The organism is Bradyrhizobium sp. Tv2a-2, from assembly GCF_000472425.1.
Taxonomy (GTDB): Bacteria; Pseudomonadota; Alphaproteobacteria; order Rhizobiales; family Xanthobacteraceae; genus Bradyrhizobium.
Genome location: NZ_AXAI01000036.1, coordinates 1 through 46,375 on the forward strand (window position 1 = coordinate 1; position 46,375 = coordinate 46,375).

At 63.0% G+C, this 46,375-nt stretch carries 41 protein-coding genes and 1 pseudogene; 19 read left to right on the forward strand and 23 right to left on the reverse strand.

Annotated elements, in window-relative coordinates; translation table 11 throughout:
• Positions 1–171, reverse strand: a 171-nt coding sequence (locus A3AI_RS46840; protein WP_036050510.1) for a helix-turn-helix domain-containing protein, incomplete at its 3' end; no start/stop codon positions are given.
• Between the two features lie 81 nt (positions 172–252).
• Between A3AI_RS46840 and A3AI_RS0138185 the strand changes: the two are divergent.
• Both A3AI_RS0138185 and A3AI_RS0138195 read left to right on the forward strand, forming a co-directional pair.
• Positions 253–702 (forward strand): annotated as a pseudogene (locus tag A3AI_RS0138185) (NAD(P)-dependent oxidoreductase); the annotation flags it as partial.
• Positions 703–1,125: 423 nt separating this feature from the next.
• A complete protein-coding gene (locus A3AI_RS0138195; protein ID WP_024520553.1) occupies positions 1,126–1,338 on the forward strand; it encodes a hypothetical protein in 213 nt (70 codons plus the stop codon).
• Between the two features lie 21 nt (positions 1,339–1,359).
• Here A3AI_RS0138195 and A3AI_RS0138200 read toward each other — a convergent pair whose 3' ends face one another.
• Positions 1,360–2,715, reverse strand: coding sequence for a sensor histidine kinase (locus A3AI_RS0138200; RefSeq protein ID WP_024520554.1), 1,356 nt, complete (start codon positions 2,713–2,715; stop codon positions 1,360–1,362).
• Position 2,716: 1 nt separating this feature from the next.
• On the reverse strand, positions 2,717–3,391 hold the full coding sequence (locus A3AI_RS0138205; RefSeq protein ID WP_024520555.1) for a response regulator transcription factor: 675 nt from the start codon (positions 3,389–3,391) through the stop codon (positions 2,717–2,719).
• Positions 3,392–3,792: 401 nt separating this feature from the next.
• Between A3AI_RS0138205 and A3AI_RS0138210 the strand changes: the two genes are divergently transcribed.
• From A3AI_RS0138210 to A3AI_RS0138225, 4 genes are all read left to right on the forward strand, one after another.
• Positions 3,793–5,013, forward strand: coding sequence for an efflux RND transporter periplasmic adaptor subunit (locus A3AI_RS0138210; protein WP_024520556.1), 1,221 nt, complete (start codon positions 3,793–3,795; stop codon positions 5,011–5,013).
• A 36-nt stretch (positions 5,014–5,049) separates the two neighbouring features.
• Entirely contained in the window at positions 5,050–8,205 is a 3,156-nt protein-coding gene (locus A3AI_RS0138215; protein WP_024520557.1) for an efflux RND transporter permease subunit, read from the forward strand.
• A 126-nt stretch (positions 8,206–8,331) separates the two neighbouring features.
• Positions 8,332–9,672, forward strand: a complete 1,341-nt coding sequence (locus tag A3AI_RS0138220; RefSeq protein WP_051382719.1) for a TolC family outer membrane protein — start codon at positions 8,332–8,334, stop codon at positions 9,670–9,672.
• Positions 9,673–9,680: 8 nt separating this feature from the next.
• Complete coding sequence (locus tag A3AI_RS0138225) at positions 9,681–10,436, forward strand: enoyl-CoA hydratase/isomerase family protein (RefSeq protein WP_024520559.1); 756 nt, start codon at positions 9,681–9,683, stop codon at positions 10,434–10,436.
• Positions 10,437–10,559: 123 nt separating this feature from the next.
• On the opposite strand, the gene A3AI_RS0138230 is transcribed toward A3AI_RS0138225, so the two are convergent.
• Positions 10,560–10,925 (reverse strand): hypothetical protein, encoded by a 366-nt coding sequence (locus A3AI_RS0138230; protein ID WP_156928134.1) that lies wholly within the window; start codon positions 10,923–10,925, stop codon positions 10,560–10,562.
• Positions 10,926–11,144: 219 nt separating this feature from the next.
• Here A3AI_RS0138230 and A3AI_RS0138235 point away from each other — a divergent pair, with 219 nt between their 5' ends.
• Positions 11,145–11,453, forward strand: coding sequence for a hypothetical protein (locus A3AI_RS0138235; protein WP_024520561.1), 309 nt, complete (start codon positions 11,145–11,147; stop codon positions 11,451–11,453).
• A gap of 18 nt (positions 11,454–11,471) precedes the next feature.
• Here the strand turns inward: A3AI_RS0138235 and A3AI_RS0138240 are convergent, their stop codons facing one another.
• Together A3AI_RS0138240 and A3AI_RS0138245 are read right to left on the reverse strand one after the other, a co-directional pair.
• The gene (locus A3AI_RS0138240; RefSeq protein WP_024520562.1) at positions 11,472–12,059 is read right to left on the reverse strand and encodes a GNAT family N-acetyltransferase; all 588 of its coding nucleotides are present in this window, start codon (positions 12,057–12,059) and stop codon (positions 11,472–11,474) included.
• Positions 12,056–14,413 (reverse strand): Orn/Lys/Arg family decarboxylase, encoded by a 2,358-nt coding sequence (locus A3AI_RS0138245; RefSeq protein ID WP_024520563.1) that lies wholly within the window; start codon positions 14,411–14,413, stop codon positions 12,056–12,058. Before A3AI_RS0138245 ends, A3AI_RS0138240 begins: the two co-directional genes overlap by 4 nt.
• Positions 14,414–14,749: 336 nt before the next feature.
• On the opposite strand from A3AI_RS0138245, the gene A3AI_RS0138250 reads away from it, so the two are divergent.
• The 4 genes from A3AI_RS0138250 (at position 14,750) to A3AI_RS0138265 (ending at position 19,203) form a co-directional block, all read left to right on the forward strand.
• Positions 14,750–15,775: a histone deacetylase family protein gene (locus A3AI_RS0138250; RefSeq protein ID WP_024520564.1), complete on the forward strand. Its 1,026-nt coding sequence runs from the start codon at positions 14,750–14,752 to the stop codon at positions 15,773–15,775.
• Between the two features lie 98 nt (positions 15,776–15,873).
• Positions 15,874–16,809: a helix-turn-helix domain-containing protein gene (locus A3AI_RS0138255; protein ID WP_024520565.1), complete on the forward strand. Its 936-nt coding sequence runs from the start codon at positions 15,874–15,876 to the stop codon at positions 16,807–16,809.
• Positions 16,810–16,889: 80 nt separating this feature from the next.
• Positions 16,890–18,551, forward strand: coding sequence for a tetratricopeptide repeat-containing glycosyltransferase family protein (locus A3AI_RS0138260; protein WP_024520566.1), 1,662 nt, complete (start codon positions 16,890–16,892; stop codon positions 18,549–18,551).
• Between the two features lie 163 nt (positions 18,552–18,714).
• On the forward strand, positions 18,715–19,203 hold the full coding sequence (locus A3AI_RS0138265) for a YkgB family protein (protein ID WP_024520567.1): 489 nt from the start codon (positions 18,715–18,717) through the stop codon (positions 19,201–19,203).
• 22 nt (positions 19,204–19,225) lie between these two features.
• Here A3AI_RS0138265 and A3AI_RS0138270 read toward each other — a convergent pair whose 3' ends face one another.
• Entirely contained in the window at positions 19,226–20,002 is a 777-nt protein-coding gene (locus A3AI_RS0138270) for an alpha/beta fold hydrolase (protein ID WP_024520568.1), read from the reverse strand.
• A gap of 221 nt (positions 20,003–20,223) precedes the next feature.
• Between A3AI_RS0138270 and A3AI_RS0138275 the strand changes: the two genes are divergently transcribed.
• Entirely contained in the window at positions 20,224–21,471 is a 1,248-nt protein-coding gene (locus A3AI_RS0138275; protein WP_024520569.1) for an acyl-CoA dehydrogenase family protein, read from the forward strand.
• A gap of 4 nt (positions 21,472–21,475) precedes the next feature.
• On the opposite strand, the gene A3AI_RS49655 is transcribed toward A3AI_RS0138275, so the two are convergent.
• Positions 21,476–21,625 (reverse strand): hypothetical protein, encoded by a 150-nt coding sequence (locus A3AI_RS49655; protein ID WP_245287047.1) that lies wholly within the window; start codon positions 21,623–21,625, stop codon positions 21,476–21,478.
• Positions 21,626–21,856: 231 nt separating this feature from the next.
• On the opposite strand from A3AI_RS49655, the gene A3AI_RS0138285 reads away from it, so the two are divergent.
• The 3 genes from A3AI_RS0138285 (at position 21,857) to A3AI_RS0138295 (ending at position 23,966) form a co-directional block, all read left to right on the forward strand.
• The gene (locus tag A3AI_RS0138285) at positions 21,857–22,240 is read left to right on the forward strand and encodes a CidA/LrgA family protein (protein ID WP_024520570.1); all 384 of its coding nucleotides are present in this window, start codon (positions 21,857–21,859) and stop codon (positions 22,238–22,240) included.
• Positions 22,237–22,959: an LrgB family protein gene (locus tag A3AI_RS0138290; RefSeq protein ID WP_024520571.1), complete on the forward strand. Its 723-nt coding sequence runs from the start codon at positions 22,237–22,239 to the stop codon at positions 22,957–22,959. Before A3AI_RS0138285 ends, A3AI_RS0138290 begins: the two co-directional genes overlap by 4 nt.
• A 149-nt stretch (positions 22,960–23,108) precedes the next feature.
• Positions 23,109–23,966, forward strand: a complete 858-nt coding sequence (locus tag A3AI_RS0138295; RefSeq protein WP_024520572.1) for a 3-hydroxybutyryl-CoA dehydrogenase — start codon at positions 23,109–23,111, stop codon at positions 23,964–23,966.
• 124 nt (positions 23,967–24,090) lie between these two features.
• Here A3AI_RS0138295 and A3AI_RS0138300 read toward each other — a convergent pair whose 3' ends face one another.
• Genes A3AI_RS0138300 through A3AI_RS0138335 form a run of 8 tightly spaced genes read right to left on the reverse strand, consistent with a single transcriptional unit; the run spans position 24,091 to position 32,818 of the window.
• Positions 24,091–24,828 carry an HAD-IA family hydrolase gene (locus A3AI_RS0138300; protein ID WP_024520573.1) on the reverse strand — a complete coding sequence of 246 codons (738 nt, stop codon included), beginning with the start codon at positions 24,826–24,828 and terminating at the stop codon, positions 24,091–24,093.
• Positions 24,825–25,778 (reverse strand): CbbX protein, encoded by a 954-nt coding sequence (gene cbbX, locus A3AI_RS0138305; RefSeq protein WP_156928135.1) that lies wholly within the window; start codon positions 25,776–25,778, stop codon positions 24,825–24,827. The genes A3AI_RS0138300 and cbbX overlap by 4 nt, the downstream gene beginning before the upstream one ends.
• 19 nt (positions 25,779–25,797) lie before the next feature.
• A complete protein-coding gene (locus A3AI_RS0138310) occupies positions 25,798–26,223 on the reverse strand; it encodes a ribulose bisphosphate carboxylase small subunit (protein ID WP_024520575.1) in 426 nt (141 codons plus the stop codon).
• 27 nt (positions 26,224–26,250) lie between these two features.
• Positions 26,251–27,711: a form I ribulose bisphosphate carboxylase large subunit gene (locus tag A3AI_RS0138315; protein WP_024520576.1), complete on the reverse strand. Its 1,461-nt coding sequence runs from the start codon at positions 27,709–27,711 to the stop codon at positions 26,251–26,253.
• 29 nt (positions 27,712–27,740) lie between these two features.
• Positions 27,741–28,820 carry a class II fructose-bisphosphate aldolase gene (fba, locus tag A3AI_RS0138320; RefSeq protein ID WP_024520577.1) on the reverse strand — a complete coding sequence of 360 codons (1,080 nt, stop codon included), beginning with the start codon at positions 28,818–28,820 and terminating at the stop codon, positions 27,741–27,743.
• 36 nt (positions 28,821–28,856) lie between these two features.
• Positions 28,857–30,896, reverse strand: coding sequence for a transketolase (gene tkt / locus A3AI_RS0138325; RefSeq protein WP_024520578.1), 2,040 nt, complete (start codon positions 30,894–30,896; stop codon positions 28,857–28,859).
• On the reverse strand, positions 30,893–31,768 hold the full coding sequence (locus A3AI_RS0138330; RefSeq protein ID WP_024520579.1) for a phosphoribulokinase: 876 nt from the start codon (positions 31,766–31,768) through the stop codon (positions 30,893–30,895). The genes tkt and A3AI_RS0138330 overlap by 4 nt, the downstream gene beginning before the upstream one ends.
• 12 nt (positions 31,769–31,780) lie before the next feature.
• Positions 31,781–32,818, reverse strand: coding sequence for a class 1 fructose-bisphosphatase (locus A3AI_RS0138335; RefSeq protein ID WP_245287048.1), 1,038 nt, complete (start codon positions 32,816–32,818; stop codon positions 31,781–31,783).
• Positions 32,819–32,990: 172 nt separating this feature from the next.
• Here A3AI_RS0138335 and A3AI_RS0138340 point away from each other — a divergent pair, with 172 nt between their 5' ends.
• The 3 genes from A3AI_RS0138340 to A3AI_RS0138350 all read left to right on the forward strand — a co-directional run bounded on the left by A3AI_RS0138340 (position 32,991) and on the right by A3AI_RS0138350 (position 36,604).
• On the forward strand, positions 32,991–33,956 hold the full coding sequence (locus A3AI_RS0138340) for a LysR family transcriptional regulator (RefSeq protein ID WP_024520581.1): 966 nt from the start codon (positions 32,991–32,993) through the stop codon (positions 33,954–33,956).
• 243 nt (positions 33,957–34,199) lie between these two features.
• Positions 34,200–34,787, forward strand: coding sequence for a QcrA and Rieske domain-containing protein (locus A3AI_RS44405; protein WP_084801182.1), 588 nt, complete (start codon positions 34,200–34,202; stop codon positions 34,785–34,787).
• An 89-nt stretch (positions 34,788–34,876) separates the two neighbouring features.
• Complete coding sequence (locus tag A3AI_RS0138350) at positions 34,877–36,604, forward strand: methanol/ethanol family PQQ-dependent dehydrogenase (RefSeq protein ID WP_024520582.1); 1,728 nt, start codon at positions 34,877–34,879, stop codon at positions 36,602–36,604.
• Between the two features lie 61 nt (positions 36,605–36,665).
• On the opposite strand, the gene A3AI_RS0138355 is transcribed toward A3AI_RS0138350, so the two are convergent.
• The 7 genes from A3AI_RS0138355 to xoxF5 form a co-directional block, all read right to left on the reverse strand.
• Complete coding sequence (locus A3AI_RS0138355; RefSeq protein WP_024520583.1) at positions 36,666–36,932, reverse strand: hypothetical protein; 267 nt, start codon at positions 36,930–36,932, stop codon at positions 36,666–36,668.
• Between the two features lie 54 nt (positions 36,933–36,986).
• Positions 36,987–39,314 (reverse strand): xanthine dehydrogenase family protein molybdopterin-binding subunit, encoded by a 2,328-nt coding sequence (locus tag A3AI_RS0138360; RefSeq protein ID WP_024520584.1) that lies wholly within the window; start codon positions 39,312–39,314, stop codon positions 36,987–36,989.
• A 2-nt stretch (positions 39,315–39,316) separates the two neighbouring features.
• Positions 39,317–39,769, reverse strand: coding sequence for a (2Fe-2S)-binding protein (locus tag A3AI_RS0138365; RefSeq protein WP_024520585.1), 453 nt, complete (start codon positions 39,767–39,769; stop codon positions 39,317–39,319).
• Between the two features lie 750 nt (positions 39,770–40,519).
• Entirely contained in the window at positions 40,520–41,083 is a 564-nt protein-coding gene (gfa, locus tag A3AI_RS0138370; RefSeq protein ID WP_024520586.1) for an S-(hydroxymethyl)glutathione synthase, read from the reverse strand.
• A gap of 33 nt (positions 41,084–41,116) precedes the next feature.
• Positions 41,117–42,226, reverse strand: a complete 1,110-nt coding sequence (locus A3AI_RS0138375) for an S-(hydroxymethyl)glutathione dehydrogenase/class III alcohol dehydrogenase (RefSeq protein WP_024520587.1) — start codon at positions 42,224–42,226, stop codon at positions 41,117–41,119.
• A gap of 63 nt (positions 42,227–42,289) precedes the next feature.
• Entirely contained in the window at positions 42,290–42,781 is a 492-nt protein-coding gene (locus tag A3AI_RS0138380; RefSeq protein ID WP_024520588.1) for a c-type cytochrome, methanol metabolism-related, read from the reverse strand.
• A gap of 114 nt (positions 42,782–42,895) precedes the next feature.
• Positions 42,896–44,698: a lanthanide-dependent methanol dehydrogenase XoxF5 gene (gene xoxF5 / locus A3AI_RS0138385; protein WP_024520589.1), complete on the reverse strand. Its 1,803-nt coding sequence runs from the start codon at positions 44,696–44,698 to the stop codon at positions 42,896–42,898.
• Between the two features lie 433 nt (positions 44,699–45,131).
• Between xoxF5 and A3AI_RS0138390 the strand changes: the two genes are divergently transcribed.
• Positions 45,132–46,097, forward strand: coding sequence for a helix-turn-helix domain-containing protein (locus A3AI_RS0138390; RefSeq protein ID WP_024520590.1), 966 nt, complete (start codon positions 45,132–45,134; stop codon positions 46,095–46,097).
• Positions 46,098–46,375: the final 278 nt, after the last annotated feature.

Sequence of the window (46,375 nt, forward strand, 5' to 3'; positions counted from 1 at the left end):
CAGCCCATCCACGCCTTCTGCGCGGAACCGCTTGACCCATTTGGCGACAGTCTTTGGCGTAACGTTGAACTGGCACGCGGCGGCTGCCTTGCTCAGCCCGCCTTCAACAACGCATCGCACCATGGCCTCTCGACCTTTGGGCGTCAGTGGCGCATTCTTGTGAGTGTCCATTCGGTCCCCCGCGAATCACTGTGTGTTTGGTGACATCAGCGTTCACGGCACGGGCCGAATGGACAACCTCCTGAAAGTTCACAGGTAGAGCTCGACGATCTCCTGCGTCGGTCGGACTTCGTGTCGATCAACTGCCCGCTCACCAAGGAAAGCCGTGGCATGATCGGCGCGCGCGAGTTCGCGCTGATGCCGAAGCACGCCTTTTTCATCACCACCGCACGCGGTTTCATCCATGACGAGGCGGCGCTGGAAGCGGCGCTGCGAGACAAGCGCATTGCCGGGGCCGGCCTTGACGTCTGGTCCAAGGAACCGCCACCGCCGGAGCATCCCTTGCTGCAGTTCGACAATGTGCTGGCGAGCCCCCATACCGCCGGCGTGACCAGGGAGGCGCGGGAGAACATGGGCCGGATCGCCGCCGAGCAGATGCTCGATACCCTCGACGGCAAGCGGCCGCCGCGCATCATCAATCCCGAGGTCTGGCCGCGCTTCCAGGAGCGGTTCGCCCGCACCTTCGGCATCACCCCGAGATAGCACGCAAGGCGGCGGAGAAGTGCGCCCCAGGGCGACCGGCAGCAACAATTGGACTGCGACAGCAGCCTGCCGCAGCGGTGGCATTGCTATTTCCGCCACGGCCTCGAGAGCAGTTCCGGCGACGCCATTTTTGACGTTGCGCTATGATTTTGCGGGCCTTTTCCGCCTGGCGCGAAAAGGGAACCGCTCCGATGCGATCACTGTCCTCATTGCTGCGTTCGGCGCCGTCGCGCCTCCGCCACCGCCCTGTGCTGATTGCCGAGATCGCCGCGGCGAGCCTTCCGGCTGCCGGCGCCTAAACGGTCCGCGCAAAAGCGACAAAATTCCTTCGCAATTGTGACGCTTGATCGACGTCAAGCGGCCCGCGCCAGATGGGTCTAAAAAGAGCGGGCCGGATATTGCTTGAGGCCCCAGGGAGGGATCATGTCGCGCTATGTCGTCAGCTTCATGAAGGACGTACTGGGCGATAACGGCCGGCAGATTGAGATCTGCCAGAAAACCGTCGAGATCGACGCGCCCAGCGAGGGCGAGGCTACGGAACTCGCCAAACAGAAATTCTGCAAGGCCGAGCGGCTATGCGAGTGGTCGCTGCATGCCGACCGCATCAACATCAAGGCTGCAGACTTTCCGTCCTGATCAATTGGCACACCCGCAGGGCTATTTCAGCGGCGCGAATTTCAGGGAAAAACAGGCGCCATTCGGGCGGCGGTTTTCCACGGTGATGGTTGCCGAATGCAGTTCGGCAATGCGCTGCACGATCGACAGGCCGAGGCCGGTGCTGCCCGCCTTGCGGCGGTCGCGCCGCCAGAAGCGCCGGAAGATCAGCTCGCGCTCGTGCTCGGCAATGCCGGGGCCCTGATCCAGCACGCTGACCTTGCCGCTGTCCTCGACAACAAATTCGACCGTCGAGCCCGGCGCGGTGTGGTTGATGGCGTTTTCCGCCAGGTTGCGGATCGCCCGGCTCAGCATTTCCGCACTGCCTCGGACCCAGACCGGCGCGGTTGCGCCGGAGAGGGCGACGTCCTTGCCTTGCGCCAGCGCCAAAGGGGCGACGAATTCCGCGACTTCGGCGGCGACCGATTGCAGGTCCGCCTTTTCCGTAGGGTCGATGGCGACCGCATCGAGCTCGGCGAAGTCGAGCAACTGGCCAACGATATGGGCCATGCCCTCGACGTTATGGCGAAGCGCCTGGCGGATCTCCGTATCCTCCAGCACATCGATCCGCGTCCGCAAGATGCTCAAGGGCGTGCGTAGCTCATGGGCGGCGTCGGCGGTGAATTCGCGCTGGATCTTGAAGCCTTCTTCCATCCGGTCGAGGCCCAGATTGACTGCCGAGACCAGCGGGCGAACCTCGCGCGGAATTTCCTTGGTCGGCAGCCGCAATCCCGGCCGCGTCGGCCCGATCTCGGCGGCGATCTCGGACGCCTCCCGCAGCGGCCGCAGCGCGCGGCGGAAAATCGCGATATCGGTGATCAGGAGCACCAGGAGGATCGGCAGCGTAATCCAGCCGACGTCCTTGTAGAAATCCGCGACAATGTCGTCGGTGAGCACGTCGCGGTTGGTCAGATCCTCGCCGGCCTGGACCCAGACGGTCTGATTGCCGATCGTCTTGCGGACACTTGCGCCCGACACGGTCGCGCTGTCGCGTCGCTGCTGCAGGAACTCGACCTCGCCCCGGCGCGTGTCGGCTGGAAACAGTGCGGTGTGATCCTTGGCGGAGGAAAACAGCACGGCGCCGTGCGCGTCGATCACCGCAAAGGAGTAGCGGCCATACTCCGGCGAATAGAGTCCGAGCAGGTCGGAGGACAGGTTCAGTTGCAGGCGGCCGTCGGCATCGACGCTCAGCCGCTCGGCCACCGCATTGGCCTGCTCCTGCATCGCCTTGTTGTGAATGTTGTTGGTCGCATAGCTCAGTAGCCAGGACAGGCCGACCGACATCAGGATCGAGGTAATGACGACGGCGACGATGTGAAGGATGACGATGCGCGAGAGAATCGACTGGAATCTCGGCACGCTACTTGTCCTCTGCGATCAGATAGCCGACGCCGCGAATGGTATGGACCTGGACCTTGGCGCCGCGGTCCGACAGCTGCTTGCGCAGGCGGTGGACATAGACCTCGATGGCGTTGGAGCCGACATCGCCGGAATGGCCGTAAATGTGATCCTCCACCTGCTTCTTGGAGACCACGCGCCCCTTGCTGCGCATCAGGAGTTCGAGCACGGCAGTCTCGCGGGCCGACAGCACCTGGGGCTGCTCGTCGATCGAGGCCTGCCGGCTCTGGGTATTGAATTCGAGATTGGCGATGCGGAGCGAGCTGCCGAGCAGCTGGCCGGGCCGGCGCAGCTGCGCTTCGAGTCGCGCGATCAGCTCCTCCAGCGCAAACGGCTTCACCAGATAGTCATCAGCACCGCTGCGCAGGCCATGGACGCGATCGTGCAGGCCGCCGCGGGCGGTGAGCACCAGGACGGGAATCGGATTGTTGCGATGCCTGACTTCGCGCAGCAGCTCCAGCCCATCGCCGTCGGGCAGGCCGAGGTCGAGAATGAGCGCGGCGTAGAAGGTGGTCTCCAGCACGCTGCGCGCCTCTTCGATCGAGGACAATATGTCGGCCTCATAGCCTGCGGTGCGCAGCCCCTTGGCCAGCAGCTCCGCGAGCTCCTCATTGTCCTCGACGATCAACAGACGCATACAAGCTTACCTGCGCATTGGGCGTGGATGCTCATCTTCCCAATCCAGTGCCGGATAGGCGAATGGTCCCTTTCGCCGCTGCTGGTCAAGGAGATTCGCAACCGCTATAGCTGCCTGAAACTGAGCGCCCGCATTCCCACAAGTATTGTAAGGTTGGTGTAAGTTTTCCCGCTTTTCGTATGGTATGTCGCAGCCGCCCTGGTCACAAAAGGCAAGGGCTTTGCGGGCTATCCAGATCACGGGAGGGCGCTCCCCGAATCGGCTAACGTGCCAGTCTTCGCAAGCTATTGCGGCAGTGCCGGATCGGCAATATGACGAGGGCCACCCGACCGGGCGTGGCGGGCTTCCCCTGTTGATGCGACGGGGAGGGGGTGGGGTAGGTCCATGTACAAGTCTGCAACATGAATATTGGCGCCCTCGTGAACAGGCGAACGCTCTCGATCGTGCTGATTCTGGCGGTTGTGGCTGGGGCCGTGGTCTTCGGCGGCAAGAGATTTTTTGCGCCGCATGCTCAGTCCGAGGCCGCGGCCAAGCCGCAGGCGGCGCGTTTCGTGCCGACGCCGGAGCAGTGGGCGAACCTGACGGCCGAGCCGGCGAGGGAGCAGGTGTTTCGCCGCGAGCACATCACCGAGGGCAAGATCGCGGTCAATGAGGACAGCTCCACGCCGATCTTTTCGCCCTATGCCGGTCGTGTCATAAAGCTCATGGTGAAGCCGAGCGATACGGTGCAGCCCGGCCAGGCCCTGTTCATCATCGAGGCCACTGACACCGTCCAGGCGCTCAACGACTTCGCTTCGGCGCTCAGCGCGATGAACAGCGCCCAGTCGAAGCTCAATCTGGCGCAGATCGTCGAGAAGCGTCAGAACGATCTCTATGCGGGCAAGGCGGTGCCGCTGAAGGATTGGCAACAGTCGGAGGCCGATCTTACCCAGGCGCAGAACGACATGCGGGCGGCGGAAACGGCGGTCGAGGCCGCGCACAACCGGCTGCGCATTCTGGGTCGTTCAGAGGACCAGATCTCGAATTTCCAGAAGACGCGGCAGATCTCCGCCGACACGCCGATCTATTCTCCGATTGCCGGCACCGTCGTGCAGCGCAAGGTCGGTCCTGGCCAATTCATCAGCAGCGGCGCGAGCGATCCGGTCTTCGTGATCGGCGACCTCTCCACCGTCTGGCTGACCGCCTTCGTGCGCGAGAGCGAGGCCGCAGACGTCAAGCTCGGCCAGGAGATCGAGTTCAACGTGCTGGCGCTGCCGGGGCGCGTCTTCAAGGCCACGATCAACTACGTCTCCGCGGCGATCGATCCGAACACGCGCAGGCTCATGGTCCGCGCCACCGTCGACAACAAGGAAGGTCTCTTCAAGCCGGAGATGTTTGCCAATGTCACAATCTTCGCGGGCGAGGACCGGAAATCGGTCGGCGTGCCCAAGCAGGCGCTGATCTACGAAGGCGAGCGCGTCCGCTTGTGGGTGGCTCGCAACGACAAGTCGGTCGAGCTTCGCGAGGTCCAGACCGGGCTCATCAACGGCGACATGGTCGAAGTCACCAGCAATCTGAAGCCCGGAGAAATGGTCATCACGAGAGGCAGTCTGTTCATCGACCGGGCGGCTTCGGGCACGTAAGCCGCAAGACCTCCCTCCCACAGAGATCCCGATCGAATGGACCGCCTCGTCTCTTTCGCAGTCAGTCGCCGCTTCCTGATGGTAGGGCTTTTCGCCGCCGTCATCATCGGCGGCCTCATTGCGTTCCAGCAATTGAACATCGAGGCCTATCCCGATCCGACACCGCCGATGGTCGACGTGGTGACGCAAAGTGCCGGGCTGTCGGCCGAGGAGATCGAGCGCTACATCACCATTCCGCTGGAGACCCAGCTTTCCGGCATCAAGAACCTCAACGTCATCCGCACCATCTCGCTTTACGGCCTGTCCGACGTCAAACTGCAATTCACCTTCGATTACACCTACGAACAGGCGTTGCAGCAGGTTCTGAACCGCCTCTCGCAGCTGTCGCCGCTGTTGAACAACGCCCAGCCGCAGATTTCGCCGCTGAGCCCGATCGGCGAGATCTACCGCTATCGCCTGGTCGGACCGCCCAACTATTCGGTGCTCGACCTGAAGACCTTGCAGGACTGGGTCCTGCAACGCCGTTTCCGCACCGTGCCCGGCGTCATCGACGTCACGGGGTGGGGCGGCAAGACCAAGACCTACGAGCTGCAGGTCGACTTCAACAAGCTGGTCGCCAACGGGCTGACCCTGCCGCAGCTTCTGCAGGCGGTGAGCAATTCGAACATCAATGTCGGCGGCAACACCGTCAATATCGGTTCGCAATCGGCGGTCGTACGCGGCGTCGGCCTGATCCGGTCGATCGACGACCTCGCCAACACCATGATTTCGGCGAGTAACGGCACGCCGGTGCTGGTCAAGGACGTCGCCACCGTCGAGGTCGGCTACCAGCCGCGGCTCGGCATCGCCGGCGAGAACGACGACGACGACATCGTCCAGGGTATCGTGCTGATGCGTCGCGGCGAGCAGAGCTCGCCGACCATCGCGCGCGTCGAAAAGGTCGTGGACCAAATCAACAATTCGGGTGTGCTGCCCCCCGGCGTGCGTATCGAGCGCATCTATGACCGCAAGGATCTGATCGAGACCACGACGAAGACCGTCCTTGAGAACATGGTGTTCGGCATCCTGCTGATCGTACTCCTGCAATGGATATTTCTCGGCGACCTGCGCAGCGCGTTGATCGTCGGCGCTACGATTCCGTTCGCGCTGTTCTTCGCGGTTTCCATCCTGGTGCTGCGGGGCGAATCCGCCAACCTGCTATCGGTCGGCGCCATCGATTTCGGCCTGATTGTCGATGGCACCGTGATCATGGTGGAAGCAATCTTCCGCCGACTGTCGCACACCGAGGTGTTGTCCGAGAGCGAGCAGGCCGAGATATCGCCGCGCACCATGATGGCGATGAAGCATCACGCCATCCTGACCGCGGCCGCCGACGTCTCGCGATCGATCTTCTTCGCCGCCGCCATCATCATCGCGGCCTTCATCCCGCTGTTCACCTTGAGCGGCGTCGAGGGCAACATCTTCAGCCCGATGGCGCGGACCTATGCCTATGCGCTGGCCGGCGGACTGATTGCGACCTTTACCGTGACGCCGGCGTTGAGCGCGATCATCCTGCCGGCGCATGTCGAGGAAACCGAGACCCTGATCATGCGCGTCCTGCATCGGCTTTACATGCCGACGCTGCGCCTTTCGCTGCAGAACCGGCGCCTGGTGCTCGTCGGAGGTGCGGCGCTCGTCGTCATGAGCGTCTTTGCCGTTCGGCTGCTGGGGCTTGAGTTCCTGCCGAAGCTGGAGGAGGGCAATCTGTGGATCCGCGCCACCCTGCCGCCGACGATTTCGCTGCAGGAAGGAAATTCCTACGTCAACGAGATGCGCAGGCTGATCGCGAGCCTGCCCGAGGTGGAGAACGTCGTCTCCCAGCACGGCCGGCCCGACGACGGCACCGACGCCGCCGGCTTCTTCAATGCGGAGTTTTTCGCGCCGCTGAAGCCCGCGAAGGATTGGCCGGCCGGAGAGGACAAGGATGGTCTGACGGCCCGGCTGCTGGCGCAGCTGCAGGCGAGGTTTCCGGGTGTCGAGTTCAATTTCTCGCAATATCTGCAGGACAACGTGTCCGAAGCCGTATCCGGCGTAAAGGGCGAGAACTCGATCAAGCTGTTCGGCAACGACCTGCAGGCGCTGACCACGACCGCCAACAAGATCAAGTCGGTGCTGGCGACGGTGCAGGGCATCACCGACCTTGCAGTGTTCACCTCGCTCGGCCAGCCCACGATCCAGATCGACATCGACCGCGCACGGGCGGCGCGCTATGGGCTCGCGCCCGGCGACATCAACACCACCATCCGCACCGCGATCGGCGGCGACAGCGCGGGCGATCTCTACGAGCCCGGCAGCGACCGGCATTTTCCGATCATCGTCCGCCTCGCGCCGGAATATCGCAAGAGCGCGGAGGCGATCCAGAATCTGAGGATCGGGGTGCAGGCACAGAACGGCATCACCCAGATTCCGCTCAGCGAGGTTGCATCGATCAAGCTGGTCTCCGGCGCTGCCTACATCTATCGGGAACAGCAGGAGCGCTATCTGCCGATCAAATTCTCGGTACGCGAGCGTGATCTCGGCGGTGCCATCCGGGAGGCGCAGCAGAAGATTGCAGAGCAGGTGCAATTGCCGCCGGGCTCGCGGCTGGAATGGGTCGGCGAGTTCGGCAATCTGCAGGACGCGATCCGACGGCTGTCGATCGTCGTTCCCATCAGCCTGGCGCTGATCGCGATGCTGATCTGGTTCAATTTCGGTTCCGTGGTGGACACCGTGCTCACCATGAGCGTCATCCCAATGGCAGTATTCGGCGGTATTGTCGGCCTGCTGGTGACCGGGATCCCGTTCAGCGTCTCGGCCGCGATCGGCTTCATTGCGCTGTTCGGCATTTCGGTCATGGACGGGATCATCATCCTGTCGCAATACAACCAGCTCATCGATCAGGGCATGGAACGCGGCAGGGCCATCCTGCGCACCGGCGAGCTTCAGTTGCGCCCGGTGCTGATGACCTGCGTGGTGGCCGGCGTCGGGCTTTTGCCCGCGGCGTTGTCCACCGGCATCGGTTCGCAGGTGCAAAAACCGTTGGCGATTGTGGTGGTTGCGGGCATGATCGTGGCGCCTGTCGTCATTCTCATCACGCTGCCCGCACTGATCTCCACGTTCTCGCCGCGAAGGCGGGCAGGGTTCAGTCCCGAGGACACCGGTGCGGTGGAATAACGGACCAGGTGACGGTCGAGGTAAGGTGTGAGCAGAGCCGCTTCCATACGCCCGCGTAAGGTCCCCGTGGCGGGGATAGGCCGGGCCTGTGCGCGGCTTGGTCTTGCGCTTGGTCTTGCCGCGCTCATCGCGCGTGTTGCGACTGCAGACGCGCGCGCTGAGACGCTGCCGGAGGCTCTGGTCAAGGCGTACCAGAACAACCCGCAGCTCAACGCCGAGCGCGCGCGGCAGCGTGGAACCGATGAAAACGTGCCGCAGGCGCTGGCCGGCTATCGGCCGCAGATCGTGGCAAGTCTCACCAGTGGGCTGCAGGCGGTGCGCAATCTGTTGCCCGACAACACCATTCAAACCGCGACGCTGAAGCCATGGACGATCGGGCTCACAGTGTCGCAGGTACTGTTCAACGGCAACAAGACTGCGAACAGCGTGCGTGTCGCGGAATTTCAGGTGCGGTCCGGGCGCGAGGCGCTGCGCAATGTTGGGCAGGGCGTGCTGCTGGACGCCGTGACGGCCTACATGAATGTCATGGCCAATTCTGCGCTCTATGAGGCACAGCGAACCAACGTCCAGGTGCTGCGCGAGATCCAGGCGACCACCCAGCGCCGTCTCAACGCCGGCGACGTCACCCCGACCGACACTGCACAGGCCGAAGCGCGGCTGAGCCGTGGACTGGCCGATCTGAACGCCGCGGAAGTGCAATTCGCAATCAGCAAGGAAATCTACGTCCAGGTCATCGGCGAGGCGGCCTCGCAGCTCGCGCCCGGAAGCCCGGTCGACCGGTTGATCCCGCTCACCGAGCCCGGAGCGATCGACATCGCCAACCGCGAGCATCCGGCAATCCTCGGCGCCGGTTACGACGTGGACGTCGCAACGACCTCGATCAAGGTCGCCGAAAGCACCCTCTTGCCGACGGTGTCGGTGCAGGCGAGCGCCAGTCACGCCGTCGAGAACGATCCGACCCTGACCACAGCAAGAGAGGATCAGGCGTCAGTCATCGGTCAGGTCAACGTTCCGATCTACGACGGCGGTACCGCGGCCTCACAGACACGCCAGGCCAAGGAGGTTACCTCGCAGAGCCGGCTGGTGCTCCAGCAGGTCAGAAACCAGTCGCGGACTGCGGTCGTCAGCGCCTGGGTCGCCAACGAGGGCACCAAGATCGCGCTGAAGGCGGCGGAGGCCGAGGTGAAGGCTGCCGACATTGCGCTGCAGGGAGTCCGCCGCGAAGCGGCCGGCGGGCAGCGCACGACTATCGACGTGCTCAACGCGCAGCAGGACCTGACCAATGCCCGGACCCGTCAGATTACCTCGCAGCGCGATCGCGTCATCGCATCCTACACCTTGCTCAGCGCGGTCGGGCGGCTTGACATCAAGACCCTGAACCTGAACACGCCGGATTATCTGCCGGAAGTCCACTACCACCAGGTTCGCGACGCCTGGCACGGCCTGCGCACGCCGTCGGGCCAGTGAGGAACGGCATGTCGAAGCACATCATCGTTTCGAACGAGGGCTTCACCCGCACCATTGCGATGCGGCGGCCCGAGAAGAGGAATGCGCTCACGCGCGAAATGTTTCTGGCGATGAGCGAGGCGATCGATTCGGCGCAATCCAATTCCGCCATTCGCTGTCTCATCCTCGCCGGGCGGTCAGGGGTGTTCAGTGCCGGCGACGATCTCAGCGAGATTCTGGATGATGCCGACACGGCACCTGAATCCGTCAGCGGCAGGCTTGTCTTGCTGCGCTCGCTGATCAATAGCAGGAAGCCGCTTGTTGCCGCAGTCGACGGCCCTGCGGTCGGCACCGGCGCCACCATGGTCCTGCACTGTGACTATGTGATCGCAGGCACGACCGCTTCCTTTTCCTATCCCATGATCAGGTACGGCCTGCTCCCCACGGGCGCATCCAGCCTGCTGTTGTCGCGAATGGCCGGCTGCCAGCGGGCATTCTCGATGCTGCTGATGGGGCGCGCCATGAGCGCCGAACAGGCCCGCGAGGCGGGGCTCGTCAATGTCGTCGTCCCGCCCGGGCATGCCATCAACGAAGCGCAGAGGCTGGCGCGGGAGATCGGCGAGTTGCAGCCGGATGCCGTCGCCCTGTCGCGGGAGTTGTTGAAACCCTCCATGGACGAGCTGCTGCGGCGCATGGATGAGGAGGAGCAGCTGTTCGCGGAGCGACTGCGTTTGCCCTCCGTCATCGCAGCCTTGAGCAGATTCCTCGCGCGCAACGAGGACTAAAGCATGATCTGGAAAAGTGTGTAGCGGTTTTCCGAAAAGATCATGCTCAATCAAAGACCTAAAGCGCGATGACGATTCAACCAAACCTCATCGCGCTTTAGGCGCGCCGAGGCGAGGGCACTGCTACCAGATCACCACGGCGCATAACACTGTCAGCGGCAGCAGGACGAGGCCGAGATACAGCCATGTTCGGTAGCCGCCGGGGTCCTTGGGCACGATGAAGAGGTGGACGACCAGCCACACGCACACGGCGAAACCCAGCGCAACCCGGATCAGGTCGCCGGGCGTATCCAGCAGGGTCCAAAGGCGCTCGATCTGGGGACTGGCGACCCGGGCGGTTATGACGATGAGGATGCCAATGAAAGCGGTTCGCACCGCGAGGCCCGCGAGCCAGACGGCGGTCGAGACATCGGCATCGTTGCTCTTCTTCCTTGCCGCGCCCACCAGCAAACCACTGAGGTTGCCGCGCGCCCATGCGCGCATATTCAAAAAATAGCTTTGCGTTTCCGGATCGGCAATAGCTCGGAGACAAATCGTATACCCGCTATGGCCAATTGTAACAGGTATTGTCGAATGTTGGGCGAAATGCATCTAAAGTGCACACGAAATGATGAAATAAGCGGCGATCCGCATCGCCAACGCGAGAATCGACAGAGCGCCGGCGATATCAGGTAAGCTGAGGAATCAGCGATTCCCGGAAGGACAAGCATGAGGACCCCAGCGGTTGCGGTGACGATGTTGCTGGCCCTGACGGCGACCGCGCAAGCCCGGGAAGGGGCGTCGCGCGATTCGCGCGCCTGCCTGGTCGAAGTGCTTTATTCCGAGGAGCTGCCAATCGGGCCGCTTTTCCATCACACCGTCAAGGAGGCCTTACTGGTGACCCCGCCCCACGCGGCGCCATTTGAGACGACCGTGCAGAAGGTGATTCCCTGGCAGGTTCCACCGCCGCGACGGGGTCAGCGCACCCGGGTCTCCTGCGATTCGGTTGCCCTCCAGTCGTCCTTCCGCGTTTTCTAGGTGAGGCTCGAGCAACCGTTACCGACCGAAGCCGAGCGGCGGCGGGGCTTCCGTGGTGCCCGCGCCCAGCGAGCGCTGCACCATCACGGTGTCGCACCAGCGGCCATAGCGGTAGGCAACGCCCGGCAACTGCCCGACCCGCCTGAAGCCAAGCTTGTCGTGGATCGCGAGCGAAGCGGCGTTGTCGCCATCGATATAGCCGATCATTTGCCGGAAGCCTTGGGCTGCGCAGGCGTCAATCAATTCCTGCATCAACTGCCGCCCGACGCCGCGGCCGACATGGTCATGGTGGATGTAGATGGAGTGCTTGACCGTGTAGCGGTAGGCCGGGCGTTTGCGGAACAGGACGACATAGGCGTAGCCGATCACTTCGCCGCCGAAGACCGCCACCAGATGCGGCAGGCGATGGCTGCGCAAATTCTTGCGCCGGTCGCGTAAATCGTCCGGCTCCGGCGTGCCGCTGTCGTCGACAGAGTCATCCACACCGCGCCTGATGTGGCGACGGTAGATCGAGAGCATCGCATCGACATCGCTGTCCCGCGAGGGACGGACCGATATCTGCGGCGCAGACCTGTTCGCCGCCTGCTTCTCAACCAATTCGTTCATTCGCAGACCACGTAAGTGTAGAGCCGGATGCGTCCCGACCCGTCAACCTCCTTATAGACGCCCTGGATTTCGACGTCGAAGCCCGGGAAGGTGTTGAAGCAGCGTTCGAACATCTTCAGATAATCGATCATGGGCTTCGCCCGTTCATCGAGGCGCTCGCCGGGCACGATGGTGGCGATGCCGGGCGGATAGACCACGAACGGCGTGGTCGCGATGCGCTGTGAAATCTCGTCGATCGGCAGATAGTCCACGTCATTGCGAAACAGTTGCCGCGCGGCATCGTGGGGCGACATCGCAATCTCGGGCAAATGCTCGGGTTGGAACTGCCTGGCCTGCAGGCCGCTGACATCGGCCTCGCGGAAGAAGCGGTGCATGTCGGCGCAGAGGTCGCGCAGCCGGATGCCGCGATAACGCGCCGGCCGCTTCCGGAAGAATTCGGGAATGACTTCCTCCACAAGCGCATTGTCGTCATGCAGCTTCTTGAAGGCGACGAGCCCAGAGATCAGCGTGCCGGCCTTGCTTGCCTCAACGCCGGGCGTCAGCAGGAACAGCAGGGAATTGAGGTCATTCTTTTCCGGCACGATGCGGTTCTCGCGCAGATATTGCGCGACCACCGGCGCCGGGATGCCATGCTCGGCATAAGCGCCGGTCGCGGGATCGAAGCCGGGCGTGAGCAAGGTCAGCTTGTTCGGATCGGTCATGGCAAAGCCCGCCGTGAGGCCGGCAAAGCCGTGCCAGCGCGATTCCGGTGAGAGTTGCCAGTAGGAGGGATCGGTGGCGAGCAAGTCGGTGTTGACCGTTTCCCAGGCGACATTGTGCACGCTGCCCTCGCGCGACACGTCGCGGATCGCGACCCGGTCGGGCACGAAAGGCTCGAAGAACCAGCGCCGTTCCGGGCGTATTTCCTTTTCCTCGAACTCGCGGCGCACCGCGCGGATCTTCTTGCGCAGTTCAATGCCGAGCCGGATCGTATCGTCCCACAGCACTTCGCCCGAGCGGCCCTTCATCATTTGTGCGCCGACGTCGAGCGAGGCAAACAGCGGATAGAACGGCGAGGTCGAGGCGTGCTGCATGAAGCTTTCGTTGAAGCGGCGGTGCTCGATGCGGCGTTTCTGCCCCTTGATGTGACGGTCCTTGACGTGGATTTGCGACGCCTGCGAAAAACTCGAGAGCTGCTTGTGGGTCGATTGCGTTGCGATGATGCCGGGTGATTCCGCCGACAACCCGTTCAGCCCCATGGCGAAGCGGCCGGCATAGAGCGGATGAAATTTCATGAAGCCGGCCCAGGCCTCGTCGAACAGGATGTACTCGCAGAGATGGCCGATGCGCTTGATGATCATCTCGGCGTTGTGGATGGTGCCGTCATAGGTGCACTGCTCGATCACGGCAACGCGGAACGGGCGCGGCTTGCGCCAGGTCTCCTTGTCCTTGATCAGCGGATGGTTGCGGATGCGATCGCGCAGCGCGGCCTCATCCATCGCGTCCCAGCGCATCGGGCCGATCAGGCCCCAGGCATTGCGGACCGTCGGGAGGTAGACCGGAATGCCGCCCCCCATCATCAGCGCGCCATGATGGGCCGCCTTGTGGTTGTTGCGGTCGAACAGCACGAGGTCGCCGTCGGTGACGAGGGCGCCGAGCACCACCTTGTTTGAGGTCGAGGTGCCGTTGAGCACGAAATAGGTCTTTTCCGCGCCAAAGATCTGCGCTGCTTCCTTCTGCGCCTTCAGTGCAGGGCCTTCATGGGTGAGGAGATCGCCCAATTCGAGCACGGAATTGTCGAGGTCGTCGCGGAACACCGCTTCGCCGAGATGCTCGACAAACACCCGCCCGATCGGGCTGCGGCTGTAGAATACGCCGCCATTATGGCCCGGACAGGTCCAGAGCTGGTTGCCGACCTCGGCATAATCGACCAGCGCGCCGAAGAACGGCGTCTTCAGGTTCTCCGCATATTGCTTGAGACGGCTGATCAGGTTCTTGGCGATGAAGGGCGGGGTTTCCTCGGAGAGGAACACATAGCCGTCGATGAAGTCGAGCACCTCGACCGGAACGTCCTCGAACCGCTTGCGGCGGATCAACAGGATGATCGGGAAGTCGAGGCCGCGGCGGCGCATCAGGTTGATCAGCGAGGCGGTCTTGCCCTCCAAGCCCTTCTTGCCCCAGTCGACCACCATGCAGCCGATCGCCGCATCCGTCTGCACCGCGATTTCAGCGTCCTCCAGCTTCCGGGCCCTGACCACCTCGAAGCCGGAGCGTTCGATCTCGCTGATGATCTGGTTGAAGCGGATGCCTTCGAGATCGTCGGCCTCGAACACAGGCGCCGCAAACAGGAAATTGAAGCGTTTGAAATAGTCCATGGCCTGCCTATCGAATAATGCTGCCAAGCAGTGGCGCACTTTCGATGACAGTTCTATGACAGTCGATTTCACCGGCGAAAATTGACGGGAAAGCCGCCGGCGGGCTCAGCCGGCCGCGATCTACTGCAGCGCCCGATCCAGCTTTCTCGACCAGGCGATCGGCGTGCTCGGTTCCGAATACCAGCGGCGGGCGGATTGCTACATAGGGCTTTCACGCCCCGCGGCCCTAGATGTGTCATCGTCGCGCCTCCCGGTTTTGGTTGCCTCAAGCCTGCTGCGGTGCAAAAGCAGTGGAGCGGCACGGAGACGAAAAACTGTTTTGCAAAGGAGCAAGGTGTGAAGGCTGTCTACTCTGAAAAGCATCGGAGCCATGACCCGCAATTCTTCCTGGTGCGCGGCGTGGTGAAGCAGACAACCGAGCAGCCCGAGCGCGCCGACCGGCTGCTCAAAGGCCTTGCGGCCGGCAAGCATCGGCTGGTCGAGCCGACCGTCTTTGGACAGGGGCCGCGTTTAAGGGTGCACAGCGTCGAATATCTGAATTTTCTGGCGGAAGCCTGGGACGCCTGGTCCGCGCTGGGCGATGCCGGCCCGGAGATGATCGCCAACATCCATCCCGTCCGTCACGCTGCGACCTATCCGACCCACATCGTTGGCCGTCTCGGGTGGCACACCGCTGACACCGGCTGTCCGATCGGTCCTGGCACCTGGGCCGGCGCATGCGCGGCAACCGATGTCGCCGTGACAGCGGCACAGATGGTGATGGACGGCGAGGACGCGGTCTACGCGCTCTGCCGCCCGCCCGGCCACCATGCGTATCGCGATATCGCCGGCGGCTTCTGCTTCCTCAACAACAGCGCGATCGCCGCGGCGCATCTGCGTCTGAGCCACGAGCGCGTGGTGATCCTCGACGTCGACGTGCATCATGGCAACGGCACCCAAGGCATCTTCTATGGGCGCTCCGATGTCTACACGATTTCGATCCATGCCGATCCGACCGCCTATTATCCTTTCGTGTGGGGCTATGCCCATGAGCGCGGCGAGGGCGCAGGCCTCGGCACCAATCTCAATATTCCCTTGCCGCTCGGCACCAGGGATGACGGCTACGTGCAGGCGCTGGACGTCGCCGCCAAGGCGATCGAGGCGTTCGCGCCGGGCGCGCTGGTCGTGGCGCTCGGGCTCGATGCCTCCGAGCATGATCCGCTCAAGGGACTCGCTGTGACCACCGACGGCTTCCGTCGCATCGGTGAAGCCATCGCGCGAATGGGGCTGCCAACCGTGTTCGTCCAGGAGGGCGGATATTTGTCGGACATTCTGGGGCAGAATCTCACGGCCGCGCTCGGCGGATTCGAAGCAGCGCGCTGAGTTCCAGAGCGCGACTCGCGCAATTGACGGTTTTTCCGGCGAGGATTAGCCTTTTCCTCCGCCGGGCCTTTCGCAAACTGCAATCGTTTGGGGCGCCCATGGAATGGTCGACCAAGCCGCATCATCGCGATCAGCCCTTCGGCAGCTGGGCTGATGATCTTGCCGCGGCCTTTGTCAGGCTCGAGCCGCGCAAGGTCGCCGACCAGCCGTTCGAGGGCGCGATCTCGCGCAACGAGGCCGCGCCCATCCAGGTTTCGCTGGTCAGGGCGACCAGGCACAGCGTGCTGCGTCTTGCCTCGCATATAACGGCCAGCACCGATAATCTCTGCTTCGTCAATCTCCAGCTCGATGGGCTCGGCCGAACCACGCAGCGCAGCCATGAGCAGATCACGGGACCCGGCGACCTTGCGATCGCCGATACCACCGAGCCGTTCGAGATCAACAATTGCCGCAGCTTCCGCCTGTTCTGCTTCGCCGTGCCGCGGCATCTGTTGCCGACCGTGTTGTTCGATCGGCCGCGGCTGAAATTATCGGCGACGGAGAGCGGCCGCGCATTGTCGCGCACGCTCGCCAGCTATGCCGATCTCTGCCTGAGCGCGCCCCAGTTGGCAGGTGCGATCGGCGCGCATGTCGTCGATCTCATAGCGCATGCGCCCGATGTGCTCGCCGACCCGCCTGCGGAGCAGGTGAAGACGCCGGTGCTGCTGTCGATGATGTGCGACCATATCGACCGGCACCATGGTGATGCGGAACTCGGCGCGGCGGCGCTGGCGGCGCATTTCCGCTGCTCGGAGCGCTATGTGCATCGGCTGTTCGCGACGACCGGCCGTAGCGTCGGCGAGCATGTCACCGAGAAGCGGCTCACCGCTGCGTCGCGCGATCTGCTCGATCCCGCCAGTTGTCGCAAGAGCATTGCCGAAATCGCCTTTGACGCTGGTTTCCGCGACATATCGCACTTCAATCGCCTGTTCAGGCGCGCCAACGGCCTCGCACCCCGCGAATTCCGGCGCACCATGGGCGGGCAGAGCGGCTGATCAACCCGTTACCACACCGTTTTGCCGCATTTGCGCGAATCAAATACCGGTAGCTCCGGGATCATTTCGAACATCCGCTGATGGACCGCGAGCAACCGGTGGCCGCCGAGCAGGGCAAACTTGATTCGACTGTGCCCGCGGCCGACGACCTTGCCGCGGCGCTAAGCGCCGTGCTTGGCGAGATGCGCGCAGGGCGGTTTCTCGAAGCGCAGATTCTTTGCCGGCAGCTGCTCGAGCACAGCCCCGACAATCCCGAAATCCTGCATCTGATGGCGTTGGTCTGCTTCAACGCCGGGCAGTTCGATCATGCGGTGGAATGGGCCTCCCACGCGCTGAGGACTGATGCGAAGCCGGCCTATCTGACGACGCTCGGCATTGCGCTTCTCAACCTCGGACGGCGCGACGATGCGGTGAGGGTTTTCGACACAGCGGTGCAGCTCAAGCCCGACGATGCCAGCCTGTGGAGCAACCTTGCCAATGCGCTGATCGAGGCCGGACATGTCTCGGATGCGCTGCTGTGCCTGGGGCGTGCCCATCAGCTCGATCCGCAAAATCCGAAGATCCGCAACGATCTCGGCCATGGTTTCATGCTGCTCGGGCGGCACGATGAGGCGTTGCCGTGGTTCGATCGCGCGATCGAGATCTGGCCGGACTCGGTCGAGACGCTGAACAACAAGGCCTTCTCGCTCGCAAGACTGCATCGGTTCGATGAGGCCTTTGCCGTCTATGCGCGCTCCAAGGCCGTTGCCCCCGACAATGCCGCGACCGAGTTCAACGTGGCGATGCTGCAGATGCTGACGGGGAGTTTCTCGGCCGGTTGGCTGGGGCGTGAGGCGCGTTTCAGGCTGCCGTCGCCGGCGCCATATCCGGATTTTCGGCAACCTCGCTGGTTCGGCGATCAGGACGTCGCTGGCAAGACCATCCTGCTCTATGCCGACGAGGGGTTAGGAGATTCCATCCAGTTCGTTCGCTACGTGCCGATGGTCGCAGCGCGCGGCGCGCGCGTGGTTATTGCCGTCGAGGAGGCGTTGTGCACGCTGCTCGCCCCGCTTGCTGATATCGCCGATTGCGTGGCGAAGTCGGCCGTGTTGCCGGCATTCGATCTGCATTGCCCGATTTCGAGCCTGCCGCTGGTCTTCAACACCGCGCTGGAGACGATCCCGGCTGCCTCGTCCTACCTGCCATCGCCGGCCGACGATCGCGTGCGGCGGTGGGAGGACCGGCTCGGTCCCCATGAGACGTTGCGGGTCGGACTGGTCTGGTCCGGCAATCCGAGGCACGTCAATGATCGCGAGCGGTCGATCCGGCTGCACGAGATGCTGCCCATCCTCGAGGTTGGTGCGACCTTTGTCAGCCTGCAGAAGGACCCGCGGCCGCAAGACAAGGTGAGGCTTGCAGCAACCCGGATCATCGATTGGACGATTGAGCTCGCGGATTTTGCGGAGACGGCGGCGCTCGTATCCTGCCTCGACCTTGTAATCTCGGTCGACACCAGCGTCGCGCATCTCGCCGCAGCGCTGGGACGTCCGACCTGGATCCTTTTGCCCTATACGCCGGACTATCGCTGGCTGCTCGGCCGCGACGACAGCCCGTGGTATCCGACCGTGCACCTGTTCAGGCAGAGCGAGAGCCGCGACCATGCCGAGGTGGTTGCGCGAGTTCGCACAGCGCTCGCCGAATTGGCGGCTGCGTGCAGTCCGGCTGGCAGAGAGCCATCGCAGAAGCCAGGGGACAGTCCCTGAGAATATTTCCTTTCCCGAATGCACATCATTGTGAAGCGGGGAACCGGCGAGACACGTAACGCAAGGCTTCCCGGCTGCGAAGTGACTCTCGGTCTTGCACGTGCAGCGCAATCGTCGCGCCCCGGGAAGGAAGCAAATCGGCATGAACACATCATTCAACGTCATGAACACATCATTCAACGTCGCCGAAGCGGGCGATGGATCTTATCGACTCCTCGCAATCCTGCGCTGGGTCATGGTCGTCATTTTCGTGTCATTCGGCATACAGAAATTCACCCTGCAGTCGGCGCAGGGCATCGCTCAATTTATCACCAACAGCCCCTTCATCTCCTGGCTGTCCATCTTCGGCCTGAGGGGAGAAGCCTACGTGCTTGGCGTTGCCGAACTCACGATCGCAGCACTGCTTGCTGCGGGCGCATTCAGCCCGCTGCTGTCGGCCATAGGATCACTGATGGGCGTTGTTACCTTTGCCATCACGTGGTCGTTCTTCTTCACGACCCCGGGCGTCGTGAAGTGGAGCGTCTCGACCGACCCGATCGCGTGGAATCTCACAGGCGAGTTCATCTTCAAGGATATCGTTCTGCTCTGCGTCTGTGTCGTGCTGTTTCTTGCGTCATTGCCGCGATCGTTCGTCCCGTTGCGCAAGGCGTGAAACGAGCTGTCAGGCCGTCTCGTCAGGCCTGCTGTCCGGCGGCCTCCAGGATCAGCTTCGTGATCTCCTCCGGATGGGAGATCAGTCCGAGATGGCTCGCTTTCACCTCGATGGTCTTGGCGCCCATGCGCTTGGCCATGAATCGCTCGAGGTCGGGATTGATGGTGCGGTCCTCGGTCGACACCGCATAATAGCTTGGCTTCGATCGCCATGCGGCGTTGGTGGTCCTGCCGGCGAGCAACGCTTTGTGGAACGGCTGCTGCACCGCATAGAGCACCTTGGCCTTCGCTTCCGGCAGGTCGCCGGCGAAGTCGCGCAGGAAGGCCTCCTCGCTGAGACGGCCTTCGTCGCCGTCGAAGACGATGCCGGCGCTCGCCGGCGGTGTCGGATAGGTCTTGGCAAGCGCGGTGTAGTCCTCGCCGGCATCGGGGGCGCGCGCCGCGACATAGACCAGTGCCGAGACGTTCGGATGCACGCCGGCCTCGGTGACGATCATCCCGGAAAAAGAATGGCCGACGAGGACGGTCGGGCCATCCTGCCGTGCCAGCACGCGCTCCGCCGAGGCGACCGCCTCGGGCAACGTGGTCAACGGGTTCTGCACGGATGTGCAATTGAGCCCGGCCGCCTGCAGGCGCGCAATCACCTCGGTCCAGCAGGAGCCGTCGGCGAACAGCCCGTGCACCAGCACGATGTTGCGTGCCTTGGGTGGCGCCGCGGCGGCGGCGGTGCGGGCTGCGATCAGCGAACCGGCCGCGCCGGCAAGCAGGGCGGCGGAAAATGCGCGTCTGTCGATCGTCATGGCTCGTTTCCTCTGTCACATCGGCCGATGGGGGAAGGCCGGGCCGACCTTGGCATGCTGGACGTCGGCTCATCAAATCACACCGCGTTCATATCGCGCAGGTCCACTCCGCACTTGTTCACTCCCGGACAAGAATTCGGTCGCCACCGTCCAAGATTTTCGCCGCTTTCTCGGCTAGCCGTAGGCCGCACGGCTGGCACCGTAGTCAGGGAGATCTTTCGATGGCCATCGATTTCACGCTCACATCCGCCCAGCGCGACCTGCAGCTCCAATCCCGCAAATTCGCAAGGGAGGTGTTGACCGGTGCAGCTGCCGCAGAACTGCTGGCGACGCCGGAAGAGCGCTTCCTCGCCACCAGGCCCATCTACGAAGCGATGGTGGGCGCGGGGTACCTGCGCAAATGCATTCCGGCGCCCGCGGGCGGCGACAATGCCGGCCTGATCGACTTGGCGATCATGGCCGAGGAGTTTTACAGCGTGAACGCGAGTGTGACGCTGACCATGCTGGGAACTGTGCTCGGCCTGCTGCCGATCCTGCTCGGCGGCACGCCGGAGCAATGCGGTCGCCTGCTGGCGCGCTTCCTGAAGCCATCAGGCGCGCCGCTCGCCGCCTTTTGCTTCAGCGAGCCCGGTGGCAGCGCCAATGCGGCGTCGCCGGCGCCGGGCGAGGGTGTGCGCACGCGCGCCGTGCGCGACGGTGACAACTGGGTCATCGATGGCGTCAAGAAATGGACCTCCTCGGCGACCGGCTGGGATCGCAGGGGCGCCGATGTCCTGTGCGTGGTGTGCCGGACGGATGCGAGCGTGCCGCCGGAGCAGGGCGTGTCCATCATCGCGGTGGAAGGCCCTGTGCCCGGCATCAGCTTCGAGCGCGCGATCGACACGATCGGGCATCGGGCGCATCTGGTGCCGCAATTCGCCTTCAAGAATGTCACGGCGCCGCATTCAAACCTCCTGGGGCAGGCGGGAGGCGGTCTGGCCCTGACGGCGGGCGCTTTCACCGGCACCGCGGCCCTGGTCGGCATTCTCGGCGTCGCCTTGATGCGCGCGGCGTTCGACTTCGCATGGCGCTTTGCCCGCACCGAGAAGCGCGGCGGCGTACATCCTATCATCGAGCATCAGGCGGTGGGTTATGCGCTGGCCGATGCCAAGACTTCGATCGAGGCGGCGCGCTATCTCAGCTGGCGCGCCTGCCATGCGCTCGACACCTTGTCGCCCGCGGCCGAAGAGCTGGCGGTGCAGGCCAAGATTTTCGGCTCGGAGACCGCGGTGCGCGTGATCACCGGTCTGATGCGCGTGGTTGGCGTCGAGAGCTACGATCACGAGACGCCACTGGGGCGGCTGCTGCAGGACGCGCTGGTGTTGCCGATCTTCGACGGCGGCAACATGGGCATCCGTCGGCGCCAGCTGCACACGCTGTTCATGCGTCCGGATTACGATCCGCTTGCGGCGTCGGCTGGTGGCTCCTAGCGCCTCAATGCACGATGCCCCGGACCCGGAGGTCGATGCCTTTGGGATCCTTGATGGCGGAGACCGCCAGCCGTGACACGACGGCGAGGATCCCGATATAGACGCCGATCGCCCATGAGCTTCCGTAAACGCCGATGATCCATTGCGCGATCATCGGCGCAAACGCGCCGCCCAGAATTGGCGCCGGGGGCGTAGCCGATGGAAACGCCGGAGTAGCGCACCTTGGCAGGATAGAGCTCGGCGTAGAGCCCGCCTGCGGACCATGGGAAAGGCCGAGACCAAGCGTTAATCCCGCGGTCGCGACAAGAGAGTCAAGCCCGGGCTCAACCGATTGACAAGCCTGCGGCCGCCCTCCTTGATGACGGTGTCGCACCAGGGTAGTTGCATGCTCGCCAGTCTCAGCCTCATCCTGCTTTGCCAATTGATCGGCGAGGTCATCGTGCGCGGCCTCGACCTGCCGCTGCCGGGCCCCGTGCTCGGATTGTTCCTTCTGCTCCTCCTCCTGCTCGCGCGCGACCGCTTCGCGATCATCGCCCAGGGGCCGCTCCGCGACGAAGGCGTGGAGAACGCGAGCAAGGGCCTGCTTTCGCATCTGTCGCTCCTGTTCGTGCCGGCCGGCGTCGGTGTGGTGCAGAAGCTTGATCTCCTCGCCGCCCATGGCATTGCCATTTTCCTGATCCTTGCGCTGTCGGTCGTCGTGACGCTGCTCGCGACGGTGCTGACCTTCAGGCTTGTCAGCCGCCTGTTCGGTCAACAGGACGCGCCATGAACGACAATCCCTTTTCGCTCTGGGTTTATCTCTCTCAGTCGCCGCTGCTCTGGCTGACGGTCACGTTGGTGGTCTACTCGATGACCGATGCGGTGTCGCTCGCGACGCGCCGTCATCCGCTCGCCAATCCCGTATTACATGCGATGTGGATCATCGGCGCGTTCCTGCTTCTGACCGGCACCTCCTACGCGACCTATTTCGCCGGCGCCCAGTTCGTTCACTTCCTGCTCGGGCCCGCGACGGTTGCGCTCGCCGTGCCGCTCTACGAGAAGCGTCAGCTCGTGCTCGCATCGATCGTGCCGATGCTGGTCGCACTTGTGGTGGGCTCGGTGACGGCGGTGGTGTCGATCGTGCTGCTTGCGGAAGCCGCAGGCTTACCGCGCGACGTGATCCTGTCGCTGGCGCCTAAATCAGTCACGGCCGGCGTTGCCATGGGAATCAGCGAATCGCTGCATGCAGATCCGTCGCTGACAGCGGTGGCGGTGATTCTGACCGGCATCATGGGCGCGATCGTCGTCACGCCGTTGATGAACGGGGCCGGCATCACCGATTTCCGTGCGCGCGGCTTTGCCGCGGGCATTGCGGCGCACGGCATTGGCACCGCGCGGGCGTTCCAGGTCGATGAGGTCGCCGGTGTGTTCGCAGGGATCGCCATGAGCCTCAATGCGCTGGTGACGTCGCTGCTCGTGCCGCTTGCGGTTACGGTATTGTTGCGATGACGGCGCTGTCTCCGTCGCCGGAACGCGAGCGCCTGCCTTGGAATGCCGGCCGGCGCAATCGGGGCCCTTGCAGATGCGCTCGCGCCACGGCAAGGTGAATCCGACTTTGGCGCTAGCCAGTAGCGCAGCCACCTCAGAGGACAAAGGCTATGATCGAAACACTTGGCATCATCGGGGCGGGCACCATGGGCAACGGCATCGCCCAGGTCAGCGCGGGCGCCGGCCTGCGCGTCACCATGGTCGATATCTCCGACGCTGCGGTGGCGCGCGGCCTTGCGGCCCTCGGCTCCAGCCTGGACCGCATGGTCAAGAAGGATAAGATGACGGCTGCCGATAAGGAAGCAACGCTGTCACGCATCATCGGCACGACCGACAAGTCCAAATTTGCGGCGTGCGATCTGGTCATCGAAGCCGCGACCGAGAATGAGGAGCTGAAGGTCAAGATCCTGAAGGATCTCTGCCCGATCTTGAAGCCGGAGGCGCTGATCGCGACCAACACGTCCTCGATCTCGATCACCAAGCTTGCGACTGCGACCGATCGTCCCGACCGCTTCATCGGTATGCATTTCTTCAATCCGGTGCCGATGATGGCGCTGCTGGAGCTGATCCGGGGCCTGCAGACATCCGACGACACCCACGCCAAGGCGGTGGAATTTGCCAGGCGTGTCGGCAAGGTGCCGATCACCGCGAAGAACAGCCCGGGCTTCGCGGTCAATCGGATCCTGTGCCCAATGATCAACGAGGCGATCTTCGCCTATCAGGAGGGGCTTGCGACCGCCGCCGACATCGACGAGGGCATGAAGCTCGGCTGCAATCATCCGATCGGCCCGCTCGCGCTCGCCGACCTGATCGGCCTCGACACCATGTTGTCGGTGATGGAGGTCTTTTATAAAGGCTTCAACGATCCGAAGTATCGCCCCGCGCCGCTCTTGAAGGAGATGGTCGATGCCGGCCATCTCGGTCGCAAGACCGGCAAGGGCTTTTATGACTACAGCGCCAAGACCTGATCGTGACCTGATCGTGACCTGATCGTCGCTCGGCACGGATGCCGCTGCGCGGCCGCGGATCCGCTCGGTGGCGAGCTCCGCGCATGTGAGCTGATAGGCCAGCAGCACGCCGCTGACATGGCCGTCAGAGCAAATCGGCAAGCTCGTCGACGACAAGAACGGCCTGCGAGACATCATCGTCGCGGAAGTACTCGCTGCGGGTGATGAGAACGGGAATGCAGGCGGCGGTGGCCGCCTTCAGGCCGTTGGCGGAATCCTCGATGGCCAGACAATCGGCGGCCGGCCGCCGCAGCCTTTCGAGAACTTCGAGATACGCATCCGGCGCCGGCTTTTTGAGCGGGACGTCATCACCGGCGACGACAGCGGCGAAACGGCCGCGCCAGTCAGGCGCCAGCGCGACGCGCAGCAAGGCGTCGACATTGTCGTACGTCGTCGTGGTGGCGATGGCGAGCGTCTGGTGACGGGCAAGCGCGTTGCGGATGAAAGGCTCGACGCCCGGCCGCAGCTGGCATGCATGGAGGGCAATCAATCGGGTATAATGCGCGGTCTTGCGCCGGTGCAAACAAGCGATGTCATTGTCGGACAGAATGAGGTGGGGAGGGTGGCTTCGGGCGAAGGCGCGGATGCGCTCCTTGCCGCCCGCCACCTGCAGCAGGCGTTTATAGGTACGCTGGTCCCAGTACCAGGCAATGCCGGCCTCGCGGAACGCCGCGTTGAAGGCACAGCGATGCACGCTCTCGGTCTCGGCAAGAGTGCCGTCGACGTCGAAGATCAAGACCGGGACTTGCGCGATCCGATCCTTTACGCTGCAGACGTGCGCCGGTGAAGGAGACAGGGCCAGCCGGGGAAGAATGGCATTCATGTCGGCATGGTCGGGGCGTCCGACCCTCCTGAAAACACGCGGCTTGCCAGCACGTCGGCGGCCTCGATGGTCATCAGATCGTCGCTGGAGAGAACGCGGTCGAGTTCGGAGACCAGCCGGTTGGCCTGGCGCAGCCGGATCCGGTCCAGCGCATTGCGGACGGAGCGCGCATTTGAAAACAGGGGCTGTTCCTTGCGCAGCGCGATGTAGCGGACGAAGGCCGCGCGCGCCTCCGGCACGAAGCGATAATTTTGTGCCGCCAGCATCAGTTCGGAAATCGCCAGCAGTTCGGGATCGGAATAATCAGGGAAGTCGATGTGATGGGCAATGCGTGAGCGGAAGCCCGGGTTGCTCTGGAAGAACCGCTCCATCCGGTCGCGATAGCCGGCGAGGATCACGACCAGGTCCTCGCGCTGCGCCTCCATGATCTGCAGCAGGATCTCGATTGCCTCCTGGCCGTAGTCGCGCTCGTTTTCGGGGCGATAGAGGTAATAGGCCTCGTCGATGAACAGCACCCCGCCCATCGCCTTTTTGAGGATCTCTTTCGTCTTCGGCGCGGTATGCCCGATATATTGCCCGACCAGATCGTCGCGGGTGACGCTGATGACGTGGCCGCGGCGAACGAAGCCGAGCCGATGCAGGATGTCGGCCATCCGCAGCGCCACCGTGGTCTTGCCGGTGCCGGGATTTCCGGTGAACGACATGTGCAGCGTCGGATAGGTGTTGGCGAGCGACATCTTCTGTCGGATACGCTCGACCAGCAGAAGCGAGGCGATCTCGCGGATCCGTGTCTTCACCGGTACCAGCCCGATCAATTCGCGATCGAGCTGCGCCAGGATCGAGGCGATATCGACCGCCTCGAACTCGCGCCTGAGATCGACGGAAGTGACGGGACCGTCGCCAGGTTTCTCCCGTGCGTTCGGCACGGCTTGCAGGGTGGGTTGAGCCATGATGGTCGCCCTGTTTGACCTATGCTGAGCCGTAACGTTCGCCTTCCGGACGATCGGCCGCGTAGGCGCGCGTGCTGTAGCGGATGTTGCGGCCTTCGGCCTCCTGGCGGTCGAGGCGGAAACCTGGCTCCTCCTTCGGCCGGTTGACGATGAAGGAGAGGCGTACCGATTCCCAGCCGTGTGAGGAATCGAAGCCGGAGATGCGGACATAGCGGTCGCCGTAGACCCGCCGGCAGTCGGCAAGCTCCTTCATGATGCCCGCGGCATCGCGCAGGTCGAACATCGGCAGGCCCCACATCTCCCAATAGGTGTTGCGAGGATGGGGATCGTCGGTGAACTCAATGTTCACCGCCCAGCCCTTGTCGAGACAATACTGGACCTGGCTCCTGATCTGATCGTCGGTCAGATCGGGAAGGAAAGAGAAGCAGCCCTGGGTTATGCGCATGATCGTGACCTTTTGAATGACAGGACTCTAGAGAGCAACGCTCGGGGTTGGAACGAAGTCGGGCGAATCCGTCGAGTCGTAGTTGAAGGTGACGTCCTTCCAGACCTCCAAGGCCTCGCGCAGCGGCGTGCATGTCTGCGCCGCCTGTGCCAGGATCTCCGGACCTTCGTGCACATAGTCGCGTCCTTCATTGCGGGCGAGGATCATGGCTTCCAGCGCGACGCGGTTGGCAGTGGCGCCCGCCTGGATGCCGCGGGGATGGCCGATGGTGCCGCCACCAAACTGCAGCACGACATCCTCACCCAGCAGATCGAGCAGCTGATGCATCTGGCCGGCATGAATGCCGCCGGAGGCGACCGGCATCAGCTTGTTGAGGCTCGCCCAATGCTGGTCGAAGAACACGCCGTGCTCGAGCTTCATCGGGTTGAAGTCCTCGCGGCAGATATCGTAATAGCCGCGCGTGGTGTTCGGATCGCCCTCGAGCTTGCCGACCACGGTGCCGGCATGGACGTGGTCGACGCCGGCAAGCCGCATCCATTTGGCGATGACGCGGAACGACACGCCATGACTGCGCTGCCGTGTATAGGTCGAATGTCCTGCACGATGCAGATGCAGGATCATGTTGTTGCGGCGGGCCCATTTTGCCATCGACTGGATCGCGGTGTAGCCGATCACGAGATCGATCATGACGATGTTGGAGCCGAGCTCGCGCGCAAACTCCGCTCGCTCGTACATATCCTCCATCGTCGCCGCCGTGACGTTGAGATAGGTGCCCTTGATCTCACCGGTCGCGGCCTGGGCGCGGTTGACCGCCTCCATGCAGTAGAGGAAGCGTTCGCGCCAATGCATGAAGGGCTGCGAGTTGATGTTCTCGTCGTCCTTGGTGAAGTCGAGTCCGCCCTTGAGGGCCTCGTAGACCACGCGGCCGTAATTGCGCCCCGACAGCCCGAGCTTCGGCTTCACGGTTGCACCGAGCAGGGGGCGGCCGAACTTGTCGAGCCGTTCGCGCTCGACCACGATGCCGGTCGCCGGCCCCTGGAACGTCTTCACATAGGCGATCGGCAGCCGCATGTCCTCGAGCCGCAGCGCCTTCAGCGGCTTGAAACCGAACACATTGCCGATGATGGACGCCGTCAGATTCGCGATCGAGCCCGGCTCGAACAGGTCGAGGTCGTAGGCGATGTAGGCGAAATAGCTGCCGGGCGAGCCCGGGACGGGATCGACGCGATAGCATTTGGCGCGATATTTCTCCGCGGCCGTGAGCCGGTCGGTCCACACCACCGTCCAGGTCGCGGTGGATGACTCGCCGGCCACCGCCGCGCAGGCCTCGACCGGATCGACGCCGTCCTGCGGCGTGACGCGGAACAGGGCGATGACATCGGTGTCTTTTGGCGTGTAGTCGGGCTCGTAATAGCCCATGCGCTTATATTCCATCACGCCGGACTTGTAGCGTTCCTTGCCGCGGACTGTGATCGACTCGTGCTTCATCTGAATCTCCTTCTGTGTGCAGCGGATTGTCAGGCCGCGACGGTCATGTCGGTCTTGGGATCGAGCGCGCCGGTGCGGTAGCGGCGCGCCATTTCGGCGAGCGGGACGGGCTTGATGCGGCTGGCATTGCCGGCCGTTCCGAATTGCTCGAAACGTTCGCGGCAGAGCTCGCGCATCGAATCCATCGCCGGCTTGAGGAATTTGCGCGGATCGAACTCGCTGCGCGCCTCTTCTCCTACTTTGCGGAAGATCGCCGTCATCGCGAGCCGGCAGTCGGTATCGATATTGACCTTGCGGACACCGTGGGCAATGCCGCGCACGATTTCCTCGACCGGAACGCCCCAGGTCTGCGGCATCTCGCCGCCGAAGGCATTGAACATGTCCTGCAGCGGCTGCGGCACCGAGGAGGAGCCGTGCATGACGAGATGCGTGTTAGGCAACCGGCGATGGATTTCCTCGACCACGCGCATGGCGAGGATGTCGCCGTCCGGCTTGCGGCTGAACTTGTAGGCGCCGTGCGAGGTACCCATCGCAATCGCCAGCGCATCGACCTTGGTGCCACAGACGAAGTCGACGGCCTGGTCCGGATCGGTGAGGAGCTGGTCGCGGCCGACCGTGCCTTCGGCGCCATGGCCGTCCTCCTGCTCGCCGCCGCCATGCTCGAGCGAGCCGAGCACGCCGAGCTCTCCCTCCACCGAGGCGCCGATCCAATGCGCCATGTGGGCGACGCGCCGGGTGATGTCGACATTATATGCATAGGGCGCAACCGTCTTGGCGTCGGCCTTGAGCGAGCCGTCCATCATTACGGATGTGAACCCATGTTGGATCGCAGTCGCGCAGGTGGCCTCGTCGTTGCCGTGGTCCTGGTGCAGGCAGAGCGGGATGTGCGGATACATCTCGACCAGGGCATCGATCATCCGCGACAGCATGATATCGCCGGCATAGCTGCGGGCGCCGCGCGAGGCCTGGATGATGACGGGCGCGTCGGCCGCGTCCGCCGCCTGCATGATGGCGAGACCTTGCTCCATATTGTTGATGTTGAAAGCGGGCACGCCATAGCCGCGCTCGGCGGCATGATCGAGCAACTGTCTCAAGGTGATCTTCGCCATCTCTATCTCCAGACTGCAATCATCGTGTCGCGGGGATCATGCGGCTTGCGGGCGCGCCATCGCGCGCTCGGCGGCGGCCGCCACGGCACCGGCCGTGATGCCGAATTGCGCATAAAGCTCGTTGGCGGGCGCGGAAGCGCCGAAGCCGCTCATGCCGACGAAGACGCCACTGTCGCCGAGCCAGCGGGCCCACGCGCCTTCAATGGCCGCCTCGACGCCGACCCGCGGCGCTTGCCCAAGGACTTCTGCGCGATAGTCGGCCGGCTGTTCTGCAAACAGTTCGAAGCAGGGCGCCGACACGACTGCGGCCCGAATATCGCGTTGGCGAAGCACCACGGCCGCCTCCATCGCGATTGCGACTTCGGAGCCGGTCGCGATCAGCGTCACGTCGCGGCCGTTTTCGGGCTCAATCAGCACATAGGCGCCGCGTGCAACCTGATTGTCGGTCGCGGAGTGTCGGGTGAAGGTCGGCAACGCCTGCCGTGACAGGCAGAGAATCGAGGGCCGGCGACTGGCGCGCAGCGCGCAGTCCCAGGCTTGCGCGGTCTCGATTGCGTCCGCGGGGCGAAACACCAGGAGATTCGGAATGGCGCGCAGCGCGGCCAGATGCTCGACCGGCTGATGGGTCGGGCCGTCCTCGCCGAGGCCGATCGAGTCATGGGTCATGACATGGATGACGCGCACGCCCATCAGCGCAGCGAGGCGGATTGCCGGGCGGCAATAATCGGCAAACGCCAGGAAGGTGCCGCCATAGGGGATGAAGCCGCCATGCAGCGCGATCCCGTTCATGGCGGCAGCCATGCCGTGCTCGCGCACGCCATAGTGAATGTAGCTTCCGGCATAGGCCCCGGGGCGCACCGGCTGCTGGCTCCGCGCCAGCGTGAGGTTGGAGTGAGTGAGATCGGCCGAGCCTCCGATCAGGCTCGGTATCGCAGGCGCCAGCGTCTCGAGCACGCGCTGCGAGGCCTGGCGGGTGGCGAGTTGTGGACGCTGCTCGGCGAAATGCTCCATGAGCGCATGCAGCGCGTCGAGATAGTCGCTCGTCAGCCGTCCCTGCAGGGCATCCTCAAGATTGTCGCGTTCGACCTCATCGAGCGCGTCCAGCCGTTCCATCCAGCTGTGCCGGGCGATCCGGCCGCGCGCGCCGGTGGCGCGCCAGCGCGCGAGAAGCTCCTCGGGGATCTCGAACGGCGCATGCGGCCAATGCAGCGCGTCACGCGCCCTCGCAAGCTCTTCACCGCCGAGTGGCGCGCCATGAACTTTTTCCGTGCCTTGGCGGGTCGGCGCGCCATAGCCGATCACGGTGCGGCAGGCGATCAGCGAAGGACGGTTGGTGTTGCGCTCCTCGGCAATGGCTTGCGCGATCGCCTCCTGGTCGTGACCGTCGACCCGGCGCACCGACCAGCCCGAGGCCATGAACCGGATCAGCTGATCGTCGGAGCAGGACAGCGAGGTCGAGCCGTCGATGCTGATGTGGTTGTCGTCGAACAGCACGATCAGGCGGGACAGCTTGAGATGGCCGGCGAGCGAGATCGCCTCCTGGCTGAGGCCTTCCATCAGGCAGCCGTCGCCCGCGATCACGTAGGTGAAATGATCGACCAGCGCGTCGCCAAACCGCGCATTGAGCATCCGCTCGGCAAGCGCCATGCCGACCGCGGTCGCAATGCCCTGTCCGAGCGGGCCCGTGGTGGTCTCGACACCCAGGGTGTGACCATATTCGGGATGCCCGGGTGTCTTCGAGCCCCACTGACGGAAGCGCTTGAGCTCGTCGAGCGTCATCTCCTCATGGCCGGTCAGATGGAGCAGCGCATAGAGCAGCATCGAGCCATGGCCGGCCGAGAGGACAAAACGGTCGCGATCGGGCCAGTGCGGATCGAGCGCATCGAATTTCAGGAAGCGCGAGAACAGCACGGTCGCGACGTCGGCCATGCCCATGGGCATGCCGGGATGGCCAGACTTTGCCTTCTCCACGGCGTCGGCGGCGAGGAAGCGCACGGCATTCGCCATCGCGATGTGCGACGGTTGCGCGGCAGGCGTGGTCGCCGGAGCGGGAGCGGTGGCGGATTGGAGGTTCATAGCGAGCGCCTCTTGCGTTCGATCAGTTGCAGGATGAGCGGCGTCAGGATCAGCTGCATCGCCAGATCAAGCTTCGATCCGGGAATTACGATCGAGTTGGCGCGGGACATGAAGCTGTGCGGGATCATCGACAGCAGATACGGGAAGTCGATGCCGCGCGGATTTTTCAGGCGGATCACCACCATCGATTCGTCGGGAGTGGGGATCCAGCGCGCGATGAAGGGATTGGAGGTGTCGACCGTCGGGATACGCTGGAAATTGATGTCGGTCTCGGTGAATTGCGGACAGATGTAGTTCACATAATCGGGCATGCGGCGGAGAATGGTGTCGGCCACCGCCTCGGTGGAGTAGCCGCGATGCGAGCGGTCGCGGTGCAGCTTCTGGATCCATTCGAGATTGATGACCGGCACGACCCCGATCTTGAGGTCCGCGTGTTGTGCGACATCGGCGGTCTTGGTCACCACGGCGCCGTGCAGCCCCTCGTAGAACAAGAGATCGGAATCATGCGGCAGCGAAGTCCATGCCGTGAACGTGCCGGGATCGCCGCCATATAGAGAGGCCTCTTCGGCGTCGTGAATGTAATGGCGCGTCAGGCCGGTACCGGTCTCGCCATATTCGCGAAACGTCCGCTCGAGCTCCTCGAAGAGATTGGTCTCCGGGCTGAAATGGCTGAAGTGCTTGTTGCCGCGCTCGGCTTCGTCAGCCATTTTCCGACGCATCTCGGCGCGGTCGTAGCGGTGGAAGGCATCGCCCTCAATGTAGGCCGCGATCACCTTCTCACGGCGGAAGATCTGCTCGAAGGTCTTCTTGACCGAGGTGGTGCCGGCCCCCGAGGAGCCCGTGACGGAGATGATGGGATGGCGACGGGACATGGGCAGGCCTCCTCAGCGGAACAGTCCGCGGCGGCCGAACAGGGGCGCGTCGCTGTTCTCGAACAGGGGAGGAGTCTGCAGGTGCAGGAGATCGACGTCGCGCACCGCGCGGGGCGATCCCATGATCAGCGGCACGCGCTGATGCGGCATCCGCGCCGAGAGGTCGAGAATGCGGTCGCGGCCGGTGCTCGCCGCGCCACCCGCCCATTCCATGATCAGCGCGATCGGATGCGCCTCATAGAGCAGCCGCAGGCGGCCTTCATGATAGTTGCGCCGCGCATCGGCCGGATAGAGAAACACGCCGCCGCGCATCAGGATGCGGTAGGCTTCCGCAACCAGCGAAGCGACCCAGCGCATGTTGAAGTCCTCGCCGCACTCGCCGGCGGCGCCCAGCAGGCACTGGTCGATATAGCTACGCACCGCACCGTTCCAGTGGCGGCGGTTCGACATGTTGATGGCGAACTCCGCGGTGTGCTGGGGAATGCGGACGCCGCTCTTGATCAGGACGAAGCCGCGATCCCGGCGACCGAGGATGAAGATGTCGACTCTGCCGTTGAGCGCGAGCACCAGCAGGGTTTGCGCGCCGTAGATGAAACAGCCAGCCGCGGTCTGCGCGGTGCCTGGCTCGAAGAAGGCGGAGAGCGCATCGCGCGTGCGCGGGCGGATCGAGAAGATCGTTCCAGTCGAGATGTTGTTGACGAGATTGGCCGAGCCATCCAGCGGGTCTATCGCGACGCAAAACGGAGCAGTGGGATCGAGGATCTCGGGAAGCTCGGCTTCCTCCGAGACGACGGCTGCGACCGGCGCTTCGCGCAGCGCCGCGCACATGCGGTTGTTGGCCTCGACATCAAGATCGATCTGGTGGTCGCCGCCGGAATTGACCCCGCCAGCGCGTCCGTCGATGCCTGAAAGAGGTCCGGCTGCAATCAGATCGGCCAGTTGGACCGCAGCATCAGCGAGGGATCTGATGATTGCGGCGGCGGCATTGTCCCGAGCAGAGGTGGAGGCAAAGCGCTCAAGGTACGTGCCCAACGTGGGGGAGTGGTCCATTGGTTCGTTTCCCATGATGGCGCCCTCTTCAGGGGAGCTCGGCTGATCTGCCCGCGCAGCCGGACAAGATCAGCGGGCCGCGCTATCAACGCCCACATTGAGGGATTAGTAAAATTTCGATATCTTGGGACGGACCAAAGTCTGACTTATACCCGGGGGCCAAAAGGTCAGCATGACAGGCCATTTTCGACGCGATCTGACCTTGCGGCAGCTGCGGGCGCTGGCGGCGGTGCAGGAGATGGGCTCGGTGACGGCGGCCGCGAAGCGCCTGAATCTCACGCAGCCGGCGGTGACCTTGCAGCTTCGCAATCTCGAGGCCTTGGCAGGCTTGCCGCTGGTGCAGCGCACCGGCGAGGGCATGCACCTCACCGATGCGGGGCGCGAGGTCATGGCCCTCGTCGAGCGGATCGAGGCTGCGCTTGTCGACTGCGAGCAGACGCTCGACATGATCGCAGGACGCTCGGGCGGCCGGGTCTCCATTGGCGCGGTGTCGACGGCGAAATACTTCGTGCCGTTCATCATTGCCGCATTCTCCAAACGCCATCCGAAGATCGACGTCATTCTCAAGATCGGCAATCGCGAGGACATCCGGCAGGCGCTGCGCGGCTATGATCTCGATATCGCCATCATGGGGCAGCCGCCGCCTGATGTTGCGGTGGAGAAGCGCCAGTTGGGCGAGCACCCGCATGCAATCGTCGCCGCCGCCGGACATTGGCTGGTCAAGGATTCGGGTCTTGCCGTGGTGGATCTGACTTACGAAACCTTCATTACGCGCGAGCGCGGCTCCGGAACGCGCATGCTGATGGAACAATTTTTCCAGGCGAGCGACCTGCAGCCGAAGATCGGCATGGAGATGGATTCTAACGAAACCATCAAGCAGGCGGTGATCGCAGGACTTGGCGTGGCCTTCATCTCTATGCATACGGTCGCGAGCGAGTTGCAGGACGGGCGTCTGGTCGTGCTCGACGTCGCGGGGCTGCCTGTGATGCGGCAATGGTATGCGGTGCGACGCCTCGACAAGGAACTGCTGCCGCCGGCGCAGGCCATGCTCGATTTTCTCGGCGAGGAGGGCTTTCGGCATTTGCCCGCGCCTCCAGTGCTCGACGCGCGTCGTTCGATCAGTGCGTCCGAGACGTGAGCGTGCGCGAGTTCGCTTTGCCGCATTTTCAATCCTGCATGTGCGAACAAAGTGGTCCCGCATCGTCGAGAGTGCAGCAAAGCTGAAAATACAAAATGCCACTACACGCTTCAAAGAAAGCATTTGCAAACGAAGCGCGTGAGGAGAAAAATCAAAGCCACGAGGTCGTCGCCTTCATTTTGGCAGAGTTGAACGATCAAGTTATGCGTCTGAGTTCAAGTTCGCCGGGGAGCTTGAGAAGACATGCCGTGCTCTTTCCAAACACGACGCTCGCTTCTTCTGGCCGCACTGGCAACCGGCGCAGGCCTCGCCACCAAGCCCGCCGCGGCTGACGACGACGATCCTCCGGGCAGCGATGAGCGGCCGAAAAAGGGCGATCGTCTTGTTCAATCGGAAGGGGAGCAGGAAGGCCAGCTCATCAAACCCGACGATTTGAAGCTTGGCGGACCTCCGCTGCACGCCTGGCCGCAGGATCCGAAGACGTCAGTCGTCCGCGACCGCTCGGTGTTGAACCAGCTTCTGATCATCAGGCTTGATCCGGCCGAACTCGATGAGGATACGCGGGCGCGCGCTGTCGATGGCATCCTGGCGTATTCGGGCATTTGCGTGCATGCCGGTTGTCCCGTCAGCGAGTGGGTCAAGGGCGATGGCTTGGACAAGGACGTCTTCAAATGCCCTTGTCATAACTCTGAATACGATCCTCGGGAGGGTGCGAAGGTCGTGTTCGGTCCGGCGCCGCGGCGCCTTGCGGCCCTTCCATTGGCGGTGGTCGACGGAGCGCTCGTTGTAGCCGCGCCCTTTATCGGAAAGGTAGGTGGCCAGCAGGGATGACGCTCGCGCCGTCGGCAAACGCAATTCACCAACGAAAACGTCGTCCACCAACAGGTGGCTCACAGAACGAACACAGGGAGATAGCGTCCATGACCAGGAAGCAGTGGTTATTATCGGGATTCGTTGCGTTTACATGCATTGCCTCAAGTGCCGCCATCGCTGGCCCTATTCAGAACTACAGTCCGGTGACATCCACCCGCCTCGAAAATCCCGAGCCTGGCAACTGGATGCTCTATCGCCGGACCTATGACGGGCAGGGCTACAGTCCGCTCGACCAGATCAACACCACCAATGTCAAGAACCTGACGCCGGTCTGGACCTTCTCGACCGGCGTGGTCGAGGGGCACGAGGCGCCTCCGATCGTGAACAATGGCGTGATGTTTGTTGCAACGCCGATGGGGCAGGTGATTGCGCTCAACGCCAAGACCGGCGAGGAGTACTGGCGTTACAAGCGCCAACTGCCCGATGATCTGTTCCAGCTGCATCCGACCAGCCGCGGCGTCGGGCTGTGGCAGGACAAGCTCTTTCTTGCGACTACCGACGATCACGTCGTCGCGCTCGATGCCAAGACCGGCAAGGTGGCGTGGGATACCAAGGTGCAGGATTACAAGAAGGGCCAGTACATGACCCTGATGCCGTTGGTCGTCGACGGCAAGGTCATCGTCGGCGGTTCCGGCGGCGAGCTCGGCGTTCGCGGTTACGTCGCCGCATTCGACGCCGATAGCGGCAAGGAGCTCTGGCGGACCTTCACCATCCCCGGCGAAGGCGAACCGGGGCACGACACCTGGCAGGGTGACGATTGGAAGAACGGCGGCGCGTCGGCCTGGATGACCGGTACCTATGACAAGGACACCAAGACCATCTATTGGGGCGTGGGGAATGCTGCGCCCTGGCCGGGCGATGCTCATCCCGGTGACAACCTCTACACAAGCTCGGTGATCGCGCTCAATCCCGACAACGGCAAGATCAAGGCCTACCACCAGTACCATCAGAACGATTCATGGGACTGGGACGAGGTCGACGCGCCGATGCTGGTCAACCTGCAGAGGGATGGTCATTCCATCAAGTCCCTGATCCATCCCGGCCGCGATTCGATCTTCTGGATCCTGGAGGCCAGGGGGGACAACATCAATTATGTTGCCGGCTGGCCCTTCGTTTACAACAACGTCTGGAAGAGCATTGATCACGAGACCGGCAAGCCGATTGTAGATCCCGCGCACAAGCCGGTGCTGGGCAAGCGTGTCGAGTTCTGCCCGTCGCTGTGGGGTGGCAAGGATTGGCCGTCAGCTTCGTACAGTCCGAAGACCAACCTCGTCTATGTCCCCGCCAATGAGAACTTCTGCGGTGGCTTCACCGGCGAGAAGGTCCCGCTCAAGGCCGGCGAGCTATGGCTTGGCACCAAGCCGGAAGACATCGGCCTGTCTGTTCGTCCAGGCGCCGATCATTTCGGCGAATTGCAGGCGTGGGATCCCTCCACCGGCAAGAAGGTCTGGTCGCACAACTTCCCGAAATCGCAGTTGTTCGGCTCGGTCACGACGACGGCCGGCGATCTCGTTCTTGCCGGCGGCACCAATGACCGCAACTTCCGGGCGTTTGATGCCAAGACTGGCGAGCTGCTCTGGGAGCAGAAGACCAACTCCGGCATCATGGGCATGCCGATGGCCTATGAAGTGGACGGTACCGAATACATCGCCGTCCAGTCAGGCTGGGGCGTCGACGCGCAGCGCATCCAGGACGCGCTGGCCGGTGACAATGTCGGTGTCGAGAACAACGTCCCGCAGGGCGGCGTCGTCTGGGTATTCGCCGTCAAGAAGTAAAGAAACGCAGGCCGAAACAGGAAGCGGCGGACAATTGTCCGCCGCTTCTTTCATTTGACGCCTATTTGCCCTCGGTCTCGATCTTCCGCTTCGCCTCATCATTCATCTGCTTGACGGTCGGATCAGGATTGGCCTGACCGGTCGTCTGCGTGGCGGTCGCGGGCGGCGCGTTGTTGTTGGGGGTGGATGTCTGATCCGGCAGCGTTTTCGCCGGACGCGTCGCGGTCGTCGGTGGCGGCGAATGTGCCTCGTCGCTTATCGCTGGGGTGGCCGAAAAGAAGGCGCCCGCCATTAGCGACATGGCGAGCGCCCGATGCTTGAGTTTCATCGATCCGTCTCCTGTCAGATCGATGAAAACGATTCTCGACGGCTGGCGTTCCCCTCAGGTCTCCAGTTGCTTGCCGATCGGCAACGCGCGGATGCGCTTGCCTGTCGCGGCAAAGATCGCGTTGGCCAAGGCCGGAGCAAACGGCGGCACGCCGGGCTCGCCGACGCCGCTGGGCGGCGTGTCGGGACCGGGTGGTACGATGTGGACATTGGTCACCAGCGGCGCCTCGTCGATCCGGAGCAGCGGGAAATCGTCGAGGTTCTTCTGCTGCACCCTACCGTCCTTGAAGGTGATCTCGCCGTATTTGGCGAGGCTGAGCCCCATGATGGCCGCGCCCTCGATCTGGGACTGGATGCGCTCCGGGTTGACATAAGTTCCGCAATCGATGGCGGTGTCGACCTGCGGCACCGTCAGCTTGCCCTTTTCGTCGACGGCCACCTCGACGATGGTCGCGATATAGCTGACAAAGCTGCGGTGCACCGCGATCCCGAGCCCGTGGCCCTTGGGCATCGATCGTCCCCAGCCGCCCTTGTCGGCGACCAGCTCGACCACGCGGCGCAGCCGTGCGGTGTCGATCGGATAGCTGGCATAGGGCTCGCCATAGTTCCAGGGATCCTTCACCGACGACAGATCGACGATCCGCGGTGAGCCGATCAGTTCCAGCAGCATCTCCTTCTGGTCGCGCTTCGTGGCATGCGCAATCTCGCCGACCATCGATTGCACCGCAAAGGCGCGCGGGATGTTCGACACCGAGCGGAACCAGCCGATCCTTGTATGCGCGGCTGCTTCCGGGTTCTCGCACTGGAGATTGGCGATCTCGAAGGGATTGTCGATCAATCCCATCCCCAGTTCGAATGGGGCTTGATGATTGGCTCCAGCCGCAAACGTCGAGGCAATAGTCGGCGCGACGCTGCGGTGGCGCCAAGCGATCACCTTGCCGTTCTTGTCGAGGCCAGCCTCGATACGTTCCACCGAGACCGTGTGCAGGAAGTCGTGCTGCACGTCGTCCTCGCGCGTCCACTGCACCTTGACCGGCGCGTTCAAGGTCTTGGAGAGCAGGGCGGCTTCCAGCGCGTAGTCGCATTTCGACTTGCGGCCGAAGCCGCCGCCGAGCAGCGTGACGTTGACGGTGACGTTGTCCTCGGGGATGCCGAGCGTCTTGGCGACGTCCTCGCGCGTGCCGCCCGGGCTTTGCACCGGCGCCCAGATCTCGGCCTTGTCGCCCTTGACATCGGCGACCGCGACCGGCGGCTCCATGCTGACATGGGCGAGATGCGGCAGATAATATTCGCCGACGATCACCTTGTCGGCGCCCTTCAAGGCGGCTTCGACGTCGCCTTCCTTACGCACGACGAGACCCGGCTTGCGCGCGGCCTCTTCGAGTTCGGTGCGGTAGGCGACCGAGTCGTATTTGGCGTTGGCGCCATCGTCCCAGGTAATTTTCAGCGCGTCGCGGCCCTTGATTGCGGCGCCCGTGTTGCGCGCGATCACGGCCACGCCGCCAAGCGGCTGGAATTTCGAGGGCCATGGCCAGCCCTGAACCTCCATGACCTTCTCGACACCGGAGATCTTCATGGCGCCAGTCGAATCGACCGACACCAGCTTGCCGCCGGTGACGGGCGGACGGGCGATCACGGCGTATTTCATGCCGGGCAGGCGGATATCGGCGCCGTAGCCGGCCTTGCCGGTGGTGATGTCGTGCAGATCGACGATGCCGATCTCGCCCTTGCCGAGGTAGCGGAAGGTCTTCGGGTCCTTCAGCTTGAGGCTGTCGATGGCCGGTACCGGTTCCTTGGCTGCGTCGGCGGCCAGATCGCCAAATCCGATCTTCCGTCCACTCGCGTCGTGGACCACCTCGTGATTGACCGCTTTCACCTCGGCAACCGGAACGCCCCAGCGTTTCGCCGCGGCCTGCTCCAGCATGCCACGCGCGGAGGCGCCGATCTGGCGCATCGGCAAGAGGTAATGCCGCGTGCTGCGCGAGCCGTCGGTGTCCTGGTTACCGTATTTGACCTCGTCGCCATGGGCCTGCTGGACGTGAACGCGCGACCAGTCGGCGTCCATCTCTTCCGCCACGATCAGGGGCAGGCTGGTGCGCACGCCGGTGCCCATCTCGGCGCGATGGGCGACGATGGTGACGGTGCCATCAGGGGCAATCGCCACGAACACGCGCGGATCGACCACGACGCCGTGCGGCATCTTGTCGGCGCCAGTCTGGTAGGCCGCGAAGGCCGGCCGGCTCAAGACGGGGGCTGCGAGCACGAAACCGCCCGCGATCCCGAGAGCTTTCAGCATGCTGCGGCGTGAGACGTTCTCGACCTTGATCGGCCGGATGGATTGCTCGAAGCCGCGGAGTTTTTTGGGGTTGGCAAGGATGTTCATGATCACACCCCCGTTGAAGCGAGGTGAATGGCGTTTTCGATGCGCTGGTAGCAGCCGCAGCGGCAGATGTTGCCGGACATCGCCTCCCGAATCTGGTCGTGCGAGGGTTTGGGATTCTCGGCGAGCAGCGCGGCCGCCTGCATGATCTGGCCGGCCTGGCAGAAGCCGCATTGCGGCACGTTGACCTGGCGCCAGGCTTTCTGCACGGGATGGTCGCCGGTGGGATGGAGGCCTTCGATGGTGGTGACCTCGCGTCCGACGACATCGGAGACGGAGGTGATGCAGGCGCGCACCGCTTCCTTGTCGACGATGACGGTGCAGGCACCACACAAGGCCTGCCCGCAGCCATACTTGGTGCCAGTCAGTCCTGCTTCATCGCGGAGAAACCAGAGCAGGGGAAGGTCCGGGTCGCCGTCCCAGCTGCGTTCCTGGCCATTAATCTTTAATTTGATCATGATCGTTTCTCGCTCTTTTTAAGCCTTTATGTCCTGACGATGTCCGGTCCGGACGCAGGCTGGAACACGCTTCCATTTGCCTGCACCCATTGTCTGCATCGGCGTCTGCATCGACCCTTTGGGTGTCAGCATTGACGGGTGTCTGCATTGACCCCTTGGGCCGCCGACGCGATTAGGATTCGCGTCAGTCAGCCTGACGGACCTCACCTGCATGATCGGTTCGGTGGTTTGTTCTTGCGCACGCCTCCTGCCGAATTCGGTTGTTGGTTCTTGTGCAGGCCGACCTGAAGAAGGCCGTGATGCTAGCAGAGATCGAGCTGTGATGCAGAAATTTGTTTGGCAATTTCGTTTGTCAAAAGCGGGGCGACCTTTGTGCGCCCTTGCAATTTCAAACCAGGTCGCATCCGATGGGCATCGACGGGAAGACAGCGCGTCGAGCGAACAGCGCATCGAGAAGGTAGCGCGAAAAAATGCCTCGCGCGGCGGGGGCCGGGCGAGGCAAGACCTCAAGTCAGGGGGGAGAGATGTTGGCGCGGCTCATGGCTTCCATGGACAGGAACCACAGGCCGTCGACCCGACGCATTTTTTTGCTCGGATGCTGCTCCGAGAGCCGCGTGCGTCGCTCGCGGATCCTGCTGGTGGCAACCATTGCCACCAGCAGATGCCGGATGAGGATGCCTGGTCGGCCGCCTTTGCCAAACTCACTTGGCCAGGCTGTCCTGGCCAGGCTGTCCTGGCTAGGTGTCCTAGCTAGGCTGCTTTGGACTTCGCCACATGCGTTGCGATCGCATCCATCAGCGGTGGCGACAGACAGTCATAGGGCTCGAGCCCGATTTCCTTCAACCTTGCGCGGACACCGTCCATCTGGTCCGGCTTAACGCCCGATTCGATGATCGACGACACGAAGGCCGCAAATCCGGGCGCCGCCCATCCGCCTTCCTGGAATAGTTCGGGGTGGATGAAGTCGAGACCGTAGAACGGATGGCCGGTGTTCTCGATGCGGCCGTACATATGCGTTCCGCAGGCCTTGCAGGCGTAGCGCTGGATCACCGCGGACGAGTCCACGATCTGCAGCTTGTCGCCATTTTCCAGCACCGTCACGTTCTGCCGCGGCACGACGGCGACGATGGAGAAGTTGGCGCCTTGCGGCTTCCAGCACTTGGTGCAGCCGCAAGCGTGATTGTGGGCGACGTCGCCCTTGATGCCGACCTTGACCTGATGGTCCTTGCATTTGCAGACCAAGGTTCCTCCGGCGAAGGTTCCGGAGCCTTTTTTCACGCCGTTATCAACCGCCGGGTGGATCATTGCGTTCATAGGTCAATCCTCCTTGTGTGCGACATTCTTGATTTAGAACACGACGACCGAACGTATCGACTTACCCTCATGCATCAGGTCGAAGCCCTTGTTGATCTCCTCTAGCTTCAGCACGTGGGTAATCATCGGATCGATCTGGATCTTGCCATTCATGTACCAGTCGACGATCTTTGGAACATCGGTGCGGCCCCGCGCACCGCCGAACGCGGTGCCTTTCCAGACTCGGCCAGTCACCAGCTGGAAGGGCCGGGTGGCGATCTCCTTGCCGGCTTCCGCGACGCCGATGATGACGGAAACGCCCCAGCCGCGATGGCAGCATTCGAGCGCCTGGCGCATCACCGTGGTGTTGCCGGTGCAGTCGAAGGTGTAGTCGGCGCCACCGTCGGTCAGCGTGACGAGGTGCTGGACGACGTCGCCTCCGAGCGTCTTCGGGTTGACGAAATGGGTCATGCCGAATTTGCGGCCCCATTCTTCCTTACCGTCATTGACGTCGACGCCGATGATCTTGTCGGCGCCCACCATCTTGGCGCCCTGGATGACGTTCAGTCCGATGCCGCCAAGGCCGAACACCACGACGTTCGATCCGGGGGTCACCTGAGCGGTGTTGACCACGGCGCCTACGCCGGTGGTGACGCCGCAACCGATGTAGCAGCTCTTGTCGAACGGCGCATCCTCGCGGATCTTGGCGACTGCGATCTCGGGCAGCACCGTATGATTCGAGAAGGTCGAGCAGCCCATATAGTGATAGATCGGCTTGCCCTTGTAGCTGAAGCGGGACGAGCCGTCGGGCATCACGCCTTTGCCTTGCGTGGCGCGAATCGCGGTGCAGAGATTGGTCTTGCGGCTGAGGCAGCTTTTGCACTGCCGGCATTCCGGCGTGTAAAGCGGGATGACGTGATCGCCTGGTTTCACCGACGTCACGCCGGCACCGACCTCGCGGACGATGCCCGCGCCTTCATGGCCGAGGATCGAGGGGAAAATGCCCTCGCTGTCGAAGCCATCAAGCGTGTAGGCGTCGGTGTGGCAGATGCCGGTTGCCTTGATCTCGACCAGGACCTCGCCCGGCCTCGGGCCTTCCAGATCGACCTCGACGATTTCAAGCGGCTTCTTCGCCTCGAAAGCGACGGCGGCGCGTGTCTTCATTTTACCCTCCTGATTTCTTCTTGAAGACGGTCAGACATAAGTGTCACTCGCGCGTCCGGATATTCAATGCTTGTTGCCCATGCAACTGTCTTCCGCGTCGGTATATTCCTTGGTCTTGTCTTCGTGATTGGCCGGACGTTGTCGCGGCCATGCATCATTGGCACGTGCGCGGAGATAGACGTAAAGGTCGTCCATGTAGCAGGCGACGTTGGGATTATCGCCGAATGCCGGCATCACGTTTTCCGCTGCCGTGCTGATGTTCTTCCGACCGCTGGCGACGACGCCGAGAAAATCGGCATAGCTCATGGTCTTGAGCGAATCTTTCAGAGCCGGTGCGTAGGTCGATCCCATGCCGTCAGGTCCATGGCAGACGTGACATTCCGAATGATACCGGCGGTAGCCGGAATAGGTGTACCAATCCACGGTGCCGTCGGCGCCGATCTTGTAGGTAGGATTGCCGTCCTTGTCGTAATACTCGCCGCTTTCGGATTTCTTCACCGCCGCCGGATCACCCGAGCCGTCAGCGATGGCTATTCCTTCTGCAGCGACGAGCATCGTCGCTGCCAGCACTAAACAAATGATGCGCAAGAGCTTGTCCTTGACTCGTATCAGGGTCGACCGGCGCGTGGAGGGTTCCACGCGCCGGGAGCGAGATGGGCCGGCCTTGCCTTACGGCAGAGCGAACACCGTGAGCGTGCCGCCGAGGGCGGTATAGTTGCTCAACGCGGCGTAGCCGCCGACGGCGCCGAGACCTGCGGTCGGATCGGTCAAACCGGCCGCAAGACCGATGCCCGCCCAGCCGCCGACACCGGAGAGCACTGCGACGTATTGCTTGCCGCCCTGCTCATAGGTGGTGACGTTGCCGATGATGCCGGACGGAGTCTTGAACTTGTAGAGCTCCTTGCCCGTCTTGGCGTCGACCGCCTTCAGGTAGCCTTCGAGCGTGCCGTAGAACACGATGTCGCCGGCGGTCGCGAGTGCGCCTGACCAGACCGAGAACTGTTCCTTGTTCGACCACACGATCTTGCCGGTCTTGCCGTCCCACGCGATGAAGTTGCCCATGTTGGTGTCGCCGGGAGGCGGATACATCGACAGCGTCGCACCCACATAGGGCTGACCCGCGGTGTAGCTCACCTTGAACGGCTCGTAGTCCATGCAGACATGGTTGGTCGGGACGTAGAACAGCTGCGTCTGCGGCGAGTAGGCCGCCGGCTGCTCGTCCTTGGAGCCGAGCGCGGCCGGGCAGATGCCCTTGCTGTTGTGGTCTTCGCCGTTGTGCTCGGTCGAGAACTGCGCGACCACGGCCGGACGGCCGTAGTTCGGAGAGTTCTTGTCCATGTCGACGCCGGTGGTCCAGTTGACCTTCGGATCGTACTTCTGGGCCACCAACAATTCGCCGGTCGCACGATCAAGCGTGTAGCCGAGGCCGTTGCGGTCGAAGTGAGTCAGGAGTTTGCGCTCCTGGCCGCCGACCTGCTGGTCGGTGAGGATCATCTCGTTGACGCCGTCATAATCCCATTCGTCATGGGGCGTCATCTGATAGACCCACTTTGCCTTGCCGTTGTCCGGATTGCGCGCGAAGACGGTCATCGACCATTTGTTGTCGCCCGGACGCTGCTTGGGATTCCAGGTCGAGGGATTGCCCGATCCGTAATAGACGAGGTCGAGCGACGGATCGTAGGCGAGCCAGCCCCAGGTGCAGCCGCCGCCGATCTTCCACTGATCGCCTTGCCAGGTCTTCAGGCTGGAGTCCTTGCCGACCGGCTTGCCGAGTGCGGTGGTCTTTTCAGGGTCGACCAGGATCTGGTCGTCCGGCCCCTCCGAATAGGCCTTCCATACCTGCTTGCCGTCCTTGACGTCGTAGGCGGTCATACTGCATTGGACGCCGAACTCGCCGCCGGAGGTGCCGACCAGCACCTTGTCCTTCACGACCAATGGCGCCGAGGTGCCGGTCTGGCCCTTGGCGGGATCGCCGTTGTTTACGCTCCAAGCCAGATTGCCGGTCTTGGCATCGAGCGCGACCAGCTTGTCATCGGCCTGGTGCAGGAAGATCTTGCCGTCGGAATAGGCGAGACCGCGGTTGACGGTGTCGCAGCACATCACCGGGATGACGTTGGGATCCTGCTTGGGCTCGTACTTCCAGACGATCTTGTTGTCGTTGGAAAGGTCAAGAGCGTAGACCTTGTTCGGGAACGGCGTATGTACGTACATCATGTTGCCGATGATAAGCGGGCCACCTTCGTGACCACGCAGCACGCCGGTCGAGAAGGTCCAGGCCACCTGCAACTTGCCGACATTCGATGCGTTGATCTGGTTAAGTTTGGAATAACGCGTATTGGCGTAATCGCCTGCCGGCATCACCCACTGTTTGGCGTCTTGCGACATCTTGGCTAGTTCGTCACTGGCCAAGGCCCCGCTTGCGGCGAAGACCGCAGTCGAGCCAAGTAACGCGGCTAGTAGCTCCTTGCGCATGTCCTATCCTCCCTTGTGAACTCAGGGGTTCCGGTCGAGCCGGACCCACATTTTGGCATCTCGCGGGTTTCCCTATTCCCTTCGAAACCGGGAAACTTGCCCAGAAGCGAAACTGGTTTGCTCGAAAGCGAAGCCGTGGAAATTTTTTCGTATTCGGCCGCCCTAAACAAGTTACATCGGCAATGCTGCAGAGCGAAAAGTCCGTCTTGGCCTCACCGAAAGGACCGCCCATCGGGGGTCATGTTCTGCTTGACGGAGAAGAAACTAAGTCGGAGGATTGTCAAAGGGATGAACAGAGGGGCGAAGATCAAGCTCGAAACAGTGGCCTCACGTTCAAGCTGGGGCAAATGTCGCATGATCGTGGCCGAAGCTCCCTGCGACGGCCGTCACGTTTTGCTCTCAGATCGGTTTGCTCTCACATCGGTGACTGGAAATGTCCGATACGGTTCACTCGCTCACCACGTCCGGATTGTCGCCGAAGAATCAGGTCCAGCGTTGGTCAGACGCGCTGACCGATCTTTGCGGCCGGTTTAAAGTCGATCCGATGGAGGCGCCTTCGCTGGAGGCGCGAATCAACTACACCACGATGTCGCGGCTGAAACTCTGTCAGATCGAGGTCAGCCAACACCGCATCGCCCATGCCGACTGGCGCATCAGGTCCAGCGAGCACCCCTATATCAAGATCATCTTCCAGACGCATGGCGTATCCTATTTCGAGCAGGACGGACGTCGCATCGAGGTGATGCCGGGCGATTGTCTTGCCTACGATGTCTCTTGTCCGCATACGATCGTGAGCCCCGCCTTCACGCGCCATGAGGTCGTCATCGTGCCGAAGGAACTGTTGCGCGAGCGCGGCTTTCATGCGGAGCGGATGACGGCCTGCAAGCTGTCGGCGCGCAACGGCACAGGGCGCATCGCCCATGATTTCGTGCACGCTGCGTTCGACGAGGCGACGAGACTGTCGCCGAACAGCGCCGCCGGCGTCGCCGAGACGTTGATCGATCTGTTGTTGCTACCGTTGCGCGAGGCGGATACGACCTTCAACCGGGTCGGACCCGAGGCGATGTACATCCGCGCGCAGGCCTTCATCCGCGAGCATCTGCGCGATCCCGATTTGTGCATCGACCAGATTTCCGCCGCCCTCGGCTGCACCAAGCGCTATCTGCACATGCTGTTCAGCGAGCGGGGGATGACGGTCAGCGATTATATCTGGCGGATGAGGCTGCAGCATTGCCGCCAGGAGCTCGAGGCCTGTGGCGGCAAAACCATCACGGACGTCGCTTTCTCCTGGGGCTTCTCCAGCTCGTCGCATTTCAGCCGCGTGTTCCGGAAATATTTCGGCGTCGTGCCGTCATCCATCCACAAGGCGCAGCTTGGCGGCTCTGCCGGCCAGAGCTGAGCATCTGGTGGCCGTCCGAAATGGCGACCGGCCGTCCTCGCGAATCGAGTCCCGCAAACCAATGCTGACAGGCAGCGCGTTGCCGCTTGCTAAAGCATGATCCCGAAAAGTGTGCAGCGGTTTTCCGAAAAGATCTGCTCAATCAAAGACCTAAAGCGCGATGACGATTCAACCAGATCTCATCGCGCTTTGGAGTGTTTTCGAGCGAAGTGGGGACCGGTTCGCGTGAAGAAAACGCGTCAAAACAAGAATCTAGATGTGGAGCCTCAAGAGGTTAT

What these genes read in the sequence shown, in the direction of transcription:
- A3AI_RS0138255 (WP_024520565.1), top strand. Translation starts at nt 15,874, where the DNA reads ATGGAATGGTCGACCAAGCCGCATCATCGCGATCAGCCCTTCGGCAGC.
- A3AI_RS0138270 (WP_024520568.1), bottom strand. Translation starts at nt 20,002, where the DNA reads ATGACGATCGACAGACGCGCATTTTCCGCCGCCCTGCTTGCCGGCGCG.
- A3AI_RS0138195 (WP_024520553.1), top strand. Translation starts at nt 1,126, where the DNA reads ATGTCGCGCTATGTCGTCAGCTTCATGAAGGACGTACTGGGCGATAAC.
- A3AI_RS0138380 (WP_024520588.1), bottom strand. Translation starts at nt 42,781, where the DNA reads ATGCTCGTCGCTGCAGAAGGAATAGCCATCGCTGACGGCTCGGGTGAT.
- A3AI_RS0138205 (WP_024520555.1), bottom strand. Translation starts at nt 3,391, where the DNA reads ATGCGTCTGTTGATCGTCGAGGACAATGAGGAGCTCGCGGAGCTGCTG.
- A3AI_RS0138285 (WP_024520570.1), top strand. Translation starts at nt 21,857, where the DNA reads ATGCTCGCCAGTCTCAGCCTCATCCTGCTTTGCCAATTGATCGGCGAG.
- A3AI_RS0138260 (WP_024520566.1), top strand. Translation starts at nt 16,890, where the DNA reads ATGGACCGCGAGCAACCGGTGGCCGCCGAGCAGGGCAAACTTGATTCG.
- tkt (WP_024520578.1), bottom strand. Translation starts at nt 30,896, where the DNA reads ATGAACCTCCAATCCGCCACCGCTCCCGCTCCGGCGACCACGCCTGCC.
- A3AI_RS0138295 (WP_024520572.1), top strand. Translation starts at nt 23,109, where the DNA reads ATGATCGAAACACTTGGCATCATCGGGGCGGGCACCATGGGCAACGGC.
- A3AI_RS0138275 (WP_024520569.1), top strand. Translation starts at nt 20,224, where the DNA reads ATGGCCATCGATTTCACGCTCACATCCGCCCAGCGCGACCTGCAGCTC.
- A3AI_RS0138300 (WP_024520573.1), bottom strand. Translation starts at nt 24,828, where the DNA reads ATGAATGCCATTCTTCCCCGGCTGGCCCTGTCTCCTTCACCGGCGCAC.
- A3AI_RS0138350 (WP_024520582.1), top strand. Translation starts at nt 34,877, where the DNA reads ATGACCAGGAAGCAGTGGTTATTATCGGGATTCGTTGCGTTTACATGC.
- gfa (WP_024520586.1), bottom strand. Translation starts at nt 41,083, where the DNA reads ATGAACGCAATGATCCACCCGGCGGTTGATAACGGCGTGAAAAAAGGC.
- A3AI_RS0138225 (WP_024520559.1), top strand. Translation starts at nt 9,681, where the DNA reads ATGTCGAAGCACATCATCGTTTCGAACGAGGGCTTCACCCGCACCATT.
- A3AI_RS0138245 (WP_024520563.1), bottom strand. Translation starts at nt 14,413, where the DNA reads ATGGACTATTTCAAACGCTTCAATTTCCTGTTTGCGGCGCCTGTGTTC.
- A3AI_RS0138375 (WP_024520587.1), bottom strand. Translation starts at nt 42,226, where the DNA reads ATGAAGACACGCGCCGCCGTCGCTTTCGAGGCGAAGAAGCCGCTTGAA.
- A3AI_RS0138215 (WP_024520557.1), top strand. Translation starts at nt 5,050, where the DNA reads ATGGACCGCCTCGTCTCTTTCGCAGTCAGTCGCCGCTTCCTGATGGTA.
- cbbX (WP_156928135.1), bottom strand. Translation starts at nt 25,778, where the DNA reads ATGGCTCAACCCACCCTGCAAGCCGTGCCGAACGCACGGGAGAAACCT.
- A3AI_RS0138310 (WP_024520575.1), bottom strand. Translation starts at nt 26,223, where the DNA reads ATGCGCATAACCCAGGGCTGCTTCTCTTTCCTTCCCGATCTGACCGAC.
- xoxF5 (WP_024520589.1), bottom strand. Translation starts at nt 44,698, where the DNA reads ATGCGCAAGGAGCTACTAGCCGCGTTACTTGGCTCGACTGCGGTCTTC.
- A3AI_RS0138360 (WP_024520584.1), bottom strand. Translation starts at nt 39,314, where the DNA reads ATGAACATCCTTGCCAACCCCAAAAAACTCCGCGGCTTCGAGCAATCC.
- A3AI_RS0138290 (WP_024520571.1), top strand. Translation starts at nt 22,237, where the DNA reads ATGAACGACAATCCCTTTTCGCTCTGGGTTTATCTCTCTCAGTCGCCG.
- A3AI_RS0138210 (WP_024520556.1), top strand. Translation starts at nt 3,793, where the DNA reads ATGAATATTGGCGCCCTCGTGAACAGGCGAACGCTCTCGATCGTGCTG.
- A3AI_RS0138330 (WP_024520579.1), bottom strand. Translation starts at nt 31,768, where the DNA reads ATGTCCCGTCGCCATCCCATCATCTCCGTCACGGGCTCCTCGGGGGCC.
- A3AI_RS44405 (WP_084801182.1), top strand. Translation starts at nt 34,200, where the DNA reads ATGCCGTGCTCTTTCCAAACACGACGCTCGCTTCTTCTGGCCGCACTG.
- fba (WP_024520577.1), bottom strand. Translation starts at nt 28,820, where the DNA reads ATGGCGAAGATCACCTTGAGACAGTTGCTCGATCATGCCGCCGAGCGC.
- A3AI_RS0138265 (WP_024520567.1), top strand. Translation starts at nt 18,715, where the DNA reads ATGAACACATCATTCAACGTCGCCGAAGCGGGCGATGGATCTTATCGA.
- A3AI_RS0138240 (WP_024520562.1), bottom strand. Translation starts at nt 12,059, where the DNA reads ATGAACGAATTGGTTGAGAAGCAGGCGGCGAACAGGTCTGCGCCGCAG.
- A3AI_RS0138335 (WP_245287048.1), bottom strand. Translation starts at nt 32,818, where the DNA reads ATGGACCACTCCCCCACGTTGGGCACGTACCTTGAGCGCTTTGCCTCC.
- A3AI_RS0138390 (WP_024520590.1), top strand. Translation starts at nt 45,132, where the DNA reads ATGTCCGATACGGTTCACTCGCTCACCACGTCCGGATTGTCGCCGAAG.
- A3AI_RS0138355 (WP_024520583.1), bottom strand. Translation starts at nt 36,932, where the DNA reads ATGAAACTCAAGCATCGGGCGCTCGCCATGTCGCTAATGGCGGGCGCC.
- A3AI_RS0138235 (WP_024520561.1), top strand. Translation starts at nt 11,145, where the DNA reads ATGAGGACCCCAGCGGTTGCGGTGACGATGTTGCTGGCCCTGACGGCG.
- A3AI_RS49655 (WP_245287047.1), bottom strand. Translation starts at nt 21,625, where the DNA reads ATGATCGCGCAATGGATCATCGGCGTTTACGGAAGCTCATGGGCGATC.
- A3AI_RS0138365 (WP_024520585.1), bottom strand. Translation starts at nt 39,769, where the DNA reads ATGATCAAATTAAAGATTAATGGCCAGGAACGCAGCTGGGACGGCGAC.
- A3AI_RS0138315 (WP_024520576.1), bottom strand. Translation starts at nt 27,711, where the DNA reads ATGAAGCACGAGTCGATCACAGTCCGCGGCAAGGAACGCTACAAGTCC.
- A3AI_RS0138340 (WP_024520581.1), top strand. Translation starts at nt 32,991, where the DNA reads ATGACAGGCCATTTTCGACGCGATCTGACCTTGCGGCAGCTGCGGGCG.